Annotated in this window: 57 protein-coding genes and 2 tRNA genes (2 of these 59 running past the window's edge); 31 read left to right on the top strand and 28 right to left on the bottom strand. The window is 61.2% G+C overall.

The genetic code is table 11. The features are described from left to right. The 3 genes from NBH21_RS03835 to NBH21_RS03825 all read right to left on the bottom strand — a co-directional run. On the bottom strand, positions 1-702 hold the 5' portion of the coding sequence (locus NBH21_RS03835) for a LysR family transcriptional regulator (protein ID WP_250912604.1). Its footprint begins 222 nt before the window's first position; the window shows 702 of its 924 coding nt (coding positions 1-702); the start codon lies at positions 700-702; the stop codon falls past the left edge of the window. 94 nt (positions 703-796) lie between these two features. Continuing rightward, a complete protein-coding gene (locus tag NBH21_RS03830) occupies positions 797-1,372 on the bottom strand; it encodes a DUF922 domain-containing Zn-dependent protease (RefSeq protein WP_250912816.1) in 576 nt (191 codons plus the stop codon). A gap of 727 nt (positions 1,373-2,099) precedes the next feature. Next, positions 2,100-2,176: transfer RNA gene (locus tag NBH21_RS03825), tRNA-Pro, on the bottom strand. Between the two features lie 289 nt (positions 2,177-2,465). Between NBH21_RS03825 and NBH21_RS03820 the strand changes: the two genes are divergently transcribed. Continuing rightward, positions 2,466-2,870, top strand: a complete 405-nt coding sequence (locus NBH21_RS03820; protein WP_250912603.1) for a hypothetical protein — start codon at positions 2,466-2,468, stop codon at positions 2,868-2,870. 329 nt (positions 2,871-3,199) lie between these two features. Here the strand turns inward: NBH21_RS03820 and NBH21_RS03815 are convergent. Beyond that, positions 3,200-3,274, bottom strand: a tRNA-Gln gene (locus NBH21_RS03815). Between the two features lie 291 nt (positions 3,275-3,565). Here NBH21_RS03815 and NBH21_RS03810 point away from each other — a divergent pair. After that, on the top strand, positions 3,566-3,862 hold the full coding sequence (locus NBH21_RS03810; RefSeq protein ID WP_250912602.1) for a cupin domain-containing protein: 297 nt from the start codon (positions 3,566-3,568) through the stop codon (positions 3,860-3,862). After that, positions 3,859-4,788 carry an MBL fold metallo-hydrolase gene (locus NBH21_RS03805; protein ID WP_250912601.1) on the top strand — a complete coding sequence of 310 codons (930 nt, stop codon included), beginning with the start codon at positions 3,859-3,861 and terminating at the stop codon, positions 4,786-4,788. Before NBH21_RS03810 ends, NBH21_RS03805 begins: the two co-directional genes overlap by 4 nt. Before the next feature lie 33 nt (positions 4,789-4,821). Here NBH21_RS03805 and NBH21_RS03800 read toward each other — a convergent pair whose 3' ends face one another. Together NBH21_RS03800 and NBH21_RS03795 are read right to left on the bottom strand one after the other, a co-directional pair. Next, the gene (locus NBH21_RS03800) at positions 4,822-5,730 is read right to left on the bottom strand and encodes a DUF1499 domain-containing protein (RefSeq protein WP_250912600.1); all 909 of its coding nucleotides are present in this window, start codon (positions 5,728-5,730) and stop codon (positions 4,822-4,824) included. 125 nt (positions 5,731-5,855) lie between these two features. Next, complete coding sequence (locus NBH21_RS03795) at positions 5,856-6,803, bottom strand: hypothetical protein (protein WP_250912599.1); 948 nt, start codon at positions 6,801-6,803, stop codon at positions 5,856-5,858. Between the two features lie 122 nt (positions 6,804-6,925). Between NBH21_RS03795 and NBH21_RS03790 the strand changes: the two genes are divergently transcribed. Continuing rightward, entirely contained in the window at positions 6,926-7,258 is a 333-nt protein-coding gene (locus NBH21_RS03790) for a hypothetical protein (RefSeq protein WP_250912598.1), read from the top strand. On the opposite strand, the gene ppdK is transcribed toward NBH21_RS03790, so the two are convergent. Further along, complete coding sequence (gene ppdK / locus NBH21_RS03785) at positions 7,252-9,930, bottom strand: pyruvate, phosphate dikinase (protein ID WP_250912597.1); 2,679 nt, start codon at positions 9,928-9,930, stop codon at positions 7,252-7,254. The two genes, NBH21_RS03790 and ppdK, sit on opposite strands and share 7 nt — an antisense overlap. Positions 9,931-10,024: 94 nt before the next feature. Continuing rightward, the gene (locus NBH21_RS03780) at positions 10,025-10,975 is read right to left on the bottom strand and encodes a LysR family transcriptional regulator (RefSeq protein WP_250912596.1); all 951 of its coding nucleotides are present in this window, start codon (positions 10,973-10,975) and stop codon (positions 10,025-10,027) included. Between the two features lie 117 nt (positions 10,976-11,092). On the opposite strand from NBH21_RS03780, the gene NBH21_RS03775 reads away from it, so the two are divergent. Next, complete coding sequence (locus NBH21_RS03775; protein WP_250912595.1) at positions 11,093-11,338, top strand: DUF1127 domain-containing protein; 246 nt, start codon at positions 11,093-11,095, stop codon at positions 11,336-11,338. Positions 11,339-11,439: 101 nt separating this feature from the next. Then, positions 11,440-12,435, top strand: coding sequence for a VOC family protein (locus tag NBH21_RS03770; protein ID WP_250912594.1), 996 nt, complete (start codon positions 11,440-11,442; stop codon positions 12,433-12,435). A gap of 50 nt (positions 12,436-12,485) precedes the next feature. Here the strand turns inward: NBH21_RS03770 and NBH21_RS03765 are convergent, their stop codons facing one another. The 5 genes from NBH21_RS03765 to NBH21_RS03745 form a co-directional block, all read right to left on the bottom strand. After that, positions 12,486-12,908, bottom strand: coding sequence for an Ivy family c-type lysozyme inhibitor (locus tag NBH21_RS03765; RefSeq protein WP_250912593.1), 423 nt, complete (start codon positions 12,906-12,908; stop codon positions 12,486-12,488). A 32-nt stretch (positions 12,909-12,940) separates the two neighbouring features. Beyond that, the gene (locus NBH21_RS03760; RefSeq protein ID WP_250912592.1) at positions 12,941-16,405 is read right to left on the bottom strand and encodes a chromosome segregation SMC family protein; all 3,465 of its coding nucleotides are present in this window, start codon (positions 16,403-16,405) and stop codon (positions 12,941-12,943) included. A gap of 84 nt (positions 16,406-16,489) precedes the next feature. Beyond that, positions 16,490-17,167, bottom strand: coding sequence for a DsbA family protein (locus tag NBH21_RS03755; protein ID WP_250912591.1), 678 nt, complete (start codon positions 17,165-17,167; stop codon positions 16,490-16,492). 156 nt (positions 17,168-17,323) lie between these two features. Beyond that, positions 17,324-17,842 (bottom strand): DUF721 domain-containing protein, encoded by a 519-nt coding sequence (locus NBH21_RS03750; RefSeq protein WP_250912590.1) that lies wholly within the window; start codon positions 17,840-17,842, stop codon positions 17,324-17,326. Between the two features lie 53 nt (positions 17,843-17,895). Then, complete coding sequence (locus NBH21_RS03745; RefSeq protein ID WP_250912589.1) at positions 17,896-18,360, bottom strand: hypothetical protein; 465 nt, start codon at positions 18,358-18,360, stop codon at positions 17,896-17,898. 114 nt (positions 18,361-18,474) lie between these two features. Between NBH21_RS03745 and mutY the strand changes: the two genes are divergently transcribed. The 5 genes from mutY to NBH21_RS03720 all read left to right on the top strand — a co-directional run bounded on the left by mutY (position 18,475) and on the right by NBH21_RS03720 (position 22,649). After that, on the top strand, positions 18,475-19,578 hold the full coding sequence (gene mutY, locus NBH21_RS03740; protein WP_250912815.1) for an A/G-specific adenine glycosylase: 1,104 nt from the start codon (positions 18,475-18,477) through the stop codon (positions 19,576-19,578). Between the two features lie 3 nt (positions 19,579-19,581). After that, the gene (locus NBH21_RS03735) at positions 19,582-20,193 is read left to right on the top strand and encodes an HAD family hydrolase (RefSeq protein WP_250912588.1); all 612 of its coding nucleotides are present in this window, start codon (positions 19,582-19,584) and stop codon (positions 20,191-20,193) included. Between the two features lie 102 nt (positions 20,194-20,295). After that, positions 20,296-20,757, top strand: coding sequence for a MarR family winged helix-turn-helix transcriptional regulator (locus tag NBH21_RS03730; protein ID WP_250912587.1), 462 nt, complete (start codon positions 20,296-20,298; stop codon positions 20,755-20,757). Between the two features lie 158 nt (positions 20,758-20,915). Further along, positions 20,916-21,971: an NAD(P)-dependent alcohol dehydrogenase gene (locus NBH21_RS03725; protein WP_250912586.1), complete on the top strand. Its 1,056-nt coding sequence runs from the start codon at positions 20,916-20,918 to the stop codon at positions 21,969-21,971. A 315-nt stretch (positions 21,972-22,286) separates the two neighbouring features. Next, the gene (locus tag NBH21_RS03720; protein ID WP_250912585.1) at positions 22,287-22,649 is read left to right on the top strand and encodes a nuclear transport factor 2 family protein; all 363 of its coding nucleotides are present in this window, start codon (positions 22,287-22,289) and stop codon (positions 22,647-22,649) included. A 174-nt stretch (positions 22,650-22,823) separates the two neighbouring features. On the opposite strand, the gene NBH21_RS03715 is transcribed toward NBH21_RS03720, so the two are convergent. The 6 genes from NBH21_RS03715 to NBH21_RS03690 all read right to left on the bottom strand — a co-directional run bounded on the left by NBH21_RS03715 (position 22,824) and on the right by NBH21_RS03690 (position 26,745). After that, complete coding sequence (locus NBH21_RS03715; protein WP_250912584.1) at positions 22,824-23,954, bottom strand: site-specific DNA-methyltransferase; 1,131 nt, start codon at positions 23,952-23,954, stop codon at positions 22,824-22,826. Between the two features lie 167 nt (positions 23,955-24,121). After that, entirely contained in the window at positions 24,122-24,544 is a 423-nt protein-coding gene (locus NBH21_RS03710; protein WP_250912583.1) for a DUF1284 domain-containing protein, read from the bottom strand. Between the two features lie 2 nt (positions 24,545-24,546). Further along, positions 24,547-25,125 carry a biotin transporter BioY gene (locus NBH21_RS03705; protein WP_250912582.1) on the bottom strand — a complete coding sequence of 193 codons (579 nt, stop codon included), beginning with the start codon at positions 25,123-25,125 and terminating at the stop codon, positions 24,547-24,549. Between the two features lie 219 nt (positions 25,126-25,344). Continuing rightward, positions 25,345-26,013, bottom strand: coding sequence for a GntR family transcriptional regulator (locus NBH21_RS03700; protein WP_250912581.1), 669 nt, complete (start codon positions 26,011-26,013; stop codon positions 25,345-25,347). A 55-nt stretch (positions 26,014-26,068) separates the two neighbouring features. Continuing rightward, entirely contained in the window at positions 26,069-26,419 is a 351-nt protein-coding gene (locus NBH21_RS03695; protein ID WP_250912814.1) for an antibiotic biosynthesis monooxygenase family protein, read from the bottom strand. Then, entirely contained in the window at positions 26,416-26,745 is a 330-nt protein-coding gene (locus tag NBH21_RS03690) for an NIPSNAP family protein (RefSeq protein ID WP_250912580.1), read from the bottom strand. Before NBH21_RS03690 ends, NBH21_RS03695 begins: the two co-directional genes overlap by 4 nt. Positions 26,746-26,817: 72 nt before the next feature. On the opposite strand from NBH21_RS03690, the gene NBH21_RS03685 reads away from it, so the two are divergent. The 4 genes from NBH21_RS03685 (at position 26,818) to NBH21_RS03670 (ending at position 29,293) form a co-directional block, all read left to right on the top strand. After that, positions 26,818-27,504, top strand: a complete 687-nt coding sequence (locus NBH21_RS03685) for an ArsR/SmtB family transcription factor (RefSeq protein ID WP_250912579.1) — start codon at positions 26,818-26,820, stop codon at positions 27,502-27,504. Positions 27,505-27,596: 92 nt separating this feature from the next. Beyond that, positions 27,597-27,944: a DMT family transporter gene (locus tag NBH21_RS03680; RefSeq protein WP_250912578.1), complete on the top strand. Its 348-nt coding sequence runs from the start codon at positions 27,597-27,599 to the stop codon at positions 27,942-27,944. Beyond that, the gene (locus NBH21_RS03675; protein ID WP_250912577.1) at positions 27,941-28,519 is read left to right on the top strand and encodes a TetR/AcrR family transcriptional regulator; all 579 of its coding nucleotides are present in this window, start codon (positions 27,941-27,943) and stop codon (positions 28,517-28,519) included. Before NBH21_RS03680 ends, NBH21_RS03675 begins: the two co-directional genes overlap by 4 nt. Before the next feature lie 84 nt (positions 28,520-28,603). Continuing rightward, positions 28,604-29,293 (top strand): HAD family hydrolase, encoded by a 690-nt coding sequence (locus tag NBH21_RS03670; RefSeq protein ID WP_250912576.1) that lies wholly within the window; start codon positions 28,604-28,606, stop codon positions 29,291-29,293. A 39-nt stretch (positions 29,294-29,332) separates the two neighbouring features. Here the strand turns inward: NBH21_RS03670 and NBH21_RS03665 are convergent, their stop codons facing one another. Both NBH21_RS03665 and NBH21_RS03660 read right to left on the bottom strand, forming a co-directional pair. Then, positions 29,333-30,253, bottom strand: coding sequence for a diacylglycerol/lipid kinase family protein (locus NBH21_RS03665; RefSeq protein WP_342451985.1), 921 nt, complete (start codon positions 30,251-30,253; stop codon positions 29,333-29,335). A 99-nt stretch (positions 30,254-30,352) separates the two neighbouring features. Next, positions 30,353-30,910 carry a hypothetical protein gene (locus NBH21_RS03660; protein WP_250912575.1) on the bottom strand — a complete coding sequence of 186 codons (558 nt, stop codon included), beginning with the start codon at positions 30,908-30,910 and terminating at the stop codon, positions 30,353-30,355. A 304-nt stretch (positions 30,911-31,214) separates the two neighbouring features. On the opposite strand from NBH21_RS03660, the gene thrC reads away from it, so the two are divergent. From thrC to NBH21_RS03640, 4 genes are all read left to right on the top strand, one after another. Continuing rightward, positions 31,215-32,621, top strand: a complete 1,407-nt coding sequence (gene thrC, locus NBH21_RS03655; protein ID WP_250912574.1) for a threonine synthase — start codon at positions 31,215-31,217, stop codon at positions 32,619-32,621. Between the two features lie 21 nt (positions 32,622-32,642). Beyond that, the gene (locus NBH21_RS03650; protein ID WP_250912573.1) at positions 32,643-33,944 is read left to right on the top strand and encodes a M16 family metallopeptidase; all 1,302 of its coding nucleotides are present in this window, start codon (positions 32,643-32,645) and stop codon (positions 33,942-33,944) included. Positions 33,945-34,023: 79 nt separating this feature from the next. Next, positions 34,024-34,638 (top strand): GNAT family N-acetyltransferase, encoded by a 615-nt coding sequence (locus NBH21_RS03645; protein ID WP_250912572.1) that lies wholly within the window; start codon positions 34,024-34,026, stop codon positions 34,636-34,638. Between the two features lie 56 nt (positions 34,639-34,694). Then, positions 34,695-37,547 (top strand): EAL domain-containing protein, encoded by a 2,853-nt coding sequence (locus tag NBH21_RS03640; protein ID WP_250912812.1) that lies wholly within the window; start codon positions 34,695-34,697, stop codon positions 37,545-37,547. A gap of 32 nt (positions 37,548-37,579) precedes the next feature. On the opposite strand, the gene NBH21_RS03635 is transcribed toward NBH21_RS03640, so the two are convergent. Next, positions 37,580-38,185 carry a YqgE/AlgH family protein gene (locus NBH21_RS03635; protein WP_250912571.1) on the bottom strand — a complete coding sequence of 202 codons (606 nt, stop codon included), beginning with the start codon at positions 38,183-38,185 and terminating at the stop codon, positions 37,580-37,582. Between the two features lie 175 nt (positions 38,186-38,360). On the opposite strand from NBH21_RS03635, the gene NBH21_RS03630 reads away from it, so the two are divergent. Then, positions 38,361-39,194, top strand: coding sequence for a protein-disulfide reductase DsbD domain-containing protein (locus NBH21_RS03630; RefSeq protein ID WP_250912570.1), 834 nt, complete (start codon positions 38,361-38,363; stop codon positions 39,192-39,194). 69 nt (positions 39,195-39,263) lie between these two features. Then, complete coding sequence (locus NBH21_RS03625; RefSeq protein WP_250912569.1) at positions 39,264-39,749, top strand: peroxiredoxin; 486 nt, start codon at positions 39,264-39,266, stop codon at positions 39,747-39,749. A gap of 145 nt (positions 39,750-39,894) precedes the next feature. On the opposite strand, the gene ndk is transcribed toward NBH21_RS03625, so the two are convergent. Next, on the bottom strand, positions 39,895-40,317 hold the full coding sequence (ndk, locus tag NBH21_RS03620) for a nucleoside-diphosphate kinase (RefSeq protein WP_163904573.1): 423 nt from the start codon (positions 40,315-40,317) through the stop codon (positions 39,895-39,897). Between the two features lie 170 nt (positions 40,318-40,487). On the opposite strand from ndk, the gene NBH21_RS03615 reads away from it, so the two are divergent. Next, the gene (locus NBH21_RS03615) at positions 40,488-41,354 is read left to right on the top strand and encodes a helix-turn-helix transcriptional regulator (protein WP_250912568.1); all 867 of its coding nucleotides are present in this window, start codon (positions 40,488-40,490) and stop codon (positions 41,352-41,354) included. A 43-nt stretch (positions 41,355-41,397) separates the two neighbouring features. Then, positions 41,398-41,946: a YbhB/YbcL family Raf kinase inhibitor-like protein gene (locus tag NBH21_RS03610; RefSeq protein WP_250912567.1), complete on the top strand. Its 549-nt coding sequence runs from the start codon at positions 41,398-41,400 to the stop codon at positions 41,944-41,946. Positions 41,947-41,949: 3 nt separating this feature from the next. Here the strand turns inward: NBH21_RS03610 and NBH21_RS03605 are convergent, their stop codons facing one another. Next, entirely contained in the window at positions 41,950-42,633 is a 684-nt protein-coding gene (locus tag NBH21_RS03605) for a glutathione S-transferase family protein (protein WP_250912566.1), read from the bottom strand. A gap of 143 nt (positions 42,634-42,776) precedes the next feature. On the opposite strand from NBH21_RS03605, the gene NBH21_RS03600 reads away from it, so the two are divergent. From NBH21_RS03600 to NBH21_RS03585, 4 genes are all read left to right on the top strand, one after another. Continuing rightward, positions 42,777-43,286, top strand: coding sequence for a DinB family protein (locus NBH21_RS03600; RefSeq protein ID WP_250912565.1), 510 nt, complete (start codon positions 42,777-42,779; stop codon positions 43,284-43,286). 195 nt (positions 43,287-43,481) lie between these two features. Further along, positions 43,482-44,582 (top strand): GGDEF domain-containing protein, encoded by a 1,101-nt coding sequence (locus tag NBH21_RS03595; protein WP_250912564.1) that lies wholly within the window; start codon positions 43,482-43,484, stop codon positions 44,580-44,582. A gap of 124 nt (positions 44,583-44,706) precedes the next feature. Next, the gene (locus tag NBH21_RS03590) at positions 44,707-46,593 is read left to right on the top strand and encodes an ABC-F family ATP-binding cassette domain-containing protein (RefSeq protein ID WP_250912563.1); all 1,887 of its coding nucleotides are present in this window, start codon (positions 44,707-44,709) and stop codon (positions 46,591-46,593) included. 101 nt (positions 46,594-46,694) lie between these two features. After that, complete coding sequence (locus NBH21_RS03585; protein ID WP_250912562.1) at positions 46,695-47,540, top strand: polysaccharide deacetylase family protein; 846 nt, start codon at positions 46,695-46,697, stop codon at positions 47,538-47,540. 46 nt (positions 47,541-47,586) lie between these two features. Here NBH21_RS03585 and NBH21_RS03580 read toward each other — a convergent pair whose 3' ends face one another. The 4 genes from NBH21_RS03580 to NBH21_RS03565 form a co-directional block, all read right to left on the bottom strand. Continuing rightward, on the bottom strand, positions 47,587-48,744 hold the full coding sequence (locus NBH21_RS03580) for an MFS transporter (RefSeq protein WP_250912561.1): 1,158 nt from the start codon (positions 48,742-48,744) through the stop codon (positions 47,587-47,589). Continuing rightward, complete coding sequence (locus tag NBH21_RS03575) at positions 48,741-50,072, bottom strand: HdeD family acid-resistance protein (protein WP_250912560.1); 1,332 nt, start codon at positions 50,070-50,072, stop codon at positions 48,741-48,743. Before NBH21_RS03575 ends, NBH21_RS03580 begins: the two co-directional genes overlap by 4 nt. Before the next feature lie 211 nt (positions 50,073-50,283). Continuing rightward, entirely contained in the window at positions 50,284-50,733 is a 450-nt protein-coding gene (locus tag NBH21_RS03570) for a DNA polymerase III subunit chi (RefSeq protein WP_250912559.1), read from the bottom strand. A 31-nt stretch (positions 50,734-50,764) separates the two neighbouring features. After that, on the bottom strand, positions 50,765-52,264 hold the full coding sequence (locus tag NBH21_RS03565) for a leucyl aminopeptidase (protein ID WP_250912558.1): 1,500 nt from the start codon (positions 52,262-52,264) through the stop codon (positions 50,765-50,767). A gap of 212 nt (positions 52,265-52,476) precedes the next feature. On the opposite strand from NBH21_RS03565, the gene NBH21_RS03560 reads away from it, so the two are divergent. The 4 genes from NBH21_RS03560 to NBH21_RS03545 form a co-directional block, all read left to right on the top strand. Further along, complete coding sequence (locus NBH21_RS03560) at positions 52,477-53,247, top strand: phosphatase PAP2 family protein (protein ID WP_250912557.1); 771 nt, start codon at positions 52,477-52,479, stop codon at positions 53,245-53,247. Between the two features lie 109 nt (positions 53,248-53,356). Then, on the top strand, positions 53,357-54,535 hold the full coding sequence (gene lptF / locus NBH21_RS03555; RefSeq protein WP_250912556.1) for an LPS export ABC transporter permease LptF: 1,179 nt from the start codon (positions 53,357-53,359) through the stop codon (positions 54,533-54,535). Then, positions 54,532-55,614, top strand: coding sequence for an LPS export ABC transporter permease LptG (gene lptG, locus NBH21_RS03550; RefSeq protein ID WP_250912555.1), 1,083 nt, complete (start codon positions 54,532-54,534; stop codon positions 55,612-55,614). Before lptF ends, lptG begins: the two co-directional genes overlap by 4 nt. Continuing rightward, positions 55,614-55,881, top strand: the 5' portion of a protein-coding gene (locus NBH21_RS03545; protein ID WP_425340371.1) for an LPS-assembly protein LptD. It continues 2,075 nt past the right edge of the window; the window shows 268 of its 2,343 coding nt (coding positions 1-268); its start codon is at positions 55,614-55,616; the stop codon falls past the right edge of the window. The genes lptG and NBH21_RS03545 overlap by 1 nt, the downstream gene beginning before the upstream one ends.

Genomic DNA, 55,881 nt, shown 5'->3' with positions numbered 1-55,881 from the left:
AGCCTCCGCTGCCGAAAGACAGGCCTCCGCGTTGGAAAACCGCATCCTGCCCTGAACGGAAACAGATGCGACATCATCCCCGCCCCGTTGCCTGAACCGCCACTGAAGGGGATCGCGGAAATTGGTATCGACAATGCAGGTGTGGTCGACCAGTTCCGCCGGCGTCGTCGGCGTCCCATGGCCGGCGAGATAGGCCGGGGATGCGATAACCACGATCCGGATGGGGCAGAGCCTGCGGGCGATCAGCGTGCTGTCGGCCGGGCGACCAATGCGCACGGCGACATCGAAACCTTCTTCGACCAGATTGACGGGCCGGTCGGAGAAGCTCACGTCGATCTGGATATCCGGATATTGTTCCGCAAACATGTTGAGCAGCGGCGCAAGCTGCCGGGTGCCGAAGGTGATCGGCGCGGCAATTCTCAACAGGCCGGAGGGTGCGGCAGAGACATTGCGGACGGAAGCGTCGAGCTGGTCGAATTCCTCAAGCAGCGCCCTCGCCCTCTCGCAATAGGACGTGCCGGCCTCGGTCGGGGAGAGTACCCGCGTGGTGCGCTTGATAAGTTGCACCCCGAGATCGCCTTCAAGGCGCGAAACCAGCTTGGACGCCTGACTGCTGCTGGTACCAAGGCGCGCGGCACCGGCGGCAAAACTGCCGGTATCCATGACGGCGACGAACATGCGAATGCAATCGAGTCGATCCATGCCCTGTGGTTCTCCAGCCCTCCCAGGATAGAAGACTAGCCCTAAATGGTGATCTCGGAAAAGTCGGTTAGCATCCGGCCGGGTTTTTCTCTCATCAGCCGTTGATCAGCGCAAGAATGAGCTGGTGCACATTGCCGCCGTTGCTCATTTCGTCGCGGTCGAAATCGCGGCTCTGCTGCCGCTCGGCGCGCGACAGTTCACCCAGCTTGCTCGTCAGCTCGGTCCGGATCCTCTTGCAGCCCGGATCGTCGGCAACGGTCAGGCCGACCGAGACGGCCTCGATCTTGTGGACGAGGTCCTTGATGAAATCGCCATGCACGCGCTCATGCGCCTGAATGCCCGCATAGAATCGGTCCCATTTCTGTTTTACAGCCGGCGGCAGGGAGTTGGCAGGCTTGGGCAGGGTGTAGGTGATGATGAGTTTCGGTACGGCGCTCGCAAGGACGCAGGATGCGCCACGCTGCTGGTAATCCCGCCTCCAGGTGAGCTTGAACCCTGTATGAGCGATGGCGCGCACATCACCACCGATCACCGGGCCTCGCTCGCCAATCGAAGCGTAAAGCTCTGGACCGGACTCTCCGCGGATCGAATATGTCTCGATTCTCTCGATTGCCTGCCACGCGCTCTGCGCGGCGGCGGGCATCGCGGCAAACACCGCTACGGTCGTCATCCAGCCGAAAATCAATGCGCTCTTCACAAACAAATCCCTGAACAAAAAACCTGACTGCAACACACTACGTCGCCGGTAATCGCAATCACCTGCAACGACCTCGATTAATCGAGGGAAACAGCGGGAAAATCCAGCGCATTGCGGCTGTTATTTCCGCATTCGGTTGTTGAGAACGTGCTCAGGAAGCATTTCAACAGAAGTTTCGGACCATGAATCCGCTCATTCCGGTTCATTTCGGCACAACCGGGCAACAGTCGTTCACTCGGGTTTAGGGACCACATCAAGTGGTTGTGAAACCAGCACAATTCGATGATGCACTTGCGAAATGAACTGCTATCAGAGTGCCAGCCACCATGATGGTGGTCAGGGACCCGCAGTCCCCCTACCCCTTAAACTTGCGGGTCCCGCCCTGGTCGTAAATTTTCGGCCGTTTCGATAAGCGACGATTGCAGCGAATCGAATAGTCAAAAATTCATACTGCGGAAAACGCCACCGTTTCCGACCAGCGCGAAGCCGATAACAACGTCCGGCAAGGTGCATCCCTCCTTCAAAAACGTGTATCCGAAACGACAAAAAAGCCCCTCGGCAGGTCTGCCGGAGCTTTCGCGGAAGGTTATTTGTGCAGGTTCAGAAAAGGCGATATCCCGACCACGGAGAACGTGCCAGCCCGAAGGCTATGTCCTTATTTTTTTATCGGGAAAACCTGTTCGGGATCAGGTATTTAAACTGGTCGGAGTGGAGTGATTCGAACACTCGACCCCCACGTCCCGAACGTGGTGCGCTACCAGACTGCGCTACACTCCGTGACCAGTGGCGCCTCTATAGTCCAGCCTTTTTTGTTGCACAAGCGGGTTGGAGGAAAAATTCCGAGAAAAATGAAAATTTCACGACAGGCTGTCCGCCCGCCCCTGATTTGTGGGCCGGCAAACGTGGCGCGGCAGCATCATCAAGAAAAATTGCACGGACTCCCGTCACTTATGATTTTCACGACCTTCGTTTGGGGATAAAGCCGGAGATGCGAGACGCCGGCGGGCCAGGGGAATTGGGACCGAGGACAGGCAGGCTCGCAAACAAGAGCTCAAGGGACAGAGACATGAATTTCCGCGTGATCACCATGGCAGGCGTCTTGCTGGCGCTTGCCGGCTGCACAACAACGAGCATTAGCAAGAACGGCATCGAGTCGCGCTGGAACGGCCAGCCGGCCGGAGCCTTCTTCGCCAAGTTCGGCCCGCCGACGGCCGATTCCGCAAGCGGCGGAACCACGCTGTACACTTGGCGCGGCGGCTACAAGACCCGGACGATTGCAGCGGTCTACGAAGATCTCGGAGATGGCAAAAAGGGCAAGCTTTTGAAACCGGCCCGTTCGGAATACCTGCGCTGCGAAGTACAGCTCACCGTTTCCTCCGATTACGTGATTCGCGGCGTCCGTACGCTTCTCGACAAGCCCGGCACCGATGGCGGCAAGAGCTACTGCGAAGAGTTCCTGACGGCCGAATAAGTCGCACGAACATCAAAGCCCCCGAAGACGGTTCGGGGGCTTTTTTTCGACCGTGCACAAAAACAAGCCCCCTTCCGGCAGAAGACTGCGGACGGGAATTCGGTCGACAAAATTCTGGAAATACTGCGCCAATCGGATGTAAGGCGCGATGCTTCCCACAGGAAGCGTCTTGCGGAGGACGCCGTGGATGACGTCCTCCCAAGGAAACTCGAAACCAACGCTCTTCGCTACGCAATACCTTGTGGAAGCCCGGTTTTTATAAACAGGCCCAAGTTAACAGTTGGCTACCGCGGAACGGCTACTGTCATATTTGATAAAATACAGGAAGGTGGCTGGGGCGCCAGGATTCGAACCTGGGAATGCCGGTACCAAAAACCGGTGCCTTACCGCTTGGCGACGCCCCATCAGGACAGATCGGTTACAGGCCTTGAGCCCCCGGATCCGCGAGTGGCCGCCTGATTAGCAAAGCCACCGTCCGGCGGCAATGACCCCAGCGCGTTTTTTTGACTTCTCGTTCTTCTTCCGCAGGCAAAACCACATAGGGATGGGACATACCAGGGACGCCGCGCTCTGCGGAACGGCGGCCTCGCGCCGGATCGATTACCCCTTCCCCGCCACCCTACGGAAAGCCCCTTTACGAATGCAGCGCTTCGGCCGATATCTGAGGTCATACCGCAATGCGACAGGAGCTGCAGATGCCTGGATATTCCGCCCGACCGCCCGCCATTCCCACGATCCTGATCGATGATGCCGTGGTGCGCGTAACGCGCTGGGATTTCGAGCCGGGCGCCGCCACCGGCCATCATGTCCACGGCATGGGCTATGTCGTCGTACCTATGACCGACTGCCAGTTCCTCATCGAGGATGCGGGCGGCGAACGCCGGGTGACGAGCAAGGCCGGTGAAGTCTATCGGCGGGATGCCGGCGTGGAGCACAATGTCGTCAATGGCGGAGCCGAGCCGATGTCATTCATCGAGATCGAGTACAAATGAGCGAACCTCGCGACACGCCGAAGCCTCCCGAGTTCGATCTCAGCTTCCAGCCATCCTATGGCGAGGCCGTTCCGGTGGCAAACAGAGTGCAGAGGATCACGGTCAACAATCCGAGCCCCTTCACCTTTCACGGCACCAACACCTATATCGTCGGGGACCGTTCGGTCTGCGTGATCGATCCCGGCCCGGAGGACGAAGCCCATTTCCGGGCACTGATGGCCGCACTTGCGGGCCGCGAGGTAACCCATATCGCCGTCAGCCACACCCACAAGGACCATTCGCCGCTGACACGCCGGCTGAAGGCGGAGACCGGGGCGACGGTGGTTGCCGAAGGCCCTCACCGGCCATCCCGACCCTTGCATGAGGGTGAGACAAATCCCTTCGCCGAAAGCTCGGACATCGAATTCGCACCCGACATCGCGCTTGGCGAGGGTGACATCGTGGAGGGCGACGGCTGGCGCCTCACCACGATCCTCACACCCGGGCACACAGCCAATCATGCGGCTTTCGCGCTCGACGGCACGGGGATCGTCTTTTCCGCCGATCACGTGATGGCCTGGGCGACCTCGATCGTCGCACCGCCGGATGGCGCGATGGGCGACTACATGGCCTCTCTGGAGCGGCTGCTTGCCCGCGAAGACAGGGTTTATTTTCCCGGGCATGGCGGACCGGTCAACAATCCCCCAGCCTTCCTGCGGGGTCTCCGGACTCATCGCCGGATGCGCGAGCGGGCCATCGTGGAGCGCATCCGCGGTGGAGACCGATTGATCCCCGACATGGTGAAGGCAATTTACCGCGAGACGGATCCCAGGCTTCATGGCGCGGCAGCACTTTCCGTGCTCGCCCATATCGAGGATCTGGTGGAAAAGGGTGAGGTGCTCACCGAAGGTCCACCCCGGCTCGGCGGCGTCTACTGGAAGAGCTGACAGACTGGCGGAGCGTCCGGAAACGACTGAACGTCAGTCTCCGGCGACGCCGAGAAGCTCCGCATCCAGCATGTGGAGGAAATGTTCGGCGATTTCGGCCCCCATGCCGAGATCGTGCGGACCGTACCGGCTTTCCACCCGGACATCGACCAGCGTCATTTCCTCTTCCTCGCGCAGACGGATCAGCGCGTCGAAAGGCAGCCCCAGTATCAGGGTCCGGGTTTTCGCCTGAATGCGGACCGTGCCTTCCGGTTCGTCTCCGACATAAACCGGCGCCGCCTGCGGCTCCGGCCGAGGCTGGGGAACGGGAACACTGTGCGGTAAGGCATCGGCGGCCTCCTCCTCCGGTACGCCTGCCGTACGCGGCTGGAATTCCGGCATGGCATATTCCTGCCCGCGACTGGTGACGATCTCCAGACGATCCTGATCCGCCACCTTGCGGACTGCCTCATAGACGCGGTCCAGCGCACCGTCGTAACGGCGACCGGTCAACCCCGGATAGGCTGCGTATTGCAGCTCCCGGCTTGCCTCGGTGACCGGCGGCCGCGTCAGCCAGCGCTGGTCGGCAGCAAGCGGCGAAAGCCATTCCGGTGGATCGATCAGGTCGGTGGAGACGTCGTAGATCAGCGGGCGATCGAAATAGCGAAACGCGCCGAAGCCGATCAGGGCAAGCGGGATTGCGGCATGGATAAGCGCCTTCAACGCTGCAATACCGCCAAGCGCCCCGACGGACCAAAGCCTTGCAAGGCCGATCAGCGCGAGCGGCACTGCAAGGGCTGCCGGAATGCCCGAGAGGAGCACGAGCGCCACGAAATCCGGAGCCTTCAGCGGACCGAAACGGTGGGCGAGGACGACGAGCACCAGCATGCCGGCTGAAAAGAAGCCAAGCTGCAGCGCCAGAAAGGCCGATCGGGAAACGGGACGGTCGTAGCGGATGGTCATCTGCAAGCACCGGTGATGGCGGGGAGAAAGCGAAGCACGTCAACGTCTTGTTTAGCCGCTGCCCGCGAGACCGACAAGCGGCCCGCATCCCCGACCGGATCACTGGCGCGGGTCGCGGGACAGGATCACTGGGAAGACTGGTCTTCGATCCCCGTCCCGTCATCCGGCGCCAGCAGATCGAGCGGCAGTTCCTCGCCGTTCAAGGTCGGGGCCGAACCATCATCGGGGATCTGCAGTTCCATCGGCGTGCCGCCATCGGGCATGGTGGGATCGGGCAATGCCGGTGCCTTCATCGGCAGGGGCACATAGAGCGAGGCGAGGACGATGATGCCGATCACCACCAGCCAGCTTCCAACGATGCGGGATGGAATGGTGAGCCATGGACCGCGGAACCGACGCAGCGGCAACGCCGGTGCGACGACCAGCCAGAGCGAGCAGAGGACGGTGCCGACGGTAAAATCGAAAATACCGATGCCCAGATCGTCGAGCCCGATGAACAGGGACATAGAGAAGGCGACGACGCCCGATGCCAGCATGACGGCCCGCTGACGCCAGACGCCGGAAAGCCACAGCGATGCGCCCGTCAGCATGACGGCGCCGGGCGCGATCAGGAAGAGATAGTCGCCGAGCGGGCTTGCGAAGATTGCCTGGAAGATCGGGTCGAAGAACATCAGCATGCCGGCCAGCACGCAAAAGAAGACCAGCACGATATTGCGCATGTCGGCCGCGCGCGGCGCCATGGCGCAGGCAACTGCTAGGCCGAGCATGGCCAGAACGATGTCATAGACTGACAGGGTGAAGAGGAAGCCCAGTTCCATGAAGCCGTAGTCATGGGGGATCGTCTGCGACAGCAACAGGAAGAAGAGGCCGAACAGAAGCAGCGAAATCGACCAGCGGAAGGAGGGCGAGCGGAGGATACGACGGAAATCGGGTCTCGTTCCGGCCGGCACAGGAACCGCATCTTCGGTGCTGCGCACCGGAACGGCTGCAACGGTAGCCGGAGAGCCCGTCGCCGACTGTCCCTGCTGCTGGCGCCGTTTTTTCGCGCGCTGTTGCTGGCGTTGCTTACTCATCCCGATTCTGCTTCCCCGCTGATGCGGTTTTCTGTCAGCAACGGGCTATTCCACAAACCACTTGATTTGTCATCCGGCCCGCACGCAATCTCACCGCACAAGTATCCATCGGAAGGCAGGCCATGAAACGGTTACTCATGCTCAGCGCCATCACGCGTCGGGAGCGCAAGGACGCCACTACATTCGTCTTCGACACGGTCAATGCCCTCGGCGGATGGATCGATGACGTGCAGATGTATTCAAACATCATGAACAACATCCGCATTACACTACCTGCAGGCGCCTATCCGAAACTCTTCGATCTCCTGAACGAAGCGGGCATCCATATCGACCGGCGTCCTGAAACATCAGATACGCCCGATCCAGTATCCGAACAGATGGCGACGCTGCAGATCACCTTCGTCCACGACGAGCCGGATCTGCGGCGTGAGGTTCCGGCCGTTCCCGGCTATTGATCCAGTCTCGCGGCCTTGCCGATTGCCGCCTGCGCGGCAGAGAGCCGGGCGATAGGTACGCGGAAGGGCGAACAGGAGACGTAGTCGAGTCCGACGCTCTCGCAAAAATGGATGGAGGCCGGATCGCCGCCATGCTCGCCGCAGATCCCGAGTTTCATGTCGGGCCGCGTCTGGCGCCCGCGTTCGGCGGCAATGCGGATCAGCTCTCCCACGCCGTCGAAATCGAGCGAGATGAACGGGTCATGCTCGATGATGCCCTTCTTCTGATAGGTCGGAATGAAAGCGGAGGCATCGTCACGAGAGATGCCGAAGGTGGTTTGCGTCAGGTCATTGGTGCCGAAGGAAAAGAATTCGGCGGCTTCCGCGATCACATGGGCGCGAAGGGCTGCGCGCGGCAGCTCGATCATCGTGCCGACGAGGTAGGAAATCTCGAGCCCCGCCTCGGTCATCACGTCCGTGGCGATGCGATCGATGCAGCCCTTGACGTAATCGAGCTCCGAACGCAGTCCAACGAGCGGCACCATGATCTCAGGTACAACCGCTGCACCGGTCTCACGGGCTGCGGTAACCGCAGCCTCAAAGATCGCCCGCGCCTGCATTTCGGCAATCTCGGGATAGGAAATCGCCAGACGGCAACCGCGATGGCCGAGCATCGGATTGAACTCGTGCAGCGCATCGACACGCTGGCGCAGGAACTGTGGCTCCATGCCCATGGCCTCGGCCACTTCCGCGATTTCCTCGTCGGTTTTCGGCAGGAATTCGTGCAATGGCGGATCGAGCAGGCGGATCGTCACTGGCAGGCCGTGCATGATGACGAAAAGCTCGGTGAAGTCGGAGCGTTGCATCGGCAGGAGCTTGTCGAGCGCGGCCCGCCGTCCCGTCTCGTCCTCGGCGAGAATCATCTCGCGCATCACCTGAATGCGGTCGCCCTCGAAGAACATGTGCTCCGTACGGCAAAGGCCGATACCCTCCGCGCCGAAGGAGCGCGCCGCGCGTGCATCGACGGGCGTGTCGGCATTGGTGCGCACGGTCATGCGGCGCGTCTTGTCGGCCCATTCCATCAACTGTGCGAAATCGCCGGAAAGTTCCGGTTGCAGCATCGGCACTTCGCCCTTGAGAACCTGGCCGGAAGAACCGTCGATGGTGATGATATCTCCCTTGCGGAGCGTCACGCCCATGCCGATCAGCATTTCGTTCCTGAGATCAACGCGCATGGTGCCGGCACCGGCAACACAGGGAATGCCCATACCACGGGCGACGACGGCCGCGTGGCTGGTCATGCCCCCGCGCGTGGTCAGGATGCCTTCGGCCGCATGCATGCCGTGAATATCTTCCGGGCTGGTCTCGACGCGCACGAGGATGACCTTGCGTCCCTCTTCCTCCGCCTCGACCGCCTCTTCCGCGGTAAAGACGATCTCACCGGTCGCCGCACCCGGCGAAGCAGGCAGGCCCGAACCGATGACGTGGCGGTCGACCTTGGGATCGATGGTCGGGTGCAGCAACTGATCGAGCGATGCAGGATCGATACGCAGGACCGCCTCCTTCTCGCTGATCAACCCCTCGGAGACCATATCGACGGCGATCTTCATCGCCGCCTTGGTGGTGCGCTTGCCGCTTCTGGCCTGCAGCATCCACAGCTTGCCGCGCTCGATGGTGAATTCGAGGTCCTGCATGTCGCGATAGTGCGATTCCAGCCTGCCACAGATGCGGCTGAACTCGGCGAAGGCTTCCGGCATGACCTTTTCCAGCGACGGCTTGTCGGAGCCGGAATCGATGCGAGCGGCCTCGGTGATGGACTGGGGCGTACGGATACCGGCCACGACGTCCTCGCCCTGGGCATTGACGAGGAATTCGCCGTAGAGCGACTTTTCACCGGTCGAGGGGTTGCGGGTGAAGGCGACACCAGTTGCGGATGTCGAACCGAGATTGCCAAACACCATGGCCTGAACGGTGACGGCCGTTCCCCACTCCGCCGGAATATTGTGAAGCATGCGGTAGGTTACTGCGCGCGGGTTCATCCAGCTGCGGAAAACGGCGCCGATCGCCCCCCAGAGCTGGACATGCGGATCCTGCGGGAAGGATTCGCCCAGTTCCTCTTCGATCACCTGCTTGAACAGGGCGGTGACGTGCTGCCATTCGACCGCGGAGAGATCGGTGTCGAGTTCATGGCCGAAACGAGCCTTCTCGTCTTCCAGAATTTCCGCGAAGACCTCGTGATCGAGACCCATGACGACATCGCCATACATCTGGATGAAGCGACGGTAACTATCCCAGGCAAAGCGGGCGTCACCCGCATTGTGGCCCAGCGCCTCGACCGTGTGGTCGTTAAGGCCCAGGTTCAGAACGGTATCCATCATGCCGGGCATGGAGGTGCGGGCGCCAGAGCGGACGGACAGAAGGAGCGGTTGGTTGGCATCTCCGAAGCCGCGACCGGTCGCAAGCTCCATGCCCTTTATGCCTTCCAGTACCTGTTCCTTCAGGTCATCGGGCAATCCACGGCCATTCTGATAATACCAGGAACAGGCATCGGTGATGATGGTGAGGCCCGGCGGCACCGGAAGACCCAGGCTCGCCATCTCCGCGAGATTGGCGCCCTTGCCTCCCAGATGTTCACGATCCTCCGCCCCACCCTCGGCCTTTCCGTTGCCGAAAGTGTATACCCACTTCCTCATGCCTTTGCTCCACCCAGACAGGCTGTTTTCCGACGCTTTACAGCAAATACGAATGCTTGGGAACGCCACTTGCCAATCTTCATGCTGCAATGCATCATAATTGCGGCAGAGGCACGGAGAGCCCGGCGTCAGCCGACAGGAAGGCCGGTCGCCCCTCCGGCGTCAGGCGCGCATTCGATTCCAGCCAGTCCAGGAAGATGCGTGCATTCTTCGTCAGCTTGCCGCGACGGGTATCGTAGGGACGGACATAGAAGCCTTCCTTGAACACCAGAAAGCCGGCAGGCGCGACGAGCGCACCGCTTGCCAACTCATCCTCGATCAGGAAACGCGGGGCAATCACCGCCCCCATGCCCATGCGCGCCGCCTCGAAGGCCAGATAGGAATGGTCGTAGGTCATCGCCTTCTTCCAGTCCACGGCAATGCCGGAGATCCTCGACCAGTTCGCCCAAACGATTTCCGCGCCGCGCCTGTCGATCCGGGTCGCAAACGACAGGATGCCATCGGCGAACGTGTGGGGATGGGACGGCGAGACGACCGGTCCCATATGCACATCGCCAAGCGAAACGGTGAAGGCTTCCTCTCCCATCGGAGTCAGCAGCCGGTCCCAGGACATGACGAGATCAGGCGCGACCTCGAGGTCGCGGCTGCCGATCGGGCCGACAAGCCTGATTAGGATATCGATATCGGGATGATCGATGTTGAACCTCGATACAGTCGGAATGGCCCAGACGCGAGCAAACGTGGCGCTGACGGCAATCGTCACCGTCGACTGGTCGCTCCTGCCCCTCAACGTCGCGTAACCGCCCCGCATCTCCTCGAAGGCCGCCGTGACGACCTTGGCGAAGGCTTTCCCGCCGGGTGTCAGGACCAGCCCCGTTCCCTGCTTGCGGAACAGTTCGACGCCTGCATGGTCCTGCAGCTGGTGCAATTGCTTGCTGACGGCCGAATGGGTGCGGCCAAGCAGATCGGCAGCAGCCGTCACGGAACCGGTGCGGAACACCGCCTCGAAGGCGAGCAGCGACGACAAGGGAGGCAGATGTTCCAATGCGACACCTTCTGTAACTTTTTCTCACATATTTGGTTCTTATTATTCAATTTTCCGCCCGAGAAACAAGCGTATCCTTCACCCCATAAAGAACGATGGAAAGCAGGATCGATGAAGATGACAGTATCGGGAGTTCCCCGCATAACCCAGAGCGTAGCCGTGAACCGCAAAGGCCAGCAACAGGCGGTCGGTGTCCAGTTCGGACGCATGATGGCAACTCTGGAGGTCTGGTACGAGCGCTACTTGGAACGGCGGCAATTGCGGAACGACCTTTCCGCCATGACGGATGAAATGCTGAAGGACTACCGCCTGACCCGCAAACAGGCAAAAGAGATCGCCAACGCGCCGTTCTGGCGGGCCTGAAACACGGGACCGTGTAGAGGCGAAAAAACACACGCAGTTGTGAGATGCAGTGCTGCCTGCCGCCGTGTATCCCGAACGGAACACAAGCGACAGGAAGTCTGATGAGCGCCGCCCTTACCCGAAGAACCCTTCTACAGCTTTGCGGCGGCGTAAGCCTTGCCGGCGCCATGGCCGGCGCGCTTCGGGCAGAAGGACTGACCTCGCCATTAGCACCCCAAACGCAGGCTGGCCTGCCCTTCGCGCTCACTACGCCCGTTCATGTCGACGAAGTCAGCCTCAGGGCCAAGGACATGGCGCTGCTCAAGCGCTATTACCAGCAGATGCTGGGCTTCGAGGTGATCCGCGAAGATGCCGATATGGTCACACTCGGGGCCGGCGGAACACCTCTCCTGAACCTCTTGAACCGGCCGAATGCGGAATACGAGGCAGGCGGTGAGGCCGGGCTCTACCACACCGCCTTCCTGATGCCGTCGCGGGCCGACCTGGCGAAGTGGCTGGTGCATGTGGCGATCAACCAGATCCCGCTCGTCGGATTTGCCGATCACAGCGTCAGCGAAGCGGTCTATCTCGCAGATCCGGAAGGCAACGGCATCGAGGTCTATTCCGACCGCTCCAAGGAGGGCTGGGTATGGAACGAGGGCCGCGTGACCATGGGAACCAAGCCGCTCGATGTCGACGACGTACTCGAGAAGACCGGAACCGGCACGGACCGGGACGTCTACACAGGTGCGCCGTCGGCACTGAGAATCGGCCACATTCACCTGAAGGTTGGCTCACTTGAAAAGGCCCGATCCTTCTATCAGGCGGGCCTCGGGCTGGACGTCACCTCCGGTTCAGACGAGCGCGGTGCATCCTTCCTCTCCTCCGGCGGCTACCATCACCACATCGGCGCCAATATCTGGGAAAGCGAAAACGCCGGCCGGCGCAACGAGGCCACGACCGGCCTCGACTGGTTCTCGCTGACGACGGCCGACGCCGCGATCATCGAGCGGCAGAAGGAACGGCTGAAGGCGCAGGGCTTCACCTTTACCGAAACGGATAACGGCATCGAAGCTGCGGATCCGTGGGGCACCCGCGTTCGGCTGGCAAGGGTCTGAAATCCCCGGGGAGCAAGGAGGCCATCCGGTTTAATGCCGGCGGAAAAGAGTTAGCGCTCCAGCGCTTCCTTTTCCCCTGCGCTCGGGTCGCCGAGAAACTGCTCTCCCCGTTTTTTGTCGCGCACCAGCACGACCGCATGCTTGCCATCGGCGGAAAAAAGCACCCGCATCTCGCTGTCCACGCAGGTTCTCGGTTCGCAGGTCTTGAAGAGCTGCATCGGGCGTCCCTCGACCTCCACCTTTTCCGAGGCAAGGGAAATGTAGCGCGGGTCGTTCATCATCGATTTCACCCAGACCGGCATGCGCTGCCTGCCCTTGATGACCTTGGTCAGTGAGTCGCGATGCGCTTCGGAGGACGCGAGGACGGACGGCAGGAAGTTTCCCGAGAGCGCCGGCCGATCGTCCGCCCGCCCGAAAGGAGCGAGCGTCAGAAGAACGAGAGCAGCGAGACTAGCGGTGATGGTGGCTTTCATGCACATCCTGCCCGAGGTCTACCGTCTGCCGATCACACCGCTTCCCGCTCGCGCAGCTGCTCGGCGGTCTGGAGGTCGACGGAAACGAGCTGCGATACGCCCTGCTCGGCCATGGTCACCCCGAACAGCCGGTTCATGCGCGCCATGGTGATCGGATTGTGGGTGATGACGACGAAACGGGTCTCGGTCGAGGCCGCCATCTCGTCCATCAAGTTGCAGTAGCGCTCGACATTGTGGTCGTCGAGCGGCGCATCCACCTCGTCCAGCACGCAGATCGGCGCGGGATTGGTGAGGAACACTGCAAAGATCAGCGCCATGGCCGTCAGCGCCTGCTCGCCGCCGGAAAGCAGCGTCATCGTCTGAGGCTTCTTGCCGGGCGGACGGGCGAGGATTTCGAGGCCGGCTTCCAGCGGGTCTTCGCTCTCGATGAGCTGAAGCTCGGCCGTGCCGCCATTGAAGAGATGGGTGAACAGCCGCTGGAACTGGGCGTTGACCACGTCGAAGGCGGCAATCAGCCGTTCGCGGCCTTCGCGGTTGAGGCTCTGGATCGCGCCGCGCAGCTTGCGGATCGCGTCGATCACGTCGTCGCGCTCCTTGACCAGTGCTTCCAGCTTGTCGGAAAGCTCCTTCTGCTCCTCGTCGGCGCGAAGGTTGACCGCGCCGAGACGCTCGCGCTCGATCCGCAGGCGGTCAAGGTCGCGCTCCACTTCGCGAAGATCCGGGATCTCCGCCGGGTCCTTCAGACCGGTCAACCGGAACGCCTCGTGCGGGGGCACGTTCAGGCCCTCCTGAATACGCTGCTCGGCTTCCTTGCGCCATTCACGCGCCGAAACGAGGCGTTCTTCCGCACGGCCCCGCTTTTCCCGGCTTTCGGCAAGTTCCGAAAGGGCAGCAGCCGCCTTCTTGTCGGCCTCACGTTGACGTCCCTCGGCCTCGATCAGGCGGTCGGCGGCTTCGCGCCTCGCCTTGTCGGCCTTGTCCAGTTCCGACAGCAGGGCGCGGCGCTTTTCGTCAAATTCGTCGGGCGCGAGTTCCAGCGCCACCATTTCGTCCTGCGCTTCCGCCTCGCGCTCACGCAGGGTGGCTATATGATCTTCCGCGCTTCTGGCACGGGCCTGCCATGTGGAACGCTCCTGCCGGATTGCCAGAATGCGACGGCGGCGGCTCTCGTCCTCGCGGGCAAGACCTTCGAAACGGGCGCGCGCCTCGGCAAGCCTGCCGCGATCGGTGGCGACTTCGGCCTCGGCCTCGCGCAGACGACTGTCGAGCGCGGAAAGATCCGGCGTTTCCTCGATCTCGATCCGGGCGTTTTCTTCCTGTTCGAGAATTTCCTCGATCTGACCCTTCAAGCCGTTGACGGCTTCCTCGATCACCACGCGACGGCGCACGAGATCGCCGGAGGCGCGCTCAGCCTGGGTCAGCGCTTCACGCGCATCGGCAAGGTGGCGGACCGAAAGGCGCTGCATCTCGCGCGCTTCCGAAAGCCGGCCCTCCTCGATGCGGATCGCTTCCATCGCTTCCGCGAGACGTTCCTCGGCCTCGGACAGCGCGTAACGCGCCTCTTCCGCCTCCCCCTCGATTTCGGCAAGGCGGTTTTTCTGTGCCAGACGCAGCGCCGCAGCGCTCGGCGCTTCGGAACCCGTCACATGACCGTCCCAGCGATAGACCGCGCCATCCTTCGTGACCAGTCGCTGACCGGGACGAAGCTGCGACATCAGCCTCAGCGCCGTGGCCTCGTCGGCAATACCGATCTGGCGCAGGCGTCGGGCCAACGCTGCCGGCGCGGTCATATGGGCAGCGAGCGGAACCACCCCTTCCGGCAGCGGCGGATCGCCCGCACCATCGCCGTTATCCGTCCAATGGGCCGGGGCGGAGGGATCGAGAGAACTGTCGAGATCGTCACCGAGTGCGGCGCCTAGCGCCGTCTCGAACCCACGGTCGACCGTCAGTTCGTCGGCAACAGGCGAAAAATCTCCGGCAGCGGCAGAGGCCAGCATACGGCTGATCGTACGCGCCTCGGTTTCCAGCCCGTTGAGCTTCGAACGAGCAGCTTCGAGCGGTGCGCGCAGCATGCTTTCGCTGCGGCGAGCGTCGGCAAGAGCCGTTTCCACGTCCGCGACGGCAACCTCGTTATCTGAAAGCGTCTGTTCGGCCGCTTCCACCATTTCCCGTTTTTCTTCCGGGTCGGGAAGTGCAGCGATGCGGGCGGTGACCTGGTCCAGTTCGCGGACCGCGTCTTCCACCTGTCGCTCGACGCGCTGGCGACGATCGGCAAGATCGCGGATCAGGCGTTCCAGCTGGTTGCGACCGGCAGCGGCTTCGGCGCGTTCGGCCGTCAACGCGGTAAATCGTCTTTCGCTCTCGGCAAGCGTTGCAGCGGCAGCTTCGAAAGTCTCGCGCGCCTCTTCGCCGTAGCGGCCCGCATCGGCAAGGATTTCCTCGAGCTCAACCTCTTCCGACGAAAGCCGTTCGAGCACTTCGGCGTTGTCCGCGACCATGCTCTCTTCGCGCCGGATGTCTTCCCCGAGCTGCGCCATCCGGCGGGTGAGTTCGTCGCGACGCTTGAGAAGGCGGCTCGCCTCTTCGTCAAGCTGGCTACGGGCAATCTGCAGGCGCTGGAGGGCGGCGGCGGCGCGCGCTTCCTCCTCGCGCAGTTCCGGCATTTTCAGGCTGGCAATGCCCTGAGACTTTGCCGCCTCCATCTGCGCCTGCGCCTTTTCGGCGACGATGGCAGTCGCCTGGTTCAGCGCGCTTTCCGCCTCGCCCTCGGCCTGCTTGGCCTGGCTCCAGCGGATATGCAAGAGGATGGCTTCGTGCGCGCGGATATCGGCAGAAAGCATCTTGAAGCGATTGGCCTGACGAGCCTGACGTTTCAGGCTCTCGATCTGGCTTTCGAGCTGGGCAGTGATGTCCTCGAGACGTTCGAGATTGGTTTCGGCGGCACGCAGCCTCAGTTCCGCCTCGTGACGGCGCGAATGCAGGCCGGAAATACCGGCTGCTTCTTCCAGCAATTGCCGGCGTGCCTGAGGCTTTGCCTGAATGAGTTCGCCGATGCGGCCCTGCCCGACCATGGAGGGCGAGCGGGCGCCGGTGGAAGCATCGGCAAAGAGAAGCTGGACATCCTTGGCGCGGGCTTCCTTACCGTTGATGCGATAGACGGACCCCTCGCCGCGCTCGATACGGCGCGTCACCTGGATTTCGTCGGCATCGTTGAAAGAGGCGGGCGCGGTACGATCCGCGTTATCGAGGTAGAGGCCGACTTCGGCAGTGTTACGGGCCGGCCGATTGCCTGAACCGGAGAAGATCACGTCGTCCATGCCGGACGCGCGCATATTCTTGTAGGAGTTTTCGCCCATCACCCAGCGAAGGGCCTCGACAAGATTGGACTTGCCGCAGCCGTTCGGGCCGACAACACCGGTCAGGCCTCGCTCGATGATGAATTCCGTCGGCTCCACGAAGGATTTGAAGCCGAGAAGACGGAGACGATTGAACTTCATTCAACCCCTCCGCCGACGGCAATTGCAGAACGAAAATCGGGCGCACGTTTCCTGCCGCTGCCCGACATCAGTCCGAAGCGCGGATCAAAGCAGGCTGTCGATGAGCGCCGACATGATTTCAACCGACATGTCCCCAGAATAGCTCTTGCCATTGATCAGGAAGGTCGGCGTCGACTGGATGCCGAAATCCTTTGCCGCGTGGTCCCTGCCCGCCGTCACATCAGCGGCAAGCTGTGCGTTCGTCAAGCAGGCGTCAAAGCTCTCCTGTGTAAAACCACCAAGTTTCGACAGTTGCAGCATCGCGGCCCGCACATCGTTATCCGCCGGAGCGGCCCAGGTCATCTGCTGCTTCAGGAACATGGAGACGAAGGGGAAGTAGCGATCCTCCGGCGTGCAGCGCGCCAGCATGAAGGCTGCGAGCGATGCGGTGTCACGCGGGAACGGAAATTCGCGCAGGACGAAATAGACCTTGCCGGTATCGATGTACTTTTCCTTGATCGTGTCGAAGGTCGTGGCGTGGAAGTGCGCACAATGCGGGCAGGTCATCGACATGTATTCGACGATCTTGACCGGAGCGTTGGCGTCACCGAGCGCCATGTCCTTCAGCGGACCGGGCTTCAGCACCTCTTCCATGTCGACGTCGCGGTCCGGCTTCGGAATGTCAACGGCTGCGGCGGGAGACGCGAATGCCACGCCGACACCGGCGACGGCAATGCCGCTCAGCAGGCTGCGCTTGGTGAGTTTCAGTTCAAGGTTCGACATGGGACACCCGTTAGAGCTGTTTTGAGTTTGATCCACCGTTATAATGCGACGCGGCCGCAAACAAGGCGGAGGAAATGCCGTTTCATCAAAGAATCGTGACCTTTCCGCCGCTAAGAGATTAATTCTTCTTCATGTTTGTCGGATGACGACAGTGCGTCAGCGCTTGCGCCGTGACAGAACGCCCGTGCCGAGCCGTTCAATCGCCTGCCTCAGCTTCTCGTCCTCGATCCCCTCCATCATCGCAGCAAGCCGTTTAGCCTTCTCCCCTTCCAGCTTGCGCGGGCGAGACGGTCTGAGCGACGCGGTGGACACGGGTTTCTGGACGATGCGGATCTGGCCGATGGCGGGATAGCCGAAGAAGCCGTTGATGCGCGCGATCAACTCGCCCTGGGCATGAGAGAGAAAAAGCGCCCGCGCGCCTTCGCAGGCAATCGTCAGCACGCCGGGCCGATGGCCTCCCTCGTCGCCCGGATCGCCGCGACGCGGCCAGGCGATCTTTTCGGGACGCGAACACTCGGCAAAGTTCTCACCGGCGATTTCGTCCCACGAGCCGAGGAGCGCAGTCGAAATCCCTGCCCGGCGCGAGAGCACCGGATCGATGATTCCATTGGCGATTTCGGAGATCTGGATTTCTCCCCGACGCCTGAAACGCTGAGACTTTTCACCTGGGGTCATGACCCTCATTCATCCTGTTCGAAAGGAGAGGAGCCCTCTCCTCCATGTAACAATCAGAGAATCCCATACCACGTCTTTGCCGCGCCGATCATCAGTGCCCGGGTAAAAGAGACACAAACCAGCATGTAGAACAGAACGAAAGCCGCTGCTCCGGGAGCTTCCACCACCCTCGACAGGCAGGAAAAGAAGAACACGAACGTCGCCCATATGAAGAACAGAAAAACGATCATCGCCAGAAAGACGAGCGGAACCGTCATTGCAGCCTTCCCCAGACTTTCCGGGCGCCATCGCCCGACCGGTAGCTCAGGCCAGTCGAAGAGCCCGTGCAGGCCAAGCGCGACGCGATCCCACATCCTGACGATGTTCCGGTTAAATCGCTTCATCCCCGGCGACATCTGCCGCAGAACAACCTGTTGCGCGACGAGGCATATGCATAGGAGCAACAGCGTCGCGACAAGCAGCGTCGGCGCGGCAGGCAGGCTCAAAACGGCAGCAACAATCTCTCCAATTCCGGTCATCGAACACTCCTTTCCAGTGCCTCATGATTTCATTCCCGCAATAACAGCCGCCTTCCCCAACTTTTGCGCAAGCGGCATTTGGCGAATGCGGGTACCGCCCTTATCTTCCAGCCGATGAAAACCTCCCCCGCTCCGACAACAGGGCGCACGCTCGCACAAGAGCTGCTCGACTGGTACGACCGCCATCATCGCGATCTGCCCTGGCGTATCTCTCCGCCCATGGCTGCACGCGGCATCCGGCCGGAACCTTACCACATCTGGCTTTCCGAGGTGATGCTGCAGCAGACGACCGTTCAGGCGGTGAAGGCCTATTTCGCCAAGTTCATGACGCGCTGGCCGACCGTCGATGCGCTGGCGGCTGCGCCCTCCGAGGACGTGATGGCGGCATGGGCCGGCCTCGGCTATTACGCCCGCGCCCGAAATCTGAAGAAATGCGCCGAAGCCGTCGCAAGCCTCCATGGCGGACGCTTCCCCGACACGGAAGACGGGCTTCGCGGCCTTCCCGGCATCGGCGACTACACCGCGGCAGCCGTCGCGGCCATCGCCTTCAACCGCCCGGCGGCCGTGATGGACGGCAATGTCGAGCGGGTGATTTCCCGTCTCTTTGCCATCGATGCACCTTTGCCCAGTTCCAAGCCCGCAATGAAGGCGCGCGTGGCGGAGCTGACACCCATCGACCGGCCGGGAGATTTCGCCCAGGCGATGATGGATCTCGGGGCAACGATCTGCACCCCGAAGCGGCCTGCCTGCGCGCTCTGTCCATTCCGCGGCGACTGTCGCGCACTCGACGGAGACGATCCGGAACGATTTCCGGTCAAGGCCGCCAAGAAGGAAAAACCGATCCGTCAGGGTGCAGCCTTCGTCGCCGTCGACATGGATGGCAAGGTTCTCCTGCGCCGGCGGGTCGAAACCGGACTGCTGGGCGGGATGACTGAAGTGCCGACGACCGCCTGGAACTCCCGCAAGGACGGCGAAACCGGACCCTCCGCCGCCCCCTTTTCCGCCGAATGGCAGTCTTGCGGAACGGTGACCCACGTCTTCACCCATTTCGAACTCCGCCTGAGCATTTACCGGTTTCACGGTCCGGCGCCTCAGGGTGTCGATGTTCACGGTTGGTGGGAGGATGTCGCAAATCTTGATGCGCAAGCCTTGCCAACCGTAATGAAAAAGGCGATTTCGCAGGCCATTCCGGAAGCCTTCCCGGTCAACAGAGGATAATTCATGTCCGCCATCCGCCACATCGTCTTCGACATCGGCAAGGTCCTGATCCATTACGACCCCAATCTTCCCTATTCGAAGATCATCCCGGACGAGGCCGAGCGTCGCTGGTTTTTCGCCAATGTCTGCACCAGCGCATGGAACCTGGAACAGGACCGCGGAAGAAGCTGGGCTGATGCGGAGGCAGAACTCATATCCCGTTTCCCTGATAGGGAAGCCGATATCCGCGCTTTCCGCAAGAACTGGCGCGCCATGGTTCCCTATGCTTACGCGGACAGCGTCGAGGTGCTGACGTCCCTCGTCGATGCTGGACGCGACGTTACCATGCTGACCAACTTCGCCGCGGACACCTTCAGGGAAGCGCGCGAAATCTTTCCCTTCCTGAACCTGCCTCGCGGCGTTACGGTTTCCGGCGAGATCGGCCTCATCAAACCGGATGTCGAGATCTACCAGCGCCATGTCGAGGATTTCGGACTGGAACCATCGGCAACGCTCTTCATTGATGATGTGATGGAAAATGTCGATGGCGCAAAAGCCGCCGGCTGGCAGGCCGTGCAGTTCATCGGTGCCGAGCAGCTGAAAAGTGATCTCTCGCGCTTCGGCGTCACACACTGACACAAAAAGCCAGATTTCGCCGGTTGCCTCCGTTTGGCAACCGCGCCACGATAGACGACCACCCCAAATCGGGGTGGCAAGATAATGAGGTAAAAGAAGAAAATGGTCAGGCCGGAAGACGCGGAACGACTTTGGGAATGCCTGCGTCGGATGGCGCCGCTGTTCAAGGTCGAATGCCAGATCATGGCCGACACCCCCTATTCCAGCCTCAACCTTTCCGACCTCTCGGTCATCGCATTCGTCGGCGCCTATCCGGGCAGCATTATGGGCGATGTCGCCAACGAACTCTCCTCGCCTCTGTCGACAGCCACGACCGTCGTCGACCGTCTCGTCCGCAAGGGCCTGATCGAGCGTCGGCGTAACGAGGAAAACAGGCGCACCGTCCGGCTTCAGCTCACGCCCCTCGGACAGCAATTGCAGGATCGGATCACCACGGCCAAGCGAGCAAGCTGCGAGGCTATCCTCGAATCCCTGAAATCCGGCGATCGCGACATCTATATCGATCTCATGGAGCAGATTGCGGAGAACGCACCGTCTCTTCGCCGCGACGCAAAAAATCGATAGACGAACACTTCGTAATCCGTATAGTTATAGACAGGTCGCTTTTCGAGTGACCGGTTCGTCCCCCACCGAGCCCGGCATTCCGGTATCATCCGCCACCGGAATGCCGTTCGTTGCGGGAGAATTGTGGTTCTGTTCCGCCACGAGGTTGGAGACTATCGATGATTGCGAAGGGCTATGCCGCATCCGAAGTTGGCGGCCAGATGATCGCGTGGACATTCGACCGACGCAAGCCCAGACCGGAAGATGTCGAGATCGACATCCTCTATTGCGGTGTCTGCCACTCCGACCTCCACCAGGCCAGAAATGACTGGCAGAACACCGTCTATCCCGTTGTTCCCGGACAGGAAATCATCGGCAGGGTGCTTGCCGTGGGTAGCTCCGTTCGGAAGTTCCGGCCCGGTGACATCGTCGCAGTCGGTCCCATCGTCGATGCGTGCCTCGAATGCGCCCATTGCGCCGCCGGCGAGGAGCAGTATTGCCTCAACCGCCCCACGCTGACCTATAACGGTCGCGACCGGGTGAGCGGCGACGTCACCTATGGCGGCTATTCCACCGGTATCGTCGTATCGGAAGAATTCGTCATGCGGCTACCCCAGGGCCTTGCCATCAACCGCGCCGCGCCGCTGCTGTGCGCCGGTATTGCGGGCTGGTCGCCCCTTCGCCGTTGGGAAATCGGCGCTGGCAGCCGCGTGGGCATCGTCGGCCTCGGCGGCGTCGGACACATCGCGGTCAAGCTTGCGGTGGCGCTCGGCGCCCAGGTTACCGTCATCACCTCGTCACCGACGAAAATCGAGGACGCGCTGAAGCTCGGGGCAACGAATGTCGTTCTCAGTTCCGACGAGCGCGCCATGGCGGAGGCGTCGGGCCATCTCGATTATATTCTCGACACAATCCCCGTCCCCCACGACCTCTCCGTCTATCTCGATCTCCTGAGCCTCGAAGGCTCGCTCGTCGTCGTCGGCAGCCTCGCCAGCCACGGTTCGATCAGGCCGGAATCCCTGTTGCGAGGCAGAAAGCGGGTTTCCGCATCCCTCGTCGGGGGCATAGCCGAGACAATGGAACTCCTGCAATTCTGCGCGGAGCGCCAGATCTTGCCCGACACCGAGACGATTGCGATGCAGGACATCAACATGGCCTTTGCCCGCATGGAACATCGCGATATCAAATACCGGTTCGTGATCGACATGGCGACGCTGAAGGCTGAAATGGCCTGAGGGCTTGGCGCCCTACCCCGTGCACTGCAGAAAAGATCGCGCAAAAAGTTCTGGCGCAGGCGGGACTGGCGGTTCCCATCCTGCGCCAGTCCAACCGCCGAAGCGGCCGAATTGGATTTCAAGCACACATTCTTGTAAGCTCGCGGCGGCGAGCTTCCCATCTGAGCAGTTGCGGTTGGGAACCCTCCTCCCCTTCCGTTCTTATTTCCGAATATTCATATAAACCAAAACTTGCCCGTGGCTGTCTTCCCGTCAATAGCCTTTCAGGGCTAAAGCTGGGTCATTATTCTCGCTTTGCACAGAAAGGAATCGTGCATGAGTTTCGACCCGGCCCATGCAGTGCGTGTTTTTCACGAGGCCATCAACGCGCTGGACTTCGATACCATCGATGATTTCTTTGCCGAGGATGCGGTCTACGGTTCCGTCAAGGTGGGCGGACTAAAGGGCAAGCCGGATATCATGGCGGCCTTTCACCGTTACTTCGAAACCTATCCGGATCAGGTGGCAACCGACGAGCTGATCGAGATCGTCTCGCCATCGGCCGCACGCTCGGTCTGGCGGTTGAAGGCGACCCATTCGCAGACGGGAGAGCCCCTCATCCGCTTCGGGGAGGAGACGATCACTTTCAACGCGGAAGGCCGGATCATCTCGGTCGACGTTACCGACTACAAGGTTTGATAAAATGAAACGACGCCCGGTGCGTGGCACACCGGGCGTCAAGGTCTCCAGCCGGGACTAGAGGTACTTAACCGGCCGGAGAATTCCGGAAATCGCGCCGAGGCTCTCAAAAGCTGGCGGATCGTCAGGTTAGAAACCTCGACCCGCCACCGGTAGACAGCATTCGGCGGCAAATCAGTCCAGCTTCGACATTCCGCTGCGAATGACGGCCCTGAGCTCATCGATGGGACGAAGAGCATTCCCGTCCTCGAAGTGCCAGAAGGTCCAGCCGTTGCAGGCATCCAGTCCCTGGACGCGAGCGCCCAGACGATGGATGGAGCCGGCCTCGCCGCCAGACGCGATGGTGCCATCGGCGCGCACGATTGCCGAATGGCGACGGCGGGCATCGGTCAGCACCTGACCCGGCTTGACCAGACCACTCTCGACCAGCGTGCTGAAGGCGACGCGCGGCTCGGCCTTCTTGCCAGTCATCACGGTGAGTTCGGCCTTGCCGAGCGGTTCGACGGAGGCGATGCGTGCCGAGGCAGCGTCGATATAATCCTGCTCGCGCTCGATGCCGACGAAATGACGGCCGAGGCGCTTGGCCACCGCGCCCGTGGTTCCCGAACCGAAGAAGGGGTCGAGCACGATGTCGCCGGGCTTGGTTGACGCCATGATGACGCGGGCCAGCAGGGCTTCCGGCTTCTGGGTCGGATGCACCTTCTTGCCATCGTCGCCCTTCAGCCGTTCGCCACCGGCGCAGATCGGGAAGAGCCAGTCGGAGCGCATCTGGACGTCGTCGTTCGACGCCTTCAGGGCATCGTAATTGAACGTATAGCCCTTGGCCTTGGCATCAGGAGAGGCCCAGATCATGGTTTCATGGGCATTCTGGAACCGCCGTCCCTTGAAGTTCGGCATCGGGTTGGTCTTGCGCCAGACGATATCGTTGAGGATCCAGAAGTTGAGATCCTGCAACGTCGCGCCGACGCGGAAGATGTTGTGGTAGGAGCCGATCACCCAGATGGTGCCGGTCGGCTTCAGAACGCGCCGGCAAGCAAGCAGCCACGCTCGGGTGAAGGCGTCATAGGCCTCGAAGGATGCGAACTGGTCCCATTCGTCATCGACGGCATCGACCAGCGACTGGTCGGGGCGATGCAGGGTGCCGCCAAGCTGCAGGTTATAGGGCGGATCGGCGAAAATCGCATCGACGGATTTGTCGGGAAGCGCTTCGAGCGCAGCGACGCAATCGCCCTTGATGATGCTGTCGACCCAGGAAAAAGGATCGGTGGAACGGCGAAGATCGGCGAGCGGAAATACGGAGGCCATCGGATACTCACTGTTACGCTGACGCAGCACGGGGATACGAGGCTTATGGTTACCGAAGTTGGTTACCAAAGGCTGAATAGCGCAGGCGAATTTCCATTGGCGAAGATCAGGACGGCACAAATGACGCCGGAAATGCACGGGCGGCGATCTACGCCGCCGCCCGCAAATCAACGGATACGCACCTCGCGATACCCGCCTTCCGCCACATGATCGCAAAGGCTCGTCCACTCGCATCCTGTGCAGGCGGCACGCAGCCTGCCGGACGCGAAATGACGGCGAAGCGTCCTGAACAGGCTTGCTCCGGGCACGATCGAGGAGCCGACCGACAGGGGGCGCCCGAGAAGGCCCGAGACCGAGGCAAGCGCCACGGCATCGCGACCACTGACGCTCTCGCCGAGGCAATGGGGAGCATTCTCGTCTTCGAGCAGAGGAGTGCAGATATCGTCCGGCCCTTCGACGACGACGATAGTCTCGCCCCGGGAAAGACGCCGCGCCAGCACCTCGTAATTGGCGGTGAAACGCGGCGAATATCCCTTGCCGACGAATGTCAGCATGCACAGGAGGTGATGAGGCCTGAGGCGGATCGCCACCTTCAACTCCGAATGAAACGACGTCCGATCGCCATCAGAACGGCAGCGGCCAGAGCCGACTTCAGGACGGCACCGAGGATGAAGGGCATCACGCCGAGGACGAGGCCCTTTTCGACGCCGAGAAGGACCATCAGCCATGCGCCGCCGATGGCAAGGCAGAGCATGTTGGCCAGAAAATGCGCCGAAAAGCTGAGCACGACACGTTCGCCCGTCCAGCCTTTTTCGGCAAGAAAGCCGGCAAGCGCCGCGATAACGGGGAAGGATGCGAGATAGCCTGATGTCGGCCCCATGAACGGTGCAAGCCCGCCCGCCCCATTCGCCAGCACTGGCAGACCGATGGCTGCCTCGCCGAGCCATGCCAGGACGGTTGCGGCACCGAGACGCCAGCCATAGAGCACGCCAATCATGGTGATCGCGAAGGTCTGCATGGTGATCGGAACCGGCACCATCGGCACCGAAATCTGCGAGGCAAGCGCAAGCACGGCCGTACCGGCTAGAACGAGGGCAGCGCGAACGCCCGCCGGACGCGCAGCGATGCCGAACGGGTCGAAACGACCGGTCATGGAAGAAGGGGAAGCCATCAGGATCTCCATTTTATAGATAATTTTATTCGCGAGATTATTTTTATCTATTTTTTGATTCCAGACAAGCCAAGGCGGTCACCCACATACGCAGCATGCAAGTCCGCCAGTGGAAAAACGGCCCTCAATCAGATAAAAAAGATCCGGAAAAACAATAAAACACATCAAATACAATAATTTAATCGGATCGAAACTCACTTGAAATTTTATCTATAATTTTTATCCAACGATGGCAAAGCCTTCATCCTCTCGGGCACCGGTCTTTGGCATAGGCGCGCGGCCGATCCACTGAACATGCCGTTCAAGAATGGCGCAGGCGTCGGAGGCCCTGCCCTGACGGAGCGCGGCAAGGATGGCTCGATGGTCGTGGTCGGTGCGGGCTTCCCAGCCCGCCCGCCAGGCGACGAAGAGGAAACGGGCACTGACTGCATGCAGGTCGTCTATGACCGCGAGCAGTCGCGGCATATCGCAGGTGGAAACAATCAGCCGATGAAAGCGGCGGTTCGCCTCTTCCCAGGTCTGCACATCTCTTGCGGCATCAGCATCGCTCGCCGCCTGCTCGGCAGCATCGAGCACATCCGGCGTCATGTTGGGCGCGGCATGCTTGAGGGCGAGAACCTCCAGCGCCGCCCGCATTTCCGCCACTTCGCGCACCTGCTTCAACTCGAAGGAGGCGACACGCACGCCGCGGCGCGGCAGGCTGATGACAAGACCCTGCGCTTCGAGGCGGCGGAAGGCCTCGCGCACCGGCACATGGCTCGCGCCGAATTCCTCAGCGATATGGTCCTGGGCGAGACGGGAGCCCGGCACGAGTTCACCATGAATGATGCGCTCGGCAAGGGCCCGGCTGATACGGCTCGCAATCGTATCGTCCTGATCTTTATGCATGTGGACATGCATAGTCGGCACCGCCCGGCTTGTCGAGGCAAGCCGGGCGGCAGCATCACGATGCGGAATGAATTGCCCTGCTGTCCGCCGGCGCCTCATCGCGCCGGTCGAGACCGTAGTCACGCAGGACATGAGCAACCCGAAGCCGGTAGTCGGCGAAGACCCCTTCCCTTCCGGCCCGCTGGGCGGCGCGATGTTCGGGAAGATTGCGCCAGCGCGCCACCGCTTCCTCGTCCCGCCAGAAGGATAGAGACAGGACTTTTCCCGGCGTGGAAAGACTCTCGAAACGCTCGATGGAAAGGAAGCCATCGACATCCTCAAGCCGGGGCTTCAACTCCGCTGCGATATCGAGATAGGCGTCACGCGCGCCGGATGTCGGCACCACCTCGAAGATCACGGCGATCACCGCACCGCCCTCGTCGCATGAGGCGTGGACACGCATTTCAGGAACAGGCGATCCTCGCGGATAATGAACTTTTCGCGCGCGGCGAACTGATAGTTTTCCCGCCCGAGGGCATCCTCGGCAAGCCGGGCGCGATAAGCCTCGTATTCCGCAAGGCTTTCCAGATGATAGATGCCGTAGGCGGTGGTCGACGAGCCCTCGTGCGGCGCAAAATATCCGACGAGATCGGCGCCGCAACGCGGAATGGCCTCACCCCAGTTGCGGGCGTAGGTGGTGAATTCCTCCTTGGCGAAGGGATCGATCTCGTAGCGGATGACACAGGTAATCATTGGTATTCTCCTTTGCTGTCTACCTCCTTCTGCCATGTTGCCGGCAAGGCATGCTTCGGTTACGATCGAAGTATGAAAGAAGGACCGGACATTGCCCGCATCGCCGCCCTGATCGGCGACCCCGCCCGCGCCAACATGCTGCTTTCACTCATGGGAGGTGGCGCGCTGACGGCGACGGAGCTTGCCGGTGCAGCCGGAATCACGCTGCAGACCGCAAGCTCGCACCTCGCCAAGCTTGAAGAAGGCGGCCTGATCCGCCAACGCAAGCAGGGTCGCCACCGCTATTTCACCTTCGCCGATGCCGGCGTTGGAGCCCTGATCGAAAGCCTGATGGGATTTGCCGCAAGCCGCGGTCACCTCCGGCACCGGACGGGACCGAAGGAACCGGCGCTGCGCAAGGCACGGATCTGCTACGATCACCTTGCCGGGGACTATGGCGTTCGCATGCTCGACAGCCTGCGTGCAACCGGCGCAATCGCAGGCGACGAAGAGCATCCGCAGTTGACAGAGGCCGGAGAGAAGATGGTCGCCGGTCATGGTATCGACGTCGACATGCTGAAGGCCCTCAGGCGACCCATTTGCCGGGCCTGCCTCGACTGGAGCGAGCGGCGCACGCATCTCTCCGGCTCTCTCGGGCGGGCGCTGCTTTCCCATTTTCTCGATGCCGGCCTCGCGCGCCGGGAGAACGGCAGCAGGGTGATCCATTTCAGTCCCGAAGGCGAACGGCGATTCGCCGCCATGTTTCCCACCGCAGATTGAAACTTCCCGCTCTTTCATGGCCCATATCAGCACCTCTTGAAAAGATACCGACCAGACGGTATCTTTATGGCAACTGAATGTGAGATCCATCCATGAATCCCGTTGTCCTTGCCTACGGCTCGCTTGCCGGCGCCATCATCTGTGAAGTGATCGGTACGACCTTCCTGCAAAAATCCGCCCAGTTCACCAAGCTTGGGCCGACCGTTGCCATGGTCGCGCTCTATGCCGTATCGTTCTATCTGCTGTCACAGGCCCTCAAGGGCATGCCGCTCGGCATCGCCTATGCAATGTGGGGCGGCCTCGGCATCATCCTCACCGCCCTCATCAGCGTCTTCGTGTTCAAGCAATCGCTTGATCCGGCGGCGATGACCGGCATCGGCCTGATCGTGGCTGGTGTGATCGTGATGAATGCATTCTCCAACTCGGTCACGCACGGATGACGGAAAGCGCCTACACCAGACGGAAACAGCCGGAACTGGTTCGCCGTGCGCTGCTCGATCAAACGGCAGCACTGGCAGTCGGAGGCGGACCGGCCGCGATCACCATTCAGGCGGTGGCGGATCGGGCGGGCGTCACCAAGGGCGGTCTCCTGCATCATTTCGCCAGCAAGCAGGCGCTTGTCGAGGCCGTCTTCGCCGACCTGCTCGAAAAGCTCGACCAGGAAATCGACCTCTACATGGCGGAGGATGGCGAGACGCGCGGGCGCTTCACCCGCGCCTATGTCAGGGCGATCTTCGCCGACCGCAAGCTTGGAAACAGCAGCCCCTGGGCCGCTCTTTCGGTTTCCATGATTTCAGAGCCCGCCCTTCGGCAACTCTGGTCTCAATGGCTGGAGCGAAAGCTTGCCGAGCACCGGACGACGGATGACGCGCCGATGCTGGAAATCGCACGCCTTGCCGCCGATGGCGTCTGGCTCGCAGACCTCTTGCAGGAAGACCGGGAAACGGTCCGTGACCTCTCCCACATCGAACGGCAGCTGCTCGCACTCACCTCGCAGACATCGCCGGACGCTTGACGGTCGTCACTTGCGGATTGTCCTTTGCAGCCTCTTCGTGTAGGTGAGGCCTCCTCCAAACGACATCCGACAGGACCTCCCATCATGAGCGGTTTCGACCTTACCATTTTCGATTGCGACGGCGTGCTCGTCGATTCCGAGATCATCGCGGCCCGGGTCGAATCCAAGCTTCTGAATGAAGCGGGCTATCCCATCAGCGTCGAGGAAATGGGCGAACGCTTTGCCGGGATGACGTGGAAGGACATCCTTCTCACCATCGAGAAGGAAATCGACATTCCGCTTTCGGCGAGCCTGCTCGACAAGTCGGAAGCCCTGCTCGACCAGCGCCTTGCGCGGGAAGTAAAGATCATCGACGGCGTTGTCTTCGCGCTTTCCCGTCTCAAGGGACCGCGCTGTATCTGCTCGAACTCCTCTTCCGCCCGCCTCGACATGATGCTGACCAAGGTCGGCATCAAGGAATTCTTCGCGTCGCACATCTATTCGGCCAAGGATCTCGGCCCCGACCGTGTCAAGCCGAAGCCGGACATCTTCCTGCATGGCGCAGCACAGTTCGGCATTGCTCCCAACAAGGCGGTCGTCGTGGAAGATTCCGTACATGGCGTTCATGCGGCACGCGCCGCCGGCATGCGGGTGATCGGCTTCACCGGCGCCTCTCACACTTACCCTTCGCACGCCGACCGGCTGACCGATGCGGGTGCAGAAACTGTGATCTCGCGCATGACGGATCTCCCGGCAGTAATCGCCGCAATGGAAAACTGGGCCGGAGCGATCTGATCTGCCGGTTCCCCGGCCCGCCTACCAAGGCGGCGATCGTCAGATGCGGAGGGCAAGGCCTGCCGGCAGGATGTCTGCCCGCATCGCCTTCAGGCCGGGGTTTTCTCCATCCGCTTCGCAGGAAAAGCGTCCCTCGTCGAGAGGCGTGATCTCCACCGAACGCCCCTTGTGGAAACTCAGCAGGGGATGGCAGACATGCGCTGCCCTGGGAAGCCGGGCCAGCAGGCCAAGTTGACCGATCTTGGAGGTCGCCCTCATCACGGCGACATCGAGCAGGCCATCCGTCAGGTCAGCCTGGGGAACGACATGCATGCCGCCGCCGAACCATGCGCCATTGGCAACACTCGCCACCGTCACCCCTCCGGCATAGACCTCCTCACCATCGACGACGACCCGCACCGACTGCGGCCGATATCGAATGATCCCGAGCGCAGAATAGAGCATGAATCGCGTCGAGCCGCCCAACAGCCGACTGCGGGGCGCCTCGTTCATGCTGCGGACGATTTCACCTGAAACGCCGACGCTCGCGATGTTGGCGAAATGGCGAAGGATATTGCCGCCGTCTACCGCAGGGCCGCTGATGCGCACTACATCGATGAAGCGAACGGGAGCCTCGGCGATCTGGTTCGCGATGGCCTGAGGGGTATTCGCCAGGCGGAAATTGCGGGCAAAATCGCAACCTGTTCCGTTGGGGATCAGGGAAAATGGCGTTTTCGGCCGACTGGAGGAGAGGATACCGTCGACGACATCGCTCACGGTGCCATCGCCACCGACCGCAATGACGAGATCGCAACCGGACGCAACAAGTTCGCGCGCCAGATACGCCGCCTGTCCGGCAGCCGTGGTCTCGCGAACATCGATATCCGGGAAACGTCTACTCAACGCCTGAAGAAGTGCCGACCACGCGCGCGCAGACGCCCTCCCGCCGGACACGGGATTTCTGACTATTCCAGTTTTCACCTATGCCCCCCGGCATGTGGTGTCTTGCCATCCATTTCGGATGGCAACCTTTGCTTATTTTCTTTTTTTCGAGCGCGGCGGCTCTTTTGGCCGACGGTGTTACTTCTTCTTCGGACCTTCGTCGAAACCTATAAAGACCTTGGTCAGTCCGCTTGCCGTCGCCGGAATGGTGACCTGCTTGGAAAAGATGAACTGCGTCGGCTGCGAGGCATCGGCCAAGGCCACCGGATGCTGGGTCAGCTCCGAGTAGAGCACGTTGTCGCCATCCGTCACCGCAACGCGGATCGGCAGGTTGACGGAGCCGGCCTTGCCTTCCGGGCCGGCCAGAAGACGGCCTTGAACCATGGCCGTGACCGTCAGATCCGTCTCGCTACGGGCGCAGGAACGGGTCGTATCGGCAAGGGAGGCCTGATAGACGACCTTGGTCGCGTCGTCCTTCGCGCCCTTTGCGTAGGTCCGGTAGTAGGACGTGCCGTCGCGCAACGCGATCGTCGGGCAGAAGCCCTGCACGACCGGCGATACAGCCGGAGCAGCGGCACTAGCTTCCGGCTTATCTGCAGCCGAACCAAGGGCGCCGCCGGGATTGCCGGCGTTGCAGCCCGCAAGAACCATCATCGAAAATGCGGCCAACAGCCCGCGCGACATCTTCACAGACACGATATGCACCTTCCGCATTCTTGAGCTTCGAGAAGCCAAAAGCCATTCCATTTGGGCCTTTTCATGCCCTGGGAGGATGGTCTATACCAGCGGCGCAGCGAAAAATCGATTGGGTAGCCAGCGTTTTGCTTCGAATTTCAATACCGTCGGCATTCAGGGGCACGGCCCCACCCTGGACCAACCTGTTCGCGACTGCCGTGCCTGCGAAATCCGACCGGCCTGTCTGGCGCAAAAAGACGAACTTCCGTTCCCGAAACGTCATAGTCTCGGACACCCAAACGCGCCCCACCTTTTCTGACCAAGGATGACCATCGTGGAATATATCTCGACCCGCGGAGAGGCCAAAAGCCTCGGTTTCAGTGACGCCCTGCTTGCGGGTCTCGCCCGTGACGGAGGCCTCTATGTGCCGCGCAAATGGCCCCACCTCAAGAAGAAGGACATTCGCGCGCTTCGCGGCAAGACATATCAGGACATCGCCTTCGAGGTGCTTCACCCGTTCATCGACGGAGAAATCGAGGCCGGCACATTCCGCTCGATGATCGACGAGGCCTATGCCACATTCCGTCATCCGGCCGTGGCCCCGCTGGTGCAGACAGGGCCGAACGCCTTTATACTCGAACTGTTCCACGGCACGACGCTGGCATTCAAGGACGTGGCCATGCAGCTTCTCGCCCGCCTGATGGACCATGTCCTGGCCGAGCGCGGCGAACGGGCGACCATTGTGGGCGCGACCTCCGGCGACACCGGCGGCGCTGCGATCGACGCCTTTGCCGGCCGCGCCCGCACCGACGTCTTCATCCTGTTCCCGCATGAGAAGGTTTCGCCTGTCCAGCAACGGCAGATGACGACCTCCAAGGCAGACAACGTTCACGCCATCGCGGTCAGGGGCAATTTCGACGACTGCCAGAACCTGGTAAAGGCGATGTTCAACGACAACGCCTTCCGCGACACCTACAAGATCTCCGGCGTCAACTCGATCAACTGGGCCCGCATCATGGCGCAGGTGGTCTATTACTTTACCGCGGCGATCTCGCTCGGCGCGCCCGACCGCAAGGTCTCCTTCACCGTGCCGACGGGCAATTTCGGCGATATATTCGCCGGTTACGTCGCCAAGAAGATGGGGCTTCCCATCGACAAGCTGGTGATCGCCACCAACGAAAACGACATTCTCGCCCGGACGCTCAAGACCGGGCGCTATGAGATGAAGGGCGTTTCGGCCACGACATCGCCGTCGATGGATATCCAGATTTCGTCCAACTTCGAACGCCTGTTGTTCGAAGCCTATGACCGTGACGATGCCGCCATCCGCTCCTCGATGGAGAGCCTGAAACAGTCCGGTTCCTTCGAGATCAAGCCCGATGCGCTGAAGGCGATCCGCAAAGACTTCCGCTCCGGCCGCGCCAGCGAAAAGCAGGTGGCCGACACGATCCGCGATACACTGGCCCAGACCGGTTACCTGATCGATCCGCACACCGCCGTCGGCGTGTATGTCGCGTCCAAGTTCGCCAAGCCCTCCAGCCCCATGGTCACCCTCTCCACAGCCCACCCGGCGAAGTTTCCGGCTGCAGTAAAATCCGCAAGCGGTATTGACCCGGCGCTTCCGGCGTGGCTTGCTGATCTGATGACCAGGGAGGAGCGTTTCGACATCCTGGACGCGGAACTTAAAGCCGTCGAAACCTTTGTCGGTGAACATGCCCGCACAGACAATTGAGAAGCGCAGAAAGACGGATCGATGAATGTTGAGTGTACCCGGCTGCCCTCTGGGCTGACGGTCGTGACCGAGAAGATGCCGCATCTCGAAAGTGTCGCGCTCGGAACCTGGATCAAATCAGGTTCGCGCAACGAAACCGACGGGGAGCACGGCATCGCCCATCTTCTCGAACACATGGCATTCAAGGGCACGCAGCGACGCAACGCTCGCCAGATCGCCGAGGAAATCGAGAATGTCGGCGGCGAACTCAACGCCGCCACGTCCACCGAAACCACGTCCTACTACGCCCGCGTACTCAAGGATGACGTGCCGCTGGCGGTCGACATCCTCGCCGACATTCTGACCGAATCGGTTTTCGACGAAGAGGAACTGGCGCGCGAAAAGCAGGTCATCCTGCAGGAAATCGGCGCGGCCAACGATACGCCCGACGACGTGGTCTTCGACCGCTTCTCGGAAATCGCCTTTGCCGGGCAGACGTTGGGACGGCCGATTCTCGGTACGCCTGATACTGTGATGTCTTTCACCAGCGACGAGATCAGGGGCTACCTTTCACGCAACTACACGACCGACCGAATGTTCGTCGTTGCCGCCGGCGCTGTTGACCACGACGCCTTCGTTCGCCAGGTGGAGGAACGGTTCTCGGGACTTCGGACGGAGCCTGCGGTGCCGCCAGTATTCGAAACTGCCCGTTATCTTGGTGGCGAGGCCCGCGAAGAACGTGACCTTATGGATGCGCAGGTGCTGCTCGGTTTCGAAGGCCGCGCCTATCACATGCGCGACTTTTACTGTTCGCAGATCCTTGCCAACATTCTCGGCGGAGGCATGTCCTCTCGCTTGTTCCAGGAAGTGCGTGAATTCCGCGGGCTCTGCTACTCCGTTTATGCTTTCCACTGGGGCTTTTCCGATACTGGCATATTCGGCGTTCACGCCGCCACCGGCGGAGAGAACCTGCCGGAACTCGTTCCCGTCATCATTGACGAACTGAGGAAGTCGTCGGAGATGATCAACCAGCAGGAGATCGACCGCTCGCGGGCCCAGATCCGCGCGCAACTGCTCATGGGGCAGGAAAGCCCTGCGGCGCGGGCAGGCCAGATCGCCCGGCAGATGATGCTCTACGGACGCCCGATTTCCAATCAGGAGATGATGGAGCGGCTGGAAGGGATCACCACCGAACGGCTGACGGATCTTGCCGGACGGCTGTTCTTCGAGACCGTACCGACACTCTCGGCCATCGGTCCGCTCGAACAGCTTGCGCCGATGAACGAAATCACACGGGCTCTTTCGAGCGGCAATGCCAGCGGGGGTCTCAAGGCGGCCGGCTGATAACTGCGCGTAAACAGGGGCAAGGGGTTGCCGGCGAGCAAGCGGCTCATGACCGCCCTCGCCTTTTTGGGGGCATGGCATGACACGGTCGGTCTTTCGGTTTCTGTCGCGGCAGCCGGAAACCCCTGAACTCTATGGGCCAAACCATTTTCTGCGCCTTCCGCGCTATCGTGACTTCGACCAGTGGCACAAGCTGCGCAGCGAAAGCCGGGCTTTCCTGCAGCCGTGGGAACCGACATGGCGGGCCGACGAACTGACCGAAAGCTCCTACCGGACGCGCGTGCTGCGCAACGAACAGGAATTCAACACGGGTCTGGCTGTCCCCTTCTTTCTCTTCCACAGGCCGGACGACATTCTTCTCGGCGGCCTGACAATCGGCCTCATACGCCGTGGCGCCTCGCAAAGCTGCATGATCGGATACTGGATGGGCGAGCGATATGCCGGCCAAGGCCATATGTTTGCCGCACTTCGACTGGCTATTCCCTATATCTTCAGGGTGCTTGAGTTGCACCGGATCGAAGCAGCCTGTATTCCAGACAACGGCAACAGCATCAGGTTGCTCGAAAAAGCCGGATTTGAGCGGGAAGGTCTTTTGCGGGAATATCTCAAGATCAACGGGCGCTGGCGCGACCATGCCATCTATTCGCTTCTAGCGGATCGGGCCACGGACAACGGCGGCAAAGAGCCCTCATGAAACTTACCGATAACAGGCAGCCAACCGCCGGCCAGACGCTGGCGGCAGCTTTCGCCATGGTCATGCTCGTGCTCGCGGTCCTTTTCGCGACGACCGCGAATGCCGCCGAGCCGGTGAAGATCGCCCGTGACGACACGGCGCTCGACCTCACCGCGACAACCGAGATCTACACCAATCAGGGCGACGCCTTTCAGGTTTCCACAGCCGCCGGTGCCGACGGTATCCGCCGCCGCATCGAGGTCCGGTCCAGCTCGCCGCAGCATCAGGGCGACTGGGCGGTCTTTGCGCTTGCCAACGTTTCGGAAGAGCAGCTGGAGCGCGTGATCGTCGCCCCGCATTTCCGTCTTGTGAATTCCAAGCTGTTCTGGCCGGATCTCGGCTCGCAGCGCATCATCGCAATCACGCCGTCGGAAGGCTTCGCGCTCGACCGGCAGCCGAGCACGGAAGCGGACGTCTTCCGCATCACGCTCAACCCCGGCGCGGTCATCACCTTCGTCGCCGAACTCTCGACGCCGCAGCTTCCGCAGATCTATCTGTGGGAGCCGGATGCCTACAAGGATACAGTCAACGCGTTTACGCTCTATCGCGGCATCGTGCTCGGCATTGCCGGCCTGCTCGCGGTGTTCCTGACGATCCTCTTCGTCGTCAAGGGAACCTCAATGCTGCCGGCGGCAGCGGCACTCGCATGGGCGGTGCTCGCCTATATCTGCGTCGACTTCGGTTTTCTCGAGAAGCTTATCAGCGTAACCTCCAGCGACCAGCGAATATGGCGAGCGGGCGCGGAGGTGGCGCTCGCATCAAGCCTCGTCATCTTCCTCTTCACCTATCTGAACCTAAACCGCTGGCACGTACACTTGGGATACGCGACCTTCGCCTGGATCCTCGGTCTTGGTCTGCTGTTCGGCGTGGCGATCTACGACCCCTCCGTCGCCTCAGGCATCGCGAGACTATCGCTTGCACTGACCGCCACCGCCGGCATCGTGCTCATCATCTATCTCGGCTTCAACCGCTACGACCGCGCGATTCTTCTCGTGCCGACCTGGGCACTGCTCCTCGTCTGGCTGTTCGGCGGCTGGCTTACGATTACCGGACGGCTGGACAACGACATCATCCAGCCGGCGCTGGGCGGCGGCCTGGTTCTGATCGTGTTGCTGATCGGCTTTACCGTCATGCAGCACGCCTTTGCCGGCGGTGCTTACCAGCAGGGATTGTTTTCCGATCTCGAACGCCAGTCGCTCGCGCTCACCGGGTCCGGCGATACGGTCTGGGACTGGGACGTCGCGCGAGACCGCGTGGTGACGAGCCCCGACATTTCTATCCGTCTCGGCCTTTCTCCGGGAACCATGCATGGCCCGGCGCGCAACTGGCTGCCGCGGCTTCATCCCGATGACCGCGACCGTTTCCGCGCCACGCTCGACGTGCTCTTGGAACATCGCAAGGGCCGGCTGAACCATGAATTCCGCATCCGCGCCGAGGACGGCCATTTCCACTGGCTGAAGATCCGGGCGCGGCCGGTGCTCGGTTCGAACGGCGAAGTCATCCGCTGCGTTGGCACGATCATCGACGTAACCGAGCAGAAAAATTCCGTCGACCGTCTGCTTGCCGACGCCATGCACGACAATCTGACCGGCCTGCCTAACCGGGAGGTCTTCCTCGACCGCCTCCAGTCGGTGCTGGCGCTTGCAAACGGCTCCGAAGCGCTGCGACCGACGGTGATGTCAATCGACATCGACCGATACAAGCAGGTGAACGACAGTCTCGGCATCTCCGCCGGCGACAATATCCTGATCGCGCTCACCCGCCGCCTGCGGCGTCTCCTGAAGCCACAGGACACGCTTGCCCGCCTTTCCGGTGACGAGTTCGGTCTGATCCTGGTTTCGGAACGCGATCCGGCCAAGGTCGCAGATTTCGCCGATGCCGTTTCCAAGGCGATCATGGTTCCGATCAACTTCGCCAACCGGGAGATTATCCTGACGGCTTCGATCGGCCTCGTTTCATGGGTCGATCAGCAGGAAAGCGCCACCGGCCTGCTGTCCGACGCGGAACTGGCAATGTACCGCGCCAAGCGCGCCGGCGGCAATCGTGTCGAGCCCTTCCGCCCGGCCTTCCGCGCCGGCGGCACGGATCGCCTGCAGCTCGAAACGGATCTTCGCCGCGCCATCGACCGCAAGGAACTGTCGATGGTCTACCAGCCGATCATGCGGCTTGCGGATGGCGAGGTTGCCGGCTTCGAGGCGTTGATGCGCTGGGATCATCCCAAGCGCGGCAGCATTCCGCCTTCGGAGTTCATCCCGATCGCGGAAGCTTCCGACCTCATCGAACCGCTCGGCATGTTCGCTCTGGAGCGCGCCACGACGGATCTGACGGACTGGGAAAAGCAGACGGGCGACGTGCCGATCTTCGTGTCCGTCAACCTGTCTAGCGCCCAGTTGCTTTCCAGTGAACTCTACAACGACATCCGCGCCATGCTGACCAAGACCCAATGCGACCCGCGCCGTCTGAAGCTGGAACTGACGGAATCCGTCGTGATGGAAAACCCCGAACAGGCGCGCCTCGTACTGGGCAAGCTTCGGGATAGCGGCATCAGCCTTGCGCTCGATGACTTCGGCACCGGCTATTCCTCGATTGCCTATCTCACGCGCTTCCCGTTCGACACTATCAAGCTGGACAAGGCTCTCGTCTGCGACCATTCCGACAAGCGCGCCGTCCTGCTGAAATCGATCATCTCCATGGCCCGTGGCCTGGAGATGAAGGTCGTGGCGGAAGGCATCGAGACGGAAGAAGAAGGTCAGGAGCTGGCCCAAATGGGATGCGATTACGGTCAGAGCTATCTCTATGGCGCACCGATTGGCGCAGAATCCGTTCTGCGTTTGCTACGCGAACGCTTTCCGCTGACAAAGCGGGCCTGATTGGCGGGCCTGATCAGAAAATCCGGCCGCGCTCAGGCGTGGCCGGCTTCCATCGAAAGCATTGCGGGGCTTACGCCCATCAGGGCCAGCGCACGCTCATACTTGCTGTCGAGAACGCGATCAAAGATCAGTTCTTCTGTCGCTGCGCAATTCAGCCAGCCGTTGTTGGCAATCTCGAATTCGAGCTGGCCCGGTCCCCAGCCGGCATAACCGAGCAACATTGTGGCCCGGCGTGGACCGCGACCATCTGAAATCGCGCGCACGATGTCGAGCGTTGCCGTCAGCGATATGTCATCGCTGATCGGGATACTGCTGTCGCTCAGGTAGTCGTCGGAATGGAGAACGAAACCACGTCCCGTTTCAACCGGCCCGCCACTCTGGATGGGAAAATGCCGGGCGTGATCGGGCAACATGATCGCATCGTTCTTGTCAATCAGTTCGAGATGCAAGAGCACATCGGCGAACGTCACCGGCTGGGAACGATTGATGATGAAACCCATGGCGCCGGCCTGCGAATGGGCGCAAATGTAGACGACAGCACGGGCGAAATTTCCATCCGTCATCCCAGGCATGGCTATCAGAAACTGGCCATCCAGGAAGCCGCGCTCGCGATCTTTCTTCAACGTCGATAAAGCCATGCTGGACCTCCAGCGTCATCCGCCATCGAGACATACGATGCACGCTTCATGACGAAGCGTATAGTCACTCATTGTTGCAGGATGAGGCAGACTGCCCCGGCAATCAACTGAAAATGACATCAGGGCCGAAAACCGTTACTGGCTAGGCTCCTGACAATGCATTAAACGCAGGATCATGAGCACCCTATCCCGCCCAACACCTCGTTTTCGCCATTTCGTGACAGCCTTTGCGACAGCCGCCATGCTTCATGCCGGTAGCGCACAGGCGGCGAGCAGCGAATGGGCGACCAATGAAGGCGGGCGCATGCGGCTCGTGGTTCTGCCGGCGGCAGCCGACGGAACATTGCAGGCAGCGTTGCAGATCGAGCCGACGCCCGGCTGGATCACCTATTGGCGCGAGCCGGGCGATGCCGGCATTCCGCCGGCGATCAGCCTCGATCCCGAGAGCCAGCTGACGCTTGGCGAGATTTCCTTTCCCGTGCCGAAGCGCATTGATAATGGAGACATAAGAGACATCGGCTACGATACCGCCGTCACCCTCCCCTTCACCATACAGGGTGCGGTGACTGCAACAGACACGGTGAAGGCGAATGTCTTCATCGGCATCTGCAAAAACATCTGTATTCCATTTCAGGCGGAACTCACCGTCGCGCTCGACGCGACGAGCGATCCGGAAGAGGATGCCATCCTCGCCTCCGCACGGAGAGCCCTGCCCGAACCGGCATCCGGCAACTTCGGGGTCGATAGCCACCAGATGAGCGGGGCACTCGATCGGCTCGACCTGTCGCTCGAACTCCCCTCCCCGGACAATCACCCGCAGGTCTTCGTCACGGGGCCGAGCGGCCATGTCTTCATGGACTACGAGGTCGTATCCGCGGCTGGCGGCAAGCTCGCCATTTCGATGCCGATCGAGGAGCTGCCGCGCAATTACAAGATCGCCGGAAAGACCTGGGGTATCCTCGTCCTCTCGGGTAACAGGGCGATGGAAAGCACACTTGCCTTTGACTAACCTCAATCTATAGTCGCTGCCGACACATCGCCCGGCAACGATCGGGTCCAATCCAGCGAGGACAATTTGATGACGATTTCCATCGGCGAAAAGCTGCCGCAGGCGACCTTCAAGGAAAAGACTGCCGACGGTCCTGTCGAGATCACCACTGAGCAGCTCTTTGGCGGCAAGCGCGTCGTGCTCTTCGCCGTGCCCGGCGCGTTTACGCCGACCTGCTCGTTGAACCACCTGCCGGGTTATCTGGAAAACCGCGATGCCATCCTGTCGCGTGGCGTTGACGATATCGCGGTGATCGCCGTCAACGACTGGCATGTCATGGGCGCATGGGCCCAGCAGTCCGGCGGCCTTGGCAAGATCCACTTCCTTGCCGACTGGGATGCTTCCTTCACCAAGGCGCTCGGCCTCGACGCCGATCTTTCCGGCGGTGGCCTTGGCGTCCGCTCCAAGCGCTATTCGATGCTGGTCGAAGATGGCGTAGTGAAGTCGCTCAACATCGAGGAAAATCCCGGTCAGGCGACCGTTTCCGCTGCCGCCACGATGATCGAGCAGCTTTGAACAGAGCGCCGACAAGACAAAAACAGCCGCGGCAGGTTCCGCGGCTTTTTTGTGAGCGGATAACGCCCAACAAAAAACCGGAGTGTCGCCACTCCGGTTTTTCGATTCTGATCAATCGGTTGAGGCCGAAGCCTCATAAGCTGAATCAGCCGACGATTTCGGTTTCAGCGAACCAGTAAGCGATTTCCTGAACGGCGGTTTCCGGAGCATCCGAACCGTGAACGGAATTTTCGCCGATCGACAGGGCGAACAGCTTGCGGATGGTGCCTTCGTCGGCATTGGCCGGGTTGGTGGCGCCCATCAGTTCGCGGTTCTTGAGGATGGCGTTTTCGCCTTCCAGGACCTGAACGACGGTCGGGCCGGAGGTCATGCCTTCAACCAGTTCGCCGAAGAAGGGGCGTTCCTTGTGAACAGCGTAGAAGCCTTCGGCTTCGCGCTTGCTCATCCATACGCGCTTCGAAGCGATGACACGCAGGCCGTTGTCTTCGAATACCTTGGTGATGGCGCCCGTCAGGTTGCGCTTGGTTGCGTCCGGCTTGATCATCGAGAAGGTGCGTTCAATCGCCATCAGTCTCATCCTTTTGTCTCATGGGGAAAGTGGGCGGTTTCTACCTGCCCCGAATCGCGAAGACAAGGGGGATGGACGAATTTCACGCGACCGTCATACTATCGGACCAGAAACGGCCCAGACGCGCCCTTCCAAAGGGCATTTCGGCCCGGCATCGTAGTGGAAAGATCATGCAGAAATTCTCCGAAACTACGCGACGCTACACGCGTGTACTGCCGGATATTGCCGTCCATTGCTCGATCCTGCAGGCCTCCACCGGTCGCTTCCGGCATTTCCTCATCGACCAGCCCTCGGTCATTCATGTGAAGAGCGGCTGGAAACGTATCCTGAGCAAGGAGACCGATGTCTCGGCCGGTCCCGGCGACGCGATCTTTCTGCCGCAGGGCCTTGAATGCACCGTCATCAACGGAGCCGAGGAGAACGGCGCTTATCACTCCGATGCCTACATCTTCTCCCCCGCCCTGATCTCGCTTTATGCCGAGGCGGCCGTACATTCCACGTGCGAGGCCATCCGCATCGAACCGGACGCGGGATTTCTCGATGCGCTGGAGCGGTCTCGCCTCGCGATAGCCGACGAGAGCGCAACCACCATCGGAATACACCGGCACATCCTCGGCGAACTGGTCGTCCGGCTGCAGGCGCTCGGGATAAACCTCACGCCCGACCCGCGGGAGAACCTCTGCCTGCGGATCCGTGGTCTCGTTCGCGAAGAGCCGGGCCGGGAATGGCTGGCGAGTACCATCTCTGCCGCGCTTGGCATGAGCGAGCAGACGTTGCGGCGGAAGCTGGCGCTCCTCGGCACCAGCCTCACCGACATCATCGCCGATGTGCGCATGACGACGGCGCTCGGATTGCTGCAGGCGACCGAACTGCCGATCAACCGTGTGGCGCTCGATGTCGGATATGAATCGGCTTCGAAGTTCGCAGCCCGCTTCCGCGCGCGTTTCGGACTGTCCCCACGAGACATCCGCGTGGCCGCGGAACAGGATGAGCGTTGCGGGACGGAATTCGAGCGCTCAAGAGCCGCAGCCGGCTAAAGCCAGCGCTAGGTTCAGGCTCCCATTTCGAAAGGAGCCAATCATGACCTTCAGACATCTCGCTCTCGCCGCCGTATTGACCGCGTTTTCCTGCCTGCCAACTCAGGCTACGGAGTTCGCGCTTTCCAGTCCGGACATCACGGAAGGTGGAGTGCTTGGCGAAGCACAGGTCGCCAACACCTTCGGCTGCGCCGGTGGCAATGTCTCGCCGGCGCTTTCCTGGTCGAATGCACCGGAGGGCACGAAAAGTTTCGTGGTCACCGCCTATGATCCGGATGCGCCGACCGGCTCCGGTTTCTGGCACTGGGTGATGTTCAACATCCCGGTCGGCGTGACGGAACTCAAGGGAGGCATCACGCCGGATGGCGGCGCGCCGGCCGGCGCAATCCAGAGCCGCGCCGATGCCGGCTTTTCAAGCTATCTCGGCGCCTGCCCGCCGCAGGGGCCGACGCATCGATATGTGTTCACCGTGATGGCGCTTTCGATTGAGAAGCTCGATCTCGACGGCAATGCCAGCGGAGCGCTGATCGGCTTCATGGCGAACGCCAGTGCGCTGGCAAAGGCGTCGATCACCGTCAATTACGGACGCTGAGGCTCAGGCGACCGCCCTCGCCTCGCGGCCATGCAGGTCGAGGCACCGTTCGAACCAGTCCTTCACCGGATCGTCATCGGCCAGATGCACCGATCCGGTGGTGATCCGCAGCCATTGCAGCGCCCCGAAGACGATGTAGTCGGAAAACAGTGGACCTTCGCCGCCGATAAAAGGTTGCGCCTTCAGCATGTGCCGCAAGGGCTTGAGGGCGTCCGGAAGGGTGGCGATAGCCGTCTCCCGGGCGGTCTCCACCTCCTCCAGCGTCTTGCCGAGGAATTTCTCGCGGGTTTCGCGGAAGTAGGACTGATCGACGGGAGCCAGCATGTCATGAATGTTCTTGAGCGCGATGCGGGTGACGACGGGATGAATGGTGGTCTGGGAATAGGCCTCGACGAAGCGGGCCATGGCCTGGCCGCCTTCGCCGCCGAAAAGCGTCGGCGCATCCGGATAGGCGTCTTCGAGATAGAGCGCAATCTGGAAGCTGTCGGAGACAAGACGGTCGCCATCCCTCAGGATCGGAACTGTCTTCGAAAAGCCGCTCTCGGCCGCCGGGATCGCGGTGAAGGCAAGCGGCCTTTCCGAGAAGGAAAGCCCCTTGTGGCGAAGCGCCATGACCGTCTTCCAGCAATGGGGAGAGAACGGGCGGGCGACGTCTGCTCCGCAAAGGGAATAAAGCGTGATGGACATGTCTTCTCCTTTGTTATCGTTCCGACCATACGATGCATGCCGGTTCTCGGTCGATCAAATCATTATATTTAATGGGTTTCATAAGCCCCTTTGTCGCAATATCGCGCTAGGGTCATGCGTTAAGGGAAGGAGACGATTTCCATATGCTGGATACGTTCAAGATGTTCGCGGCCTATAACCAGTGGGCCAACAATGCCGTCTACGCTGCCGCAAGGGATCTGACGCCGGAGGAATTGAATCGCGACTGCGGGGCCTTCTTCGGTTCGCTGTTCGGAACACTCAGCCATATCCTCGTTGCGGATCGCGTGTGGCTCCGGCGCTTCACCGGCGAAGGGCCTGTTCACTCGGCGCTGAACGAGAGGCCGTACACGACTTTCCCCGAGCTTGAAGTGGCGCGTGTCTCCGAAGACCGCCGCATTCTGGAGTGGATCGACGGCCTGACGGAAGATGCCATTCGCGGGTCGATCAGCTATACGCCGATCACGATACCGAAGCCGATCACCCATCGGTTCGGGCCTGCGATATCGCATTTTTTCAACCACCAGACGCACCATCGCGGACAGGCTCACATGTGCCTCACAGTCCTCGGCAAACCCAGCCTTTCGCTCGATCTCATCGCCTTTCAGCGCCTCGAAGGCGAACGGTGGCTGTAGCACCCGGCTATTGGGGAGACGCGTCCGCTACTTCAGCAATCTGGCATTAACCCTGCTCCGCGGAAAGTCAGGCGGGGCGGGTTCAGATCCTCCGTACTTAACGGAATCATGAACTCTCTCGCGGATGGTGCGCCCAACAAACGAACGACATTCATCGCGCAGAAAGACCGGAACACATCCGGCGGGGGAAGAGCCATGCAGTCCGATGCCAATGCCAGCCATCAGCACATCCAGCCGCTGAACGCGCAGCAGCAGAAGCCGCCCGTCGCCCAGGACAACCTGCAGAAGATCACGGCTTTCATGGCCAAGCACCAGATTGCCGGGCTGCCGCGCAATTTCGAACTCGTCTATGAGGCCATGGTGAGCCGCAATGCGGAAGTCGCCCGCGACCTCCTCGCTCTCGGGGCACAGCCCAGCCAGATCGCACTGGACCATCTGGGCCTGAAGCACCGTCTGGTCAGCCATTGCGGCCTTGCCGACGAGCATGTTCAGTCCGAAGCAACGGCAGCGTTGAAACGTCTCGCCGAACAGGTATCGTTCGGCCTCATACGCAAGCAGACCTTCACCCGCGCACTGGAATCCATCGTCAAGTCGATCCGCGAGGACGAGACCCGAGGGCTCTCCGAAATCATGGAGGAACTCGATTTCCTGGATTCGGCTGCGCGCGATCTCATCCGCGATGAGGCCGAGATCAAACTGAAGCTCAAGACGGGACTGGCGCAAATCGAGGCCGCCGAGCGCACGGCGGAAGCCGCCCGCGCCATGGTGCTGACCGACCGGCTGACCGAGTTGCCCAACCGCATCGCCTTCATGAACCGGCTGGAAGACCTCTACGACCGAGACAGCGCGCCGTTTGGAACGGCCATGCTGCTGGTGGACATCGACAATTTCAAGGAAATCAACCGGCAGTTCGGCGATGAAGCCGGCAACAAGCTGCTCAGGCGGCTGGCCGCCGTTTTCCGCAAGACGATCAAGAAGCATGATTTCGTCGCGCGCATCGAGGGCGATGACTTCGCCTTCCTCTTCAGCGACGTCGGCGCAACCGAGGCTCAGGCGATTGCCGAGCGGCTTCGGACGGCTGTCGAGAACAATCTGATCTTCGCTACCGAGCAAGGCCGCAGCCAGGGCACCCTCGGCCTTTCGATCGGCTATGCGATGACCGCCGATACGACAACACCGAGCGAGCTGATCGCTCATGCCCAGTCCGCGCTTGCGACTGCCCGCACCACCCCTCGCCATCCTATCGCCGGTTACGGCTCGGAACGCCCGCGCAGCCTGGGGCGTAACGTCGCCTGACCACGCTTGCCGGCGTATCGATGTTGCGCCGGTGCCACCGCTGGCCGCCTGATTGCCGCGAAACCCTTCGCAGCCCGGCGGCCGCTTCTTGCCTTTGGCCGGCAGTTCGGCCAAAAGCCAAGACATGATTACGATCACCGATATCTCCGCCCGCATCGCCGGCCGCCTGCTCATCGACCATGCCAGCATCTCGCTGCCGGAAGGCACGAAGGCGGGACTTGTGGGACGCAACGGCGCGGGCAAGTCGACGCTCTTCAAGATCATCACAGGCGACCTCGCCTCCGAGACGGGGACGATCACCATCCCTAGGAATGCGCGGATCGGCCAGGTGGCTCAGGAGGCCCCCGGCACCGAACAGCCGCTGATCGAGATCGTGCTGGCCGCCGACAAGGAACGCGCCGCTCTTTTGAAGGAGGCGGAGACCGCAACCGATCCGCACCGCATCGCGGAGATCCAGACCCGTCTCGCCGACATCGGCGCGCATTCGGCGGAAGCGCGCGCGGCCACCATTCTCGCAGGCCTCGGCTTCGACCATGAGGCACAGCTTCGCCCGGCCTCCTCGTTCTCCGGCGGCTGGCGCATGCGCGTGGCGCTGGCGGCCGTGCTGTTTTCCGAACCGGACCTGCTGCTGCTCGACGAACCGACCAACTATCTCGACCTCGAAGGCACGCTCTGGCTTGAGGACTATGTCCGGCGTTATCCGCACACCGTCATCATTATCAGCCACGACCGCGACCTCCTGAACACCGCCGTCAACGCGATCATCCATCTCGACCAGAAGAAGCTGACCTTCTATCGCGGCGGCTATGACCAGTTCGAGCGGCAGAAGGCGGAAGCTGACGAATTGCAGATGAAGGCCAAGGTCAAGAGCGACGCGGCCCGCAAGCATCTGCAGAGCTACATCGATCGTTTCCGCTATAAAGCTTCGAAGGCACGGCAAGCCCAGAGCCGCATCAAGGCGCTGGAACGCATGGGAACGGTTGCGGCCGTGATCGAGGACCATGTCCAGCCGATCACCTTTCCGGAACCCGAGAAGCAGCCGGCCTCCCCGATCATCGCCATCAGCGGCGGTGCCGTCGGCTACGAGCCCGGCAAGTCCATCCTCAAGGGCATCAACCTGCGTATTGACGCCGACGACCGGATCGCCCTGCTCGGCTCGAACGGTAACGGCAAGTCCACCTTCGCCAAGCTGATCGCAGGACGGCTCAACCTTCAGGCCGGCGAGATGAAGCTCGCGCCCAACCTTTCCGTCGGCTTCTTCGCACAGCACCAGTTGGACGATCTCGTGCCCAACGAGACGCCGGTTGACCACGTGCGCCGGCTGATGCCGCTTGCGGGCGAAGCGCAGGTTCGCGCCCGCGTCGCACAGATGGGTCTAGCGACCGAAAAGATGGCAACCGCCGCCAAGGATCTTTCGGGTGGCGAAAAGGCGCGTCTGCTGATGGGGCTTTCCGCCTTCCACGCGCCGAACCTTCTGATCCTCGACGAACCGACCAACCATCTCGACATCGACAGCCGTCGCGCGCTGATCGAGGCGCTCAACGACTATAACGGCGCCGTGATCCTGATCGCCCACGACCGTCATCTGATCGAGGCGACCGTCGACCGCCTCTGGCTCGTCAACAACGGCACCGTCAGCGTCTTCGATGGCGACATGGAGGATTATCGCAGCCTCGTCGTCTCTTCCGCCCGCAAGACGGACGACCGGGAGAAGACTGACGCCGCCATCCAGGTAAACAAGGCCGACCAGCGCAAGGCCGCCGCCGACAAGCGCGCCTCACTCGCGCCGCTGAAGAAAAAGATCAATGAAATCGAGTCCCTGACGAAAAAGCTGGAGACTTTGATTCAGGCGCTTGATGCGGAACTTGCAGATCCCGCCCTTTACGAAAAAAGCCCGGCGAAGGCTGCGGAAAAAGCCAAGCAGCGCGGCGAGGCTGCCGCCAAGCTCTCGGCCGCCGAAGAGCAGTGGCTGGAGCTTTCCGCCGAATACGAGGATGGGATGGCGGGCTGATCCGCCGTCCATCCGGCAGGTTCTCGGGTCGACCGGAAACCGACCGTTAACCATAACTGCATAAAACTTCACTCGAATCATTTTCCGTTCGAGTGGCATTCATGCTTTCTTTACGCGTTGCGGCGAGCGCCCTGCTTGCCTTGTCCCTGGCTTCTTGCACCTCCACCAAGACGGAAAGGCCGTCAGCCAAGACGGCCTTTGTCGCCTCTCCGGAAAACCCCGCGGGCAAGCCGCTTTCCGCCGGCGAACGCGTTCCCATGGAGCCTGCGGAGTGGTTCAAGCCAAACCGGCCCAAGAGCGGGCTGGCAGGTCGCACGCTGGAAGTCGAATCGATACAGGACATCAAGCTCGGACCGAAGGAAGTCGCCCTGACCTTCGATGACGGCCCGGTTCCCGGTCGCACCGAAAGCATCCTCGACACGCTGGCTCGCTATGACGTGAAGGCAACGTTCCTGATGGTTGGCGAGATGGCCAAGGCGCATCCGGCCATCGCCCGCAAGGTTGCCGATGCCGGCCACTCCATCGGAAGCCATACATGGAGCCATGCCGATCTGCACAAGCTGAGCTTCGATCAGGCCATGACCGACATCACCAAGGGGGAACTGGCGGTAAAGACCGGCACCGGCGTCGATCCGGCATTTTTCCGCTTCCCCTACCTGTCCGATTCGAAAAGCCTGCGCACCCGCATGGCGCAGCGTAGCGTCGTCGTTCTCGACGTCGCCATCGACAGCAAGGACTATTTCAAATCGGCCCCCTCCGAGATCGTCGAGCGCACGATGGAGACCCTGCACCGGCGCGGGCGCGGCATCATCCTGATGCACGACCTGCACCTGCGCACCGCTGTCATGCTGCCGATGCTGCTCGATCGCCTGAAGGCCGAGGGTTACAAGGTCGTGACGCTGCGCCACGAGCGCAAAAAAACAATGTTGTTGGCGTCCGCCGACTGACACAGACGCCGTCCCGCCGGACACTTTCCAGCGGACGCCCTTCCCGTCATCCCTCCCGGCGCAATGCCACGACAAACGCGAAAGCGAGGCAGGCGATGGCGGTGAAGACAGGCAGGCCGTGCGTGCCGATCTGAAGCGATACACCGGCCGCAAGCGGTCCGACCAGCGCGCCGGCACCCCATGCCAGCCCCATGAGGGCATAGATGCCGACGAGATCTCCGCCCGAAAACCGGCTGCCGATGATCGTCAGCGTCAGCGTGTAGATACCGACGAAAACACCGCCCCAGACGAACAGCAGCGCATAGGTGGCAAACGGGTAAGCCAAGGCCCAGGGCCACAGCGCGGCACCGGCTGCAGCCACCAGCGCGCAGCCAAGCACCAGCTTGCGGCGGTCGAACATATCGCCGAGCCAGCCGATCGGCAGCTGCAGCAGGATCGCTCCGCCCATCATCACGAACATCAGTTGCGCGGCGTCATCGGCATTCCAGCCAAGACCCACGGCATAAAGCGCCAAAAACGACAGGCCTGCCGTCTCGACGGCTGCATTCAGCACAATGGCGCCGATTGCCACCGGCGCCAGCCGGAGGAAGCGCAGGGGATTGCCGGAACTCGGCTTTTCGAAAGCAGGCGCCCGCACCATCGGCAACAACACGAAGGATGCAGCCGCCAAGGCGATAACGGCACCGACCATGAACGGCAGCGTACCGTGCGATCCGATCAGGGAAAGCAACAAGGGACCAAGTGCGAGTCCCAGCGAAAGTGTCGCCGTGTAGATGGCCATGAACCGGGCGCGGGTATTCTCCGTGCTGAGCGCGTTGATCCAGGTTTCGGAAAGCACGAACAGCGCTTCCGCGGCCATGCCGAGCAACAAGCGCAGGGGAAACCACAGCCAGATATTATCGACCAGGGCGATGGCCACCAGCACTGTCGCGGATACGACGAGCGACAACAGGATCAGGCGTCGCGGCCCCACCTTCGACACGACGCCCGGAAGCACCAACGCCACCACGAGGACACCGATCGCATGCATGGCGGCATTCGCGCCGACAAGGCTCTGGCTTGCGCCTCTTGCAACCATCTCAAGTGCAATCAGTGGCGCACTCAGGGAATAGGTCAGCCCGAACATGGCAACAGTCAGGATCACTGCGACGCGGGAAATCAACGTACCCGTTTCAGAGGCGGCGGACAGATCCGTCGCGCTCATCGGGCGAAGTCCCTCGCCTTCAGCGAGGCACCGAGATGGTGCAGATGGGCAAGCAGCTTTTCACGCCACGGCACGGTTTCCGGCTCGACCAGGCGCTTCAGCGCGCGCGCATAGTCGAGCACCATGCCGGGCGTCCAGCACAGGTGCGCCGCCCGCGAACGGATGTAAGCGGCCTCCCACAAGGAAGGCGTCACCAGCAGTCGCAGGAGACGCAGCCACGGCCGCGGGCAGTCGAGGCTACCCTCGAGCGCTGCTTCAAGCGCTCCTGCCGCGGCTATCGAGCAGTTGCGGTTGGTGACGTTATAGGTGGAATGCCGGCGATAACCTTGCCAGAACGCTCTCAGCCGCAATGCGTGGAACCGGGTGAACGCCACTTCTTCATCGGCAGCCGTCCAGCAGATCTTTTCCTGTTCGTAGGACGGCTGGAAGAGGCCGGCCACATCGTTTTCCTCCCCGGCGAAGAGGGTATCGACGATCTCCTCGCGATCCGGTTCGATCTCTTCCGCCGGCCAGTGGCTGATATAGAGATCGGATCCCATCTCAACCGCCGCATGGCCGGTGGAAACCTTGCCCTCCTTGTCAAGGACCGCGAAGTAGCGATCGACAAGGGGACGTCGCGGCTCGACCTCCGCCGCACCGGTCGGTGTCCAGACGAGGATACGCATGCTCTGGATGGTATCGTCATCCGGGCTGTCATCCGGCATGACGACGGCCGTTTCCTCATTCCAGCCACGGCCGCACAGCATGGGGAAGGAATAGATCGAAACCGAACTGTCGTGCCGCCGCAGCGCACGGGCGAAATGGATCATCGTTGCGCCGGAGAGCGCGAGGAAGAGGCTGATGCACAACGGCACGTTGAGCCTCTGCGGAAATGGCCAGTTCAGTACGAGCATGATGGCGAGCATCAGTTCCAGACCGCTGGCAAGCGCCGCCACGCCCCAGCGGCGAAAACGGACCAGCACCACCGTCGCCAAACGGGAAAGACCGTCAAAGGCAAAGCCGAGGGCAAACAGCCACGACAGCAGCCAGTCGCTCTTCAACGGCGTGTCGATGATCAGGAATGCGACCGCAAGCATGATCAGCGCCTTGACGCCATCGGCAAACCGGCCCGCATTGGTCTCACGCGTGACCGTCGACAGCAGTCCGAAAAGCCCCTGAAAAAGAAAGAGCAGGCCGAAGAGCTGGACCGTTACCATGGTCAGGCCGTCCGAGAGGTCAGCCACGATGACAAAGGCCAATGCAATCATGGCGCTGCCGAGCGCTGCCGGCTCCCACCAGTCATCGCGAAAGGCTCTGCCGCCGATGAGCAAGAATGCAAGTTTGATCATCTTATTGTTTCTTGATAAAAATCCCAGAACGCAAATGCGCTCGAAACGATCAAAAAACAATAAAGCCGGAGCATCGAAGGTTCGACTTTGGCGGATAAGACCAGTATTGGTCTATCCCTCGCCGAAAATGGTGACGATTGTCAAAACTGGATAATTATAGAGTTATTGTTCAAGGACATAACTGATTAACCAGAAACAATAGCATCTGGTGCTACGCCTTCTTTTCCCATCGTCCCTCACTGGTCTGTTGCCAGTAAGTCAGGGCATGGCCTTCCGTCTTGAGGCGCTTCCACTGGCCGCGCGCGGCTTCAAGCTGCGTCTGGTCGTGTCCATCGAAAACGAACACGACCCGCTCATAATCGAGATCCTCTGGCGGCTCGGCGCCATCCACCAGAAAGCGCACGGTGGCGCCATTGAGATTGCCGTCGTGCGAGGTGAGCAGCACCGGCTGGTTTTCCGGTGCCTCGACTTCCTCGGTGGCATGAGGCAGGAAGCTTTCGTCACGCCATGTCCACAGATGGGTGTCGAGCGCGTCGCGACGGGCGGTATCGGCGGTCTGCACCGCCACCCGCCAACCGCGTTCCAAGCTCTTTTCAAGAAGCGGCGGAAGGGCGTCCTCGAGCTTCGATTCCGTCAGGTGATAGAAAAGAATGTCTGCCAATGGCCCTGCCCTTGCGCTGCCTCTACCTCGCTCAGTCTTCGTAGTTGGCGCGAACGAGTTCGTCGAGCAGGCGAACGCCGTAGCCAGAGCCCCAGGACTGGTTGATTTCATCCGAGGGCGACGACATGGCGGTCCCGGCAATATCGAGATGCGCCCAAGGCGTATCCTTGACGAAACGCTTCAGGAACTGCGCTGCGGTAACAGAACCGGCATGGCGACCGCTCGAATTCTTCATGTCAGCGAATTTCGAGTCGATCATCCGGTCGTAATCCTTACCCATCGGCATGCGCCACAGCCGCTCGTTGGTGACGAGACCGGCGGTCAGCAGTTGCTCGGACAGCGTGTCGTCATTCGAAAACAGGCCTGCATGCAAGTTACCGAGGGCCACAAGGATCGCGCCGGTCAGCGTTGCAAGATTGATCATGAAGTCGGGCTTGAAGCGGTCGTTGCAGTACCAAAGGGCGTCCGCAAGAACGAGCCGTCCCTCGGCATCGGTGTTGATGACCTCGATCGTCTGGCCGGACATCGACTTGACGATGTCGCCGGGACGCTGGGCGTTACCGTCCGGCATGTTCTCGACGAGACCGATGATGCCGACAGCATTGACCTTGGCCTTGCGGGCCGCGAGCACATGCATCAACCCGGTCACCGCGGCAGCGCCACCCATGTCGCCCTTCATTTCCTCCATGCCGGCAGCAGGCTTGATCGAAATACCGCCGGTATCGAAAACCACGCCCTTGCCGACGAAGGCCACCGGCTTGTCCTTGGCCTTGCCGCCACTCCACTGCATCACGACGAGACGCGGCGGACGCACGGAACCCTGGGCGACACCGAGAAGAGCGCCCATACCGAGCTTCTTCATTTCCTTTTCGCCGAGGATTTCAATCTCGACGCCGAGCTTTTCGAGTTCCTTCGCCTTGGCGGCAAACTCTTCCGGTCCCAGAATGTTGGCCGGTTCGTTGACGAGATCACGGGCAAGATTGACACCATCGGCAACGGCCTGCACATCGGCAAATGCTTTCTTCGCCGCGCTGGCCACCGCCGTTACGATGGTGACCTTCACTTCCTTGTCGCCGCTCTTCCCCTCTTCGTCATCCGTCTTCTTCGACGTCTTGTAGGTGTCGAACTTGTAGGCCCGAAGCAGCATGCCGAGCGCAAAATCGGCCGCGGCCTTTGCGGTGACGTCGAGACCCGGGGCATCTAGATAGACGATGACCTTCTCCGCGCCCTTGATAGCGGCCATGGCCGTGCCGCCGGCCTTCAGCCAGTCGTGGGCGATGATCGCCTCGACTTTGCCGAGACCGAGCACCACGATCCGGTCGGCGTCGGAGCCATGAGGGGCGACAATATCCAGGGTCGACAGCGACTTGCCGGTGAACTTCGCCACCTTGGCCGCGCGTCCATAGACACCAGCGGGATCAGCCTCCTCCACCCCGGCCGGGAGATCAGCTTCAACTGTCTTCAGCAGGATCGCGACGCCGGATGAGGCGCGGTGGGATTTGGTAAAAGCGATATCGAGCTTGAGCGACATGGGCACTCCCTGAAGTCCATTAACGAAAGCAGATGGCGCGATCTTCACTTTTTCCTCGGCAAAGGCAAGGAAAACCCGACACTTGCGGGTTAACGCACAAGGCATTTCACAGCCCTCCGCATGCCCCCTTGTGAGCGCGGGCGAGTGACGCTAGTTTCCGCGGCGCTCTGCCAGCTGGCCGGGCGCCCTCTTTGCAAATGGTGCAGCCGGCTTTGACATCCAGATTGAACGCCCTCTACGACGCGATCGTTCACGACCGGCAGGCTCGCCGATGGACCATGCTCGCGCTAGCGCTGGTATTTTTGTGGTTCCTGATGCTGGCGCTTTTTCATTTCATGCCACAGCTGGATATCGCGGCATCACGCGCCTTCTTCGCACCGGAGACGTGCCCCGAGGCGAATGCCACCCGTGTCTGCGGCGGCTTTACCTATGGCCGCGACACACTTTACGCCTTCCTGCGGAGAGCCCTGTTCTACGCGCCTGCGATCGGCGTGGTGGCGCTCGTCATCGCGCTGGTCCATGCGCTTCGCCATCCCCAGGCACCCGATAGCGCCCGGCGCATCAAGAACTATGCGGTATCGCTGATTACCCTGTTGCTCGGCCCCTATGTTCTGGTGAACCTGATCCTGAAGCAGGTTTCCGAACGGCCCCGGCCCTATGAAACAGACCTGTTCGCCGGCCCTCTTCCTTTCGTTCCCGCCGGGTCCTTTGCCGGGCAATGCGACGATAACTGTTCCTTCATCTCCGGTGAGGCAGCTGGCGCAGGCTGGCTCGTATGCCTGATCTTTCTTCTGCCCGAGAGACTGCGCCCCGTCCTGGGGCCGGCAATCGTCGTCATATCCTTGGTAACTTCGGCTTTCCGGGTCGCGTTCGGCGGCCACTATCTTTCGGACGTTCTGCTCGGCTGGCTTTCGTCGCCCGTACTCTTCGCCCTGATCTTCGCCGTGTTCGAAATAACGCGCTCACGAAAAAATCAGCGATGACCACACTGAAAATTTGCACAGGGACGTCGCCAAAAAGCCGTGAGCGTCGTAGACAAGGAATGATTTCCTCTACGGGAATGGCTCCGTCTTTCCCTATTCCGGATCAGGCATGAAACTACTCGAACTCTACATCCTGCGGCGTACCGTGCAGATGTTCCTCACCGCGCTCGTGCCGGTGCTGGCGATCATCTGGACGACGCAGGTGTTGGCCCGAATCAATCTTGTAACGGACAGCGGGCAATCCGTCGGTTCGTTTATGTTGCTTGCCACATTCATCCTGCCGACCATCATCCCCGCCGTTCTGCCGTTCGCGCTCGTGATCGGGATCACCCAGACGCTGACGGCGATGAACAACGATTCGGAACTTGCCGTCATCGACGCTGCCGGCGCGCCCCGACACACCATTCTTCGTCCGGTTCTGGCGCTCGCCGCGGGCATGGCGGTCGTCTCCCTGCTGATGACGAATTTCGTCGAGCCGAAGCTTCGCGTCGGCGTGCGTGAAATGATCGCAGCCGCCTATGCGGACCTGCTGTCGACCGTCATCGAGGAAAAGAGCTTCCGCCGGATCGAGGACGGACTTTACGTCCAGATCTCCGAACGGTTGTCAGGCCGCGTGTTGAAGGGCTTGTTTGTCGCCGACTCCCGCGACCCGGCGTCCGAACTCATTTATTACGCACGCGAAGGCGCCGTGGATGAAGGCGGAGCGGCGCTTGTGATGAAGGACGGCGAAGTCCAGCGCAAGTCGCCGAACGGCGAGGTTTCGATCGTACGTTTCGATTCCTACTCCTTCGATCTATCCGACTTCTCCCAGTCCCGCGGACAGGCCCGCCTGCACGCCGGTGATCGTGACCTCGGTTTCCTGCTCAATCCCGATCAGAACGACCCCGACGTTCAGCGGAATCTCAAGGATTATCGCAGCGAACTGCATCGCCGCCTGAGTACCTGGACTTTCCCCTTCGTCTTTGCGCTGATTTCGCTCGTCATATGCAGCGATGCGCGTTCTCACCGCGAAGCGCGGCTGCATCCGATGGCAATTGCCCTCACGCTCTCGCTCGCGCTCTTCTGGCTTTCGAACTATACGGTGGAGCTTGCAGGCAACTCGCTGGCGTTCGTGCCCCTTGCCTATCTCGTTCCGCTGGGAAGCGGCCTGATTGCGGCCATCATGCTCATTCGCAGACGCCACCCGCACAAGACTTCGGTCGTGACAACCTTCCTTGCTGATCGCCTGTCGGCGGTCATGCGGCGCTTTACCCCGAAAAGTGATGCGACCGGGGGAGGCACGACATGATCAGCACCCTTGGCCGTTATTTCTTCCGGCGCTATGTCATCACAACGCTGTGGTTCTTCGCCGGCGTCATCGCGATCGCCTATCTGGTCGACTTCAGTGAGACGTCGGGCAGGTTTGCAGGCTTTACCGGTTATTCGGTTGCCGGCGTTCTGTGGCTGACAGCCCTGCGCCTGCCGCTCATCCTGCAGCAGACGATCCCGTTCATTTCGCTCTTCGTCGGCATGACGACGCTGATCGCCCTCAATCGCAAGTCCGAACTCGTCGTTGCACGCGCAGCAGGCATCTCCGTCTGGCAGTTCATGACGCCTTTCGTGCTGGGCGCCTTCGTCATCGGCCTGGCCGCGATGCTGGTGGTCAATCCGCTCGCAGCCTGGGGACAACGACAGGCTCTGCAGATCGAGGCGAACTGGCGCGAGGCAAGCGACAGACCGAAGAATACCGTCGTTCCCTGGATGCGACAGATCAGCGGAAAGTCCGACGTCATCATCGGCGCACGGACGATCGAAGAGGAGGGCACCCTGCTCAACGACGTCATCCTGATCTATTTCGACAACGATGGACGTATCGAAAAACGACAGGACGCACGCACGGCAAAATTGGAAAATGGTTACTGGAATCTTACCGACGTACTAGAGACACGCCCCGGCGAGATACAAAAGCGCCTGCCTACGGACAAGGTGGCTACCAATTTGAAGAAGGAGTTTGTCGCACAGCGGCTCGCTGAGCCTGATACCGTTGCTTTTTATGAGCTTTCTCAGAAAATTGCAGTTGCCAAATCTTTCGGTGTTTCAACCAAGGCACTGGAAACACAATTCCATTCCCTGTTGTCCCTACCCTTCCTTTTGGTCGCAATGACGCTCATAGCTGCAACCGTCTCGCTTAAATTCAGCAGGTTCAACCAGTCCCGTTCCGTGATTCTGGGTGGAATCCTGTCAGGCTTCGTGCTTTATGTTGTCACCGTGCTTGTCAAAGCATTCGGTAGCAGCGGTGTCGTGCCGCCCTTCGTTGCGGCCTGGGTTCCGGTCGTCGTGGCGATGGCACTCGGAGCGACAATCCTGCTCCACAAGGAGGATGGTTAGTGGCGGTAAAAGACCGCAAGAATATCAGGAGGCTCACCCGAGCCCTGCTGACCGGTGTAGCTTTGTGCGGCCCGCTTCTCCCAGCGGTCGACGCATTGGCTCAGAGCAGTGATTCGACGGGTTATGCCGATGTTGTCGTTCCCGAAGACGCCAAGCTTCTGCTTGCGGCTAACGAACTGACTTATGACCGTGATTCGGAACGCGTGATCGCGGCCGGCGCGGTGCAGATCAACTATGCCGGCTACCAGATGGTTGCCCGTAAGGTCG

This window comes from Ciceribacter sichuanensis, assembly GCF_024055605.1.
GTDB lineage: Bacteria > Pseudomonadota > Alphaproteobacteria > Rhizobiales > Rhizobiaceae > Allorhizobium > Allorhizobium sichuanense.
The sequence above is the reverse complement of the archived record's forward strand: the minus strand, read 5'-3'. Positions and strand labels throughout refer to the sequence as shown.

Coding starts and splice junctions, on each gene's coding strand:
- NBH21_RS03830 (WP_250912816.1), bottom strand. CDS start 1,372: ATGACGACCGTAGCGGTGTTTGCCGCGATGCCCGCCGCCGCGCAGAGC.
- NBH21_RS03820 (WP_250912603.1), top strand. CDS start 2,466: ATGAATTTCCGCGTGATCACCATGGCAGGCGTCTTGCTGGCGCTTGCC.
- NBH21_RS03810 (WP_250912602.1), top strand. CDS start 3,566: ATGCCTGGATATTCCGCCCGACCGCCCGCCATTCCCACGATCCTGATC.
- NBH21_RS03805 (WP_250912601.1), top strand. CDS start 3,859: ATGAGCGAACCTCGCGACACGCCGAAGCCTCCCGAGTTCGATCTCAGC.
- NBH21_RS03800 (WP_250912600.1), bottom strand. CDS start 5,730: ATGACCATCCGCTACGACCGTCCCGTTTCCCGATCGGCCTTTCTGGCG.
- NBH21_RS03795 (WP_250912599.1), bottom strand. CDS start 6,803: ATGAGTAAGCAACGCCAGCAACAGCGCGCGAAAAAACGGCGCCAGCAG.
- NBH21_RS03790 (WP_250912598.1), top strand. CDS start 6,926: ATGAAACGGTTACTCATGCTCAGCGCCATCACGCGTCGGGAGCGCAAG.
- ppdK (WP_250912597.1), bottom strand. CDS start 9,930: ATGAGGAAGTGGGTATACACTTTCGGCAACGGAAAGGCCGAGGGTGGG.
- NBH21_RS03775 (WP_250912595.1), top strand. CDS start 11,093: ATGACAGTATCGGGAGTTCCCCGCATAACCCAGAGCGTAGCCGTGAAC.
- NBH21_RS03770 (WP_250912594.1), top strand. CDS start 11,440: ATGAGCGCCGCCCTTACCCGAAGAACCCTTCTACAGCTTTGCGGCGGC.
- NBH21_RS03765 (WP_250912593.1), bottom strand. CDS start 12,908: ATGAAAGCCACCATCACCGCTAGTCTCGCTGCTCTCGTTCTTCTGACG.
- NBH21_RS03760 (WP_250912592.1), bottom strand. CDS start 16,405: ATGAAGTTCAATCGTCTCCGTCTTCTCGGCTTCAAATCCTTCGTGGAG.
- NBH21_RS03755 (WP_250912591.1), bottom strand. CDS start 17,167: ATGTCGAACCTTGAACTGAAACTCACCAAGCGCAGCCTGCTGAGCGGC.
- NBH21_RS03750 (WP_250912590.1), bottom strand. CDS start 17,842: ATGACCCCAGGTGAAAAGTCTCAGCGTTTCAGGCGTCGGGGAGAAATC.
- NBH21_RS03745 (WP_250912589.1), bottom strand. CDS start 18,360: ATGACCGGAATTGGAGAGATTGTTGCTGCCGTTTTGAGCCTGCCTGCC.
- mutY (WP_250912815.1), top strand. CDS start 18,475: ATGAAAACCTCCCCCGCTCCGACAACAGGGCGCACGCTCGCACAAGAG.
- NBH21_RS03735 (WP_250912588.1), top strand. CDS start 19,582: ATGTCCGCCATCCGCCACATCGTCTTCGACATCGGCAAGGTCCTGATC.
- NBH21_RS03730 (WP_250912587.1), top strand. CDS start 20,296: ATGGTCAGGCCGGAAGACGCGGAACGACTTTGGGAATGCCTGCGTCGG.
- NBH21_RS03725 (WP_250912586.1), top strand. CDS start 20,916: ATGATTGCGAAGGGCTATGCCGCATCCGAAGTTGGCGGCCAGATGATC.
- NBH21_RS03720 (WP_250912585.1), top strand. CDS start 22,287: ATGAGTTTCGACCCGGCCCATGCAGTGCGTGTTTTTCACGAGGCCATC.
- NBH21_RS03715 (WP_250912584.1), bottom strand. CDS start 23,954: ATGGCCTCCGTATTTCCGCTCGCCGATCTTCGCCGTTCCACCGATCCT.
- NBH21_RS03705 (WP_250912582.1), bottom strand. CDS start 25,125: ATGGCTTCCCCTTCTTCCATGACCGGTCGTTTCGACCCGTTCGGCATC.
- NBH21_RS03700 (WP_250912581.1), bottom strand. CDS start 26,013: ATGCATAAAGATCAGGACGATACGATTGCGAGCCGTATCAGCCGGGCC.
- NBH21_RS03690 (WP_250912580.1), bottom strand. CDS start 26,745: ATGATTACCTGTGTCATCCGCTACGAGATCGATCCCTTCGCCAAGGAG.
- NBH21_RS03685 (WP_250912579.1), top strand. CDS start 26,818: ATGAAAGAAGGACCGGACATTGCCCGCATCGCCGCCCTGATCGGCGAC.
- NBH21_RS03680 (WP_250912578.1), top strand. CDS start 27,597: ATGAATCCCGTTGTCCTTGCCTACGGCTCGCTTGCCGGCGCCATCATC.
- NBH21_RS03675 (WP_250912577.1), top strand. CDS start 27,941: ATGACGGAAAGCGCCTACACCAGACGGAAACAGCCGGAACTGGTTCGC.
- NBH21_RS03670 (WP_250912576.1), top strand. CDS start 28,604: ATGAGCGGTTTCGACCTTACCATTTTCGATTGCGACGGCGTGCTCGTC.
- thrC (WP_250912574.1), top strand. CDS start 31,215: ATGACCATCGTGGAATATATCTCGACCCGCGGAGAGGCCAAAAGCCTC.
- NBH21_RS03650 (WP_250912573.1), top strand. CDS start 32,643: ATGAATGTTGAGTGTACCCGGCTGCCCTCTGGGCTGACGGTCGTGACC.
- NBH21_RS03645 (WP_250912572.1), top strand. CDS start 34,024: ATGACACGGTCGGTCTTTCGGTTTCTGTCGCGGCAGCCGGAAACCCCT.
- NBH21_RS03640 (WP_250912812.1), top strand. CDS start 34,695: ATGGTCATGCTCGTGCTCGCGGTCCTTTTCGCGACGACCGCGAATGCC.
- NBH21_RS03635 (WP_250912571.1), bottom strand. CDS start 38,185: ATGGCTTTATCGACGTTGAAGAAAGATCGCGAGCGCGGCTTCCTGGAT.
- NBH21_RS03630 (WP_250912570.1), top strand. CDS start 38,361: ATGAGCACCCTATCCCGCCCAACACCTCGTTTTCGCCATTTCGTGACA.
- NBH21_RS03625 (WP_250912569.1), top strand. CDS start 39,264: ATGACGATTTCCATCGGCGAAAAGCTGCCGCAGGCGACCTTCAAGGAA.
- ndk (WP_163904573.1), bottom strand. CDS start 40,317: ATGGCGATTGAACGCACCTTCTCGATGATCAAGCCGGACGCAACCAAG.
- NBH21_RS03615 (WP_250912568.1), top strand. CDS start 40,488: ATGCAGAAATTCTCCGAAACTACGCGACGCTACACGCGTGTACTGCCG.
- NBH21_RS03610 (WP_250912567.1), top strand. CDS start 41,398: ATGACCTTCAGACATCTCGCTCTCGCCGCCGTATTGACCGCGTTTTCC.
- NBH21_RS03605 (WP_250912566.1), bottom strand. CDS start 42,633: ATGTCCATCACGCTTTATTCCCTTTGCGGAGCAGACGTCGCCCGCCCG.
- NBH21_RS03600 (WP_250912565.1), top strand. CDS start 42,777: ATGCTGGATACGTTCAAGATGTTCGCGGCCTATAACCAGTGGGCCAAC.
- NBH21_RS03595 (WP_250912564.1), top strand. CDS start 43,482: ATGCAGTCCGATGCCAATGCCAGCCATCAGCACATCCAGCCGCTGAAC.
- NBH21_RS03590 (WP_250912563.1), top strand. CDS start 44,707: ATGATTACGATCACCGATATCTCCGCCCGCATCGCCGGCCGCCTGCTC.
- NBH21_RS03585 (WP_250912562.1), top strand. CDS start 46,695: ATGCTTTCTTTACGCGTTGCGGCGAGCGCCCTGCTTGCCTTGTCCCTG.
- NBH21_RS03580 (WP_250912561.1), bottom strand. CDS start 48,744: ATGAGCGCGACGGATCTGTCCGCCGCCTCTGAAACGGGTACGTTGATT.
- NBH21_RS03575 (WP_250912560.1), bottom strand. CDS start 50,072: ATGATCAAACTTGCATTCTTGCTCATCGGCGGCAGAGCCTTTCGCGAT.
- NBH21_RS03565 (WP_250912558.1), bottom strand. CDS start 52,264: ATGTCGCTCAAGCTCGATATCGCTTTTACCAAATCCCACCGCGCCTCA.
- lptF (WP_250912556.1), top strand. CDS start 53,357: ATGAAACTACTCGAACTCTACATCCTGCGGCGTACCGTGCAGATGTTC.
- lptG (WP_250912555.1), top strand. CDS start 54,532: ATGATCAGCACCCTTGGCCGTTATTTCTTCCGGCGCTATGTCATCACA.